Origin of the sequence: Methanomethylovorans sp. (genome assembly GCF_041447285.1) — an archaeon.
GTDB lineage: Archaea > Halobacteriota > Methanosarcinia > Methanosarcinales > Methanosarcinaceae > Methanomethylovorans.
This window is the reverse complement of the sequence record NZ_JBGMEB010000017.1, coordinates 57672-100768: the sequence shown is the minus strand read 5'-3', so window position 1 is coordinate 100768 and position 43097 is coordinate 57672. Positions and strand designations below refer to the sequence as shown.

General features: G+C 41.4%; 42 protein-coding genes and 1 tRNA gene (1 of these 43 only partly in view). 27 read left to right on the top strand and 16 right to left on the bottom strand.

Translation table 11 applies throughout. The features are described 5' to 3' along the window. The first annotated feature begins 275 nt into the window (after window positions 1–275). From ACC612_RS10795 to ACC612_RS10780, 4 genes are all read left to right on the top strand, one after another. Window positions 276–1787, top strand: coding sequence for a 2-isopropylmalate synthase (locus ACC612_RS10795; RefSeq protein WP_371854539.1), 1512 nt, complete (start codon window positions 276–278; stop codon window positions 1785–1787). 127 nt (window positions 1788–1914) lie between these two features. Beyond that, on the top strand, window positions 1915–2673 hold the full coding sequence (locus tag ACC612_RS10790; protein WP_371854538.1) for a TatD family hydrolase: 759 nt from the start codon (window positions 1915–1917) through the stop codon (window positions 2671–2673). A 33-nt stretch (window positions 2674–2706) separates the two neighbouring features. Beyond that, window positions 2707–3351, top strand: coding sequence for an MBL fold metallo-hydrolase (locus tag ACC612_RS10785; protein WP_371854537.1), 645 nt, complete (start codon window positions 2707–2709; stop codon window positions 3349–3351). 53 nt (window positions 3352–3404) lie between these two features. Next, window positions 3405–5207, top strand: a complete 1803-nt coding sequence (locus tag ACC612_RS10780) for a YgiQ family radical SAM protein (RefSeq protein WP_371854542.1) — start codon at window positions 3405–3407, stop codon at window positions 5205–5207. Window positions 5208–5210: 3 nt separating this feature from the next. On the opposite strand, the gene ACC612_RS10775 is transcribed toward ACC612_RS10780, so the two are convergent. Next, entirely contained in the window at window positions 5211–6269 is a 1059-nt protein-coding gene (locus tag ACC612_RS10775) for a (Fe-S)-binding protein (protein WP_371854536.1), read from the bottom strand. 1 nt (window position 6270) lies between these two features. Next, a complete protein-coding gene (locus tag ACC612_RS10770) occupies window positions 6271–7653 on the bottom strand; it encodes an FAD-binding oxidoreductase (RefSeq protein WP_371854535.1) in 1383 nt (460 codons plus the stop codon). A gap of 99 nt (window positions 7654–7752) precedes the next feature. Between ACC612_RS10770 and arcS the strand changes: the two genes are divergently transcribed. Together arcS and rimI are read left to right on the top strand one after the other, a co-directional pair. Next, a complete protein-coding gene (gene arcS, locus ACC612_RS10765; protein ID WP_371854534.1) occupies window positions 7753–9582 on the top strand; it encodes an archaeosine synthase subunit alpha in 1830 nt (609 codons plus the stop codon). Between the two features lie 15 nt (window positions 9583–9597). After that, window positions 9598–10125 carry a ribosomal protein S18-alanine N-acetyltransferase gene (gene rimI / locus ACC612_RS10760; RefSeq protein WP_371854533.1) on the top strand — a complete coding sequence of 176 codons (528 nt, stop codon included), beginning with the start codon at window positions 9598–9600 and terminating at the stop codon, window positions 10123–10125. Window positions 10126–10146: 21 nt separating this feature from the next. Here the strand turns inward: rimI and ACC612_RS10755 are convergent, their stop codons facing one another. Then, window positions 10147–10434 carry a UPF0058 family protein gene (locus ACC612_RS10755; protein ID WP_371854541.1) on the bottom strand — a complete coding sequence of 96 codons (288 nt, stop codon included), beginning with the start codon at window positions 10432–10434 and terminating at the stop codon, window positions 10147–10149. A gap of 223 nt (window positions 10435–10657) precedes the next feature. Continuing rightward, a complete protein-coding gene (gene dnaG / locus ACC612_RS10750) occupies window positions 10658–11983 on the bottom strand; it encodes a DNA primase DnaG (RefSeq protein WP_371854532.1) in 1326 nt (441 codons plus the stop codon). 613 nt (window positions 11984–12596) lie between these two features. Between dnaG and ACC612_RS10745 the strand changes: the two genes are divergently transcribed. Continuing rightward, window positions 12597–13973, top strand: coding sequence for an NAD(P)/FAD-dependent oxidoreductase (locus ACC612_RS10745; RefSeq protein WP_371854531.1), 1377 nt, complete (start codon window positions 12597–12599; stop codon window positions 13971–13973). Beyond that, the gene (gene rtcA, locus ACC612_RS10740; protein ID WP_371854530.1) at window positions 13970–14965 is read left to right on the top strand and encodes an RNA 3'-terminal phosphate cyclase; all 996 of its coding nucleotides are present in this window, start codon (window positions 13970–13972) and stop codon (window positions 14963–14965) included. Before ACC612_RS10745 ends, rtcA begins: the two co-directional genes overlap by 4 nt. Window positions 14966–14983: 18 nt before the next feature. Here the strand turns inward: rtcA and ACC612_RS10735 are convergent, their stop codons facing one another. After that, window positions 14984–15613 (bottom strand): RNA 2'-phosphotransferase, encoded by a 630-nt coding sequence (locus ACC612_RS10735; RefSeq protein WP_371854529.1) that lies wholly within the window; start codon window positions 15611–15613, stop codon window positions 14984–14986. A gap of 170 nt (window positions 15614–15783) precedes the next feature. On the opposite strand from ACC612_RS10735, the gene ACC612_RS10730 reads away from it, so the two are divergent. The 9 genes from ACC612_RS10730 to ACC612_RS10690 all read left to right on the top strand — a co-directional run bounded on the left by ACC612_RS10730 (window position 15784) and on the right by ACC612_RS10690 (window position 24752). After that, window positions 15784–16911, top strand: a complete 1128-nt coding sequence (locus ACC612_RS10730) for an OB-fold nucleic acid binding domain-containing protein (protein ID WP_371854528.1) — start codon at window positions 15784–15786, stop codon at window positions 16909–16911. Between the two features lie 130 nt (window positions 16912–17041). Then, window positions 17042–17935 carry a VOC family protein gene (locus tag ACC612_RS10725; protein ID WP_371854527.1) on the top strand — a complete coding sequence of 298 codons (894 nt, stop codon included), beginning with the start codon at window positions 17042–17044 and terminating at the stop codon, window positions 17933–17935. A 194-nt stretch (window positions 17936–18129) separates the two neighbouring features. Continuing rightward, the gene (locus tag ACC612_RS10720) at window positions 18130–18738 is read left to right on the top strand and encodes a cyclic nucleotide-binding/CBS domain-containing protein (RefSeq protein WP_371854526.1); all 609 of its coding nucleotides are present in this window, start codon (window positions 18130–18132) and stop codon (window positions 18736–18738) included. Window positions 18739–18778: 40 nt separating this feature from the next. Beyond that, on the top strand, window positions 18779–19567 hold the full coding sequence (locus ACC612_RS10715; protein ID WP_371854525.1) for an HPP family protein: 789 nt from the start codon (window positions 18779–18781) through the stop codon (window positions 19565–19567). 87 nt (window positions 19568–19654) lie between these two features. Then, window positions 19655–20665 carry a CBS domain-containing protein gene (locus ACC612_RS10710; protein WP_371854524.1) on the top strand — a complete coding sequence of 337 codons (1011 nt, stop codon included), beginning with the start codon at window positions 19655–19657 and terminating at the stop codon, window positions 20663–20665. A gap of 166 nt (window positions 20666–20831) precedes the next feature. Further along, the gene (locus ACC612_RS10705; protein WP_371854523.1) at window positions 20832–21680 is read left to right on the top strand and encodes a CBS domain-containing protein; all 849 of its coding nucleotides are present in this window, start codon (window positions 20832–20834) and stop codon (window positions 21678–21680) included. Between the two features lie 36 nt (window positions 21681–21716). After that, window positions 21717–22493, top strand: a complete 777-nt coding sequence (locus ACC612_RS10700; RefSeq protein ID WP_371854522.1) for a CBS domain-containing protein — start codon at window positions 21717–21719, stop codon at window positions 22491–22493. Continuing rightward, window positions 22490–23662: an RNA ligase gene (locus ACC612_RS10695; RefSeq protein ID WP_371854521.1), complete on the top strand. Its 1173-nt coding sequence runs from the start codon at window positions 22490–22492 to the stop codon at window positions 23660–23662. Before ACC612_RS10700 ends, ACC612_RS10695 begins: the two co-directional genes overlap by 4 nt. 55 nt (window positions 23663–23717) lie before the next feature. Further along, window positions 23718–24752 (top strand): EF-Tu/IF-2/RF-3 family GTPase, encoded by a 1035-nt coding sequence (locus ACC612_RS10690; RefSeq protein WP_371854520.1) that lies wholly within the window; start codon window positions 23718–23720, stop codon window positions 24750–24752. 6 nt (window positions 24753–24758) lie between these two features. Here ACC612_RS10690 and ACC612_RS10685 read toward each other — a convergent pair whose 3' ends face one another. Both ACC612_RS10685 and ACC612_RS10680 read right to left on the bottom strand, forming a co-directional pair. Further along, window positions 24759–25262: a hypothetical protein gene (locus tag ACC612_RS10685; RefSeq protein WP_371854519.1), complete on the bottom strand. Its 504-nt coding sequence runs from the start codon at window positions 25260–25262 to the stop codon at window positions 24759–24761. A 12-nt stretch (window positions 25263–25274) separates the two neighbouring features. Continuing rightward, entirely contained in the window at window positions 25275–26018 is a 744-nt protein-coding gene (locus ACC612_RS10680) for an RAD55 family ATPase (RefSeq protein WP_371854518.1), read from the bottom strand. Window positions 26019–26114: 96 nt separating this feature from the next. On the opposite strand from ACC612_RS10680, the gene ACC612_RS10675 reads away from it, so the two are divergent. Continuing rightward, entirely contained in the window at window positions 26115–27119 is a 1005-nt protein-coding gene (locus ACC612_RS10675; protein WP_371854517.1) for a stage II sporulation protein M, read from the top strand. Window positions 27120–27127: 8 nt separating this feature from the next. Here ACC612_RS10675 and ACC612_RS10670 read toward each other — a convergent pair whose 3' ends face one another. From ACC612_RS10670 to ACC612_RS10660, 3 genes are all read right to left on the bottom strand, one after another. Further along, window positions 27128–28156, bottom strand: coding sequence for a methionine synthase (locus ACC612_RS10670; RefSeq protein WP_371854516.1), 1029 nt, complete (start codon window positions 28154–28156; stop codon window positions 27128–27130). Window positions 28157–28242: 86 nt separating this feature from the next. Further along, entirely contained in the window at window positions 28243–28563 is a 321-nt protein-coding gene (locus tag ACC612_RS10665; RefSeq protein WP_371854515.1) for a hypothetical protein, read from the bottom strand. Between the two features lie 90 nt (window positions 28564–28653). Continuing rightward, the gene (locus ACC612_RS10660; protein WP_371854514.1) at window positions 28654–30570 is read right to left on the bottom strand and encodes a sodium:solute symporter; all 1917 of its coding nucleotides are present in this window, start codon (window positions 30568–30570) and stop codon (window positions 28654–28656) included. 275 nt (window positions 30571–30845) lie between these two features. On the opposite strand from ACC612_RS10660, the gene ACC612_RS10655 reads away from it, so the two are divergent. From ACC612_RS10655 to ACC612_RS10640, 4 genes are all read left to right on the top strand, one after another. Beyond that, window positions 30846–32126 (top strand): DNA double-strand break repair nuclease NurA, encoded by a 1281-nt coding sequence (locus ACC612_RS10655; RefSeq protein ID WP_371854513.1) that lies wholly within the window; start codon window positions 30846–30848, stop codon window positions 32124–32126. Beyond that, window positions 32116–33939 (top strand): ATP-binding protein, encoded by a 1824-nt coding sequence (locus ACC612_RS10650; protein WP_371854512.1) that lies wholly within the window; start codon window positions 32116–32118, stop codon window positions 33937–33939. Before ACC612_RS10655 ends, ACC612_RS10650 begins: the two co-directional genes overlap by 11 nt. A 247-nt stretch (window positions 33940–34186) precedes the next feature. Continuing rightward, window positions 34187–34263 (top strand) — tRNA-Lys (locus ACC612_RS10645). 123 nt (window positions 34264–34386) lie between these two features. Then, window positions 34387–34557, top strand: coding sequence for a hypothetical protein (locus ACC612_RS10640; protein WP_015325740.1), 171 nt, complete (start codon window positions 34387–34389; stop codon window positions 34555–34557). 522 nt (window positions 34558–35079) lie between these two features. Here ACC612_RS10640 and ACC612_RS10635 read toward each other — a convergent pair. From ACC612_RS10635 to ACC612_RS10610, 6 genes are all read right to left on the bottom strand, one after another. Next, entirely contained in the window at window positions 35080–36495 is a 1416-nt protein-coding gene (locus ACC612_RS10635; protein WP_371854511.1) for a hypothetical protein, read from the bottom strand. Continuing rightward, entirely contained in the window at window positions 36482–36697 is a 216-nt protein-coding gene (locus tag ACC612_RS10630) for a hypothetical protein (protein WP_371854510.1), read from the bottom strand. Before ACC612_RS10630 ends, ACC612_RS10635 begins: the two co-directional genes overlap by 14 nt. A 240-nt stretch (window positions 36698–36937) precedes the next feature. Then, window positions 36938–37900 (bottom strand): hypothetical protein, encoded by a 963-nt coding sequence (locus ACC612_RS10625; protein WP_371854509.1) that lies wholly within the window; start codon window positions 37898–37900, stop codon window positions 36938–36940. A gap of 160 nt (window positions 37901–38060) precedes the next feature. Continuing rightward, a complete protein-coding gene (locus tag ACC612_RS10620; RefSeq protein WP_371854508.1) occupies window positions 38061–38834 on the bottom strand; it encodes a sugar phosphate isomerase/epimerase family protein in 774 nt (257 codons plus the stop codon). Beyond that, on the bottom strand, window positions 38831–39289 hold the full coding sequence (locus ACC612_RS10615; protein WP_371854507.1) for an RNA-binding domain-containing protein: 459 nt from the start codon (window positions 39287–39289) through the stop codon (window positions 38831–38833). The genes ACC612_RS10620 and ACC612_RS10615 overlap by 4 nt, the downstream gene beginning before the upstream one ends. Next, window positions 39286–39828, bottom strand: coding sequence for an AAA family ATPase (locus ACC612_RS10610; protein WP_371854506.1), 543 nt, complete (start codon window positions 39826–39828; stop codon window positions 39286–39288). Before ACC612_RS10610 ends, ACC612_RS10615 begins: the two co-directional genes overlap by 4 nt. 240 nt (window positions 39829–40068) lie before the next feature. On the opposite strand from ACC612_RS10610, the gene ACC612_RS10605 reads away from it, so the two are divergent. The 5 genes from ACC612_RS10605 to porA form a co-directional block, all read left to right on the top strand. Further along, window positions 40069–40506 carry a universal stress protein gene (locus ACC612_RS10605; protein ID WP_371854505.1) on the top strand — a complete coding sequence of 146 codons (438 nt, stop codon included), beginning with the start codon at window positions 40069–40071 and terminating at the stop codon, window positions 40504–40506. 106 nt (window positions 40507–40612) lie between these two features. Then, window positions 40613–41602: a tRNA dihydrouridine synthase DusB gene (gene dusB, locus ACC612_RS10600; protein WP_371854504.1), complete on the top strand. Its 990-nt coding sequence runs from the start codon at window positions 40613–40615 to the stop codon at window positions 41600–41602. Between the two features lie 203 nt (window positions 41603–41805). Then, a complete protein-coding gene (locus ACC612_RS10595; protein WP_371854503.1) occupies window positions 41806–42354 on the top strand; it encodes a pyruvate ferredoxin oxidoreductase subunit gamma in 549 nt (182 codons plus the stop codon). Further along, window positions 42351–42611: a pyruvate synthase subunit PorD gene (porD, locus tag ACC612_RS10590; protein WP_371854502.1), complete on the top strand. Its 261-nt coding sequence runs from the start codon at window positions 42351–42353 to the stop codon at window positions 42609–42611. Before ACC612_RS10595 ends, porD begins: the two co-directional genes overlap by 4 nt. Then, window positions 42611–43097, top strand: partial view of a pyruvate synthase subunit PorA gene (gene porA, locus ACC612_RS10585; RefSeq protein ID WP_371854501.1) — the start only. Its footprint extends 728 nt past the window's final position; the window shows 487 of its 1215 coding nt (coding positions 1–487); the start codon lies at window positions 42611–42613; the stop codon falls past the right edge of the window. The genes porD and porA overlap by 1 nt, the downstream gene beginning before the upstream one ends.

Here is a 43097-nt window from a genome sequence, read left to right as displayed (position 1 = left end):
ACATGCAAAAACGAACATTTATCGATGATTGCTTAACTTTAGATCTCTCAAGCGAGCTGCATTGCGTTTCCGCGCCGCAAAGCCCCTTGCGAGCACCCCTAGAAGTACACACTACTATAAATACCTGTCGTGTGGAGTAGAACTCATAACCAACTTTGCACGAATTGCGAGAAGAGAATAGAAAGGTATATATATGATAGCTTAACACAACTTCATGATTACTATGAGCGCAGAAATGCAACTGAGGGATCGTTTTTTATAACACTGAACCGCTGTTGAACAAAAAAATCACTATTTTCGATACCACACTGCGCGATGGTGAACAGACCCCTGGAGTCTCTCTGACTAATGACCAGAAGCTCAAAATTGCAAGGCAACTGGACAAACTTGGAGTAGATGTTCTTGAAGCCGGGTTTCCTATTTCCTCTGAAGGAGATAAACTGTCTGTAAAAGCTATCGCCAACGAAGGTCTCAAGCTGGATGTGTGTGGTCTTGCAAGAGTGCTGACTAAGGATCTGGATGCATGCCTGGACACTGACGTGGACATGATACACACATTTGTATCCACATCTGATATCCAGAGGATCCACACCATAAAGAAGAGCAAAGAAGAAGTGCTCACAATGGCTGTGGATGCAGTACAGTATATCAAGGACCATGGAATAAAGTGTATGTTCTCAGCCATGGATGCTACCCGCACTGATCTTGAGTACCTTACACAGGTATACAAAGCAGTACAGGGAGCAGGTTGTGACATTATCAATGTACCTGATACTGTAGGAATAATGTCCCCTTCCCGCATGTACCAGTTGGTAGATGCGATTCATAAGGAAGTAAAAATCCCCATAGATGTTCATTGTCACAATGATTTCGGCATAGCTGTGGCTAACAGCCTTATGGCAGCAGAAGCCGGAGCAAGCCAGATCCAAGTGACTGTAAATGGAATAGGAGAAAGAGCTGGAAACGCGAATCTTGCAGAGGTAGTTATGTGCCTGGAATCAATTTATGGCGCAAAAACCAACATCAAGACGGAATACCTGCTCGAGACATCTAAAATGGTGGAAAATTATACAGGCGTACACATGCCTCCAAACACACCTATCGTTGGCGAGAATGCCTTTGCCCACGAGTCAGGCATCCATACACATGGAGTACTCACCAAGGCCGACACATTCGAACCTGGTATCATGACGCCTGAGATGGTAGGACATAAAAGGCGTATAGTACTTGGTAAGCACGCGGGTAAGCACGCTGTTCAGAAATCTCTGGAAGATGCTGGTATCCAGACCACCGAAGAACAACTTGATGAGATAGTCAAGAGGATAAAAGCCATAGCTGACAAAGGAAAGCGTATCTGTGATGCCGATCTGCATGCTGTTGCATCAGACGTACTGGGAAGGAACCTTGGCAGCGAGACTATAAAACTCAAGGAACTCTCAGTGATGACAAGCAACCTCACAACGCCCACTGCAGTCGTCAGGGCTATTATTGGCAACGATGAAGCAGTAGCCTCTAACATTGGTACTGGACCAGTTGATGCAGCTGTTAAAGCAGTACAGCAAATGATAGCTGGATACACAAAGGTCAAGATACGAGACTTCCGTATTGAGGCCATTACCGGAGGAGCCGATGCTCTTGCTGAGGTCACGATTGGAGTAGAGGATGAAGATGGACGTATGGTTACAGCCCATGCTGCAAGCACTGATATTGTGACAGCATCAGTTGATGCACTTGTAACAGCTATAAACATCCTGCTTGACAAGAAAAAATTGTGGAATATGCAGTAACTGCAATTTTTATCACCAGGCATCAATGCCTGGAATATCTTTTCTTATTTAAACCTGTGATCAACTGTAGTATATAGATCTCCTGAATCGTTCCCTTTATGACTCCAGCAGCCAATAAGAAGCAATCATGGACTTCCAAGTTATAGATTCACACTGCCATCTTGATTTTCCAAAATTCAATAAGGATAGAGAAACAGCTATACAACGCGCTTTTGATGCTGGCGTAGACCAGATGATCAATTCAGGGGTTGATCCAAAGACCAATATCTCAACTCTTGAGCTTGCACAGAAATATGACTACATACACGCAACTCTGGGATTCAGCCCCCACCTTTCACCAGAAGCCACTGATGAACAAGTAAACAGCATGTTGAATTTTATAGAAGATCACGTCAATGAAATAGTCGGAATCGGAGAAGCCGGTCTTGACTACCATTACTTCACATCAAATACTGAAAGAGACAGGCAGATAGAAGTGTTTAAGCAAGTCATAGAGCTTGCAGACAAATACAATAAACCTCTTGTGATACACGGCAGAGAGGCAGAAAATGTTGCACTGGGATTGTCAGGGCACCTTGAAAAAGTAGTATTTCACTGCTATGGAGGGAATCTTGAAACCATGAGCAATGTAGTAGATGCCGGACATTTCATCTCAGTTCCTACTTTGGTCTGTTTTTCGGAACACCACCGGGAAATCGCGAGAGAAGTACCATTAGAGCACATGCTTCTGGAGACGGACAGCCCATATCTTTCACCCCGCAAAGGCAGGAATGAACCTGCATTCGTTCTGGATTCGATTCCATGGATTGCAAAATTAAAAGGAATAGAAGAAAAAGAAATAGCAGATATCACCAGGAAAAATACTATAAGGGTATTTGGCCTCTAAAGACAATATATAGGGAACAAGGGAATAAGGAACATGAATGTAAAGAAATTCCATACTGGTTACTATGATGCAAATTCTTATCTTGTAAATGGTAAAGTGCTCATAGACACAGGTATTAACACGGATGCTTTGATAGCAGAAATCGAAAAAAACATCGATATCCACGATCTTGAACTCATTATTCTTACTCATTGCCACTACGACCACACTGCAGCTGCAGAAGCCATTGCCAAAAAAAGTGGTGCAAAAATAGCTATCCACAAAAACGATGTGGAAGGATTACATCACAACGAAGCCAGTGCTGCTGAAGCCTTTGACAGCAGAGCACCTTCCTTTGAGCCAGACATGCTGCTTGAGGAGGGAGAAAACATACCCCTCGGAGACGAAGAGCATCTGGAAATAATACACACACCTGGACATACACCTGGTTGTATATGCCTTTACGAACCAGTATCAAAGTCATTGTTCTCAGGAGATACTGTATTTCCACAGGGCAGTATCGGGCGTACAGATTTTATAGGTGGTAACTCCACAAAGATAAGTGAATCCATTCAAAAACTCACAAAACTGGATGTAAGAACAATGTATCCGGGACACGGAGAACCTACTTCTGAAAACGTCAAACGTCAGATAGAACTATCATACCGCATGGCTAAAAGCATATTTAAGATCATTTAATCATGACTGGAAAAAATAAAGAAAAAGCTTCATTTGCCTCACAATTTCTCCCAATGGACCTCAAAGAAGCAAAAAGAAGAGGTTGGGAAGAGCTTGATGTGATCATTGTGACCGGCGATGCCTACGTGGATCATCCCGGATTTGGAACGGCTATTATAGGTAGGGTTCTTGAAGATGCTGGATATAGAGTAGGCATTATTGCACAGCCTAAATGGGATAGTGTTGATGATTTTAAGAAATTAGGTAAGCCACGCCTATTCTTCGCTGTCAGTGGTGGAAATACGGACTCAATGGTGAGCAACTATACACCTTCCCAGAGATTGCGCCATGAAGATGCATATTCTCCTGGCAATAAACCCGGGATGAGACCAAACAGGGCAACTATTGTTTATTCTAACAGGTTACGTGAAGCATACCCTGATGTGCCAATGGTCATTGGAGGCATAGAAGCCTCTTTGCGCCGTTTTGCCCAATACGATTATTGGTCCGATAAGGTCCGTCAGTCAATTCTGGCAGACACACCTGCGGACCTGCTGATCTATGGCATGGGCGAACTGCAAATACTTCAGATTGCAGAAAAGCTGGATAAAGGCATACCTGTAAAAGACATAACTGACATTGAAGGCACTGTCTGGAAAATGGAAGTTAAAACATGGAAGGAAAAAAGACAGGAATTGCTCAAGAACAATATTGAGATACCTTCCTACACAGAAGTTTCAAAGGATAAAGTGCTGTACTCCAAAGCTTTCAAGCTTACATTTGATGAACAGGACCCAGTACGAGGAAGAGGGATAATACAGGTCCATCCGAAAACAGTAATCATACAGAACAGGCCCATGCGGCTTCTTAATGAAAAAGAGTTGGACCATGTGTATGAGCTGCCTTATACAAGGAGCGCACATCCATCATACAAAGAACCCATACCTGCCCTTGACATGGCCAGGTTCTCCATCACCACTCACAGGGGATGTTTTGGTTCATGCTCTTTCTGCGCCATAGTCCTGCACCAAGGAAGAATGATCTCCAGCCGTAGCATTGAATCAATACTTAGGGAGGCCGAAGGGCTGAAGAAAATCAAAGGCTTCAAAGGTATCATCAACGGACTTGGCGGTCCTTCTGCTAACATGTATGGGATGGAATGCGGGAAGTGGGAAAAGAAGGGAACATGTGCAGACAAATTATGTATTTATCCACAGGCTTGCCCTTCACTTAACACAAGCCATAAGAAACTGATAGAACTGATGCAACGGCTGCGGCAAATACCAGGAATCTCGAAAGTTTTCGTCGGATATGGCGTACGTTATGATCTGGCTCTACTTGATGAAAAGTACATGGAAGAACTATGTGCCCATCACGTAAGTGGACAGCTTAAGGTGGCACCCGAGCATTACTGCAACGCAGTCACTGATGCTATGAAAAAACCCCGCAGGGAAGTATTCGAAAAATTCGAACAGAAATACAAGGAGATCAACAGGAAAGTGGGCAAAGACCAGTACCTTGTAGCATTTTTGATGTCTGGCCATCCAGGATGCACCCTTAACAACATGATCGAAACTGCAGAGTACATAAGGGACACTGGGAGATACACCGAACAAGTGCAGGATTTCACTCCTACACCCATGACTGCTGCCACATGCATGTTCCACACTGGAATTGATCCTTTCACAGGCAAGAACATTTATGTTGCAACTTCCAGGAAAGATAAAATGATACAAAGAGCCTTTTTACGCTATAAGGACCCACAGAATCAGATGCTTGTATACGAAGGGCTCAAACGGGCTAACAGATTGGACCTTGTGGGCAATAGCTGGAACTGCCTTATCAGAAGGCCGCCAAGAGGAAAAGAAAGGCAATGAGAATTATTTATTCATTGCCATTTCCATTAGATCCAGAATATCAATAACTTCTACTTTTGGCCCTCCGCGCTGGAGATTTGTTCTGCACAGGGGACAGGATGTGACAAGATAGTCCATCCCTTCGGGGATCTCTTCCAGACGCTTCTTTGAAAGAGCCAAAGACAGGTCAGGATAACCTTTCATCACTCCACCACCTGCACCACAGCAACGGGATTGCTCGTGATGAGATTTCATTTCCTTAAGTTCGCAGATAGATGTGATTATCTTTCGGGGTGCATCGAAAACACCATTGCATCTTCCCAGATGGCAGGGATCATGGTAGGTCACCTTGAGATCCAGATGTTTCAGATCCATTTCTGAGAGGTGTTCTGCAAGAAACTCTGAAACATGTATTACTTTTAGATCACCAGGATAATCGTTCTTAAGAGTGGTGTAACAGCCCGCACAGCCTGTGATGATGGTATGTGCACCTATCTTTTTAATCTGCTCCAGATTTTTAGAAACCAGAGCATCCGGATCTGAACCTGTACGCAGCAGAGGTGAGCCACAGCAAACCTCCTCAGGAATAAGTGTGACATCAAACTTCTTAAGCAGATCAAAGGTCCTGCGAGTAAGTTCAGGATACCTGTAAGAGCCCAGGCAGCCCACGAAAAAAACGTACGGAGCATGCTCTTTGATGTCGGAGGTATCTTGCAGCCATGAGTGACGATACTTTGTTTCTCCAAGAGGGTTACCTTTTGATATTGCCTCGTGTCGTAATGCGGCTTGAGTATCTGTCATTTTACCCTTAAGAACAAGCTGATGGCGAGTATCCTCCACTATTTGCGTAGGGGAAGCACCAGAAGGGCACATCTGCTCACACAAGCCACATGTAGTACATGTATTTAGACTGTTTAGTACATCCTGGTCTGCTTCTAAACCATGGTAAACACCATGAACAACAAGCATACGACCTCTGGAACTTGAGGATTCCCAACCTGTCTGTTCAAAAACAGGACAGACAGACCTGCATGTGCCACAACGTACACATTTAAGAATTGATCTCAGATCAAGATTGGACATATTACACCCCCATTTTCCCGGGGTTTAGGATTCCTTTGGGATCAAGAGCTTTTTTGATAGCTATCATGATATCCAACGCGTTACCCAATTCCAGGCGCATGTATTCAGACCGGGCACTGCCTACACCATGTTCTGCGGTGGTAGTTCCTCCCATTTCAATAGCTGTACGGTGGATCCTATCAGCAGCAGCATTCAGCTTCGTCCAATCATCATCGCTGAGCATGTCGATACACATACCAGTGTGTAAGTTTCCATCTCCGATATGACCATAGGTCATGATTGGTAGATTAAACTCCTTGGATATTTCATCGACCTTGCGCAACATTTTAGGGATTTCTTTTATGGGAACTCCAACATCTTCGCCAACATACACCCTGGTACGCATAGGATCCAGGCGCGAAATAGCTGCACCTGCCAGCCTGCGGGCAGCCCATATCTCGTCCCTTTCTTTTTTATCTGAAGCGGTTCTGATACCAGATGCTAACCCTTCACATGTTTTTGCTATAAGTTTAACACCTTCTTTCACTTCAGCTTCACTGCCATCTACTTCAAATAGCAGTATAGCACCAGCCAGCGGAAGACCAATTTTTGGATCATAGGTATTGATAGCCCGGATTATGTTAGAATCTAATATCTCACATGCAGAAGGAACTATGCCAGACGCAAGAACCTTAACCACAGCCTTGCCTGCAAGTTCAGGACCATCGAATGAAGCAAATATGACAGAACGTTCTTTTGGAATGGCCCTCACCTTGATTATTGCCTGAGTGATGATGCCAAGAGTTCCCTCCGAGCCGACCATAAGATCAGTAAGAGAGTAACCGGCAACGGATTTCATGGTTTTGGAACCAGTCCTTATGATCTTGCCATCTGCCATCACTACCTCAAGTCCAAGCACATAACTACGAGTGGTACCGTACTTCACGGACCGCATACCACTACCGTTGTTGGCTATTAGACCTCCCAGAGTGCACATTGCAGAACTTCCGGGATCAGGAGGGAAAAAGAAACCGTATGGTTCCAGGGCTTTATTCAGCTTTTCCTGAACAATTCCCGGTTCTACTACTACCTGAAGGTTGTCAAAATCCATCTCGATTATCCTGTTCATGGCAGACATATCAAGAACAATACCGCCCTCTAAAGGAACACAGCCACCAGAAAGACCAGTACCTGCACCTCTGGCAGTTATCGGGATATTATGAGCATAAGCTATCTTGATGATATCCGAAACTTGCTCAGTGCTTAGTGGTTTTATGACAACCTCCGGCGTGCCCCGGATCTGGGAAGCATCAGATGAATAACAGTATAGTTCACAGGAACTAATAGATAGGTTTTCCTTACCCACTATAGCCCTCATTTTTTCAATTAGGTCAACATTAAGCATAGCTTTGAGTTTAGAGATGTGGTCAGAATTTAAAGATAGCGGTTAGAGAGAAAATTTGTACCAAACATTTACATTCAACTATGCAGTATCCTACAAATAATGACACAATACTTCGAAGTATACCAGAGAGATGGTGCGGCAAGAAAAGGACGGTTACTACTTGCCGAAATCATTGAGACTCCCTGCATCCTCAAAACTGAAAAGATAAATGATAACACAGGGCCTATAGTGAATGCCGGTTCCTTGTGGGAAAAGGGCAATGTGGAGAAAGCCAAACAGAAATTACATCAACTTCGAAGCGAAATTGGAGACAATAGACTTATCATATTACCCCATATGTGTCTTGCACCTGATGCTCCTGATTCCACGATTAAGGAAATGGAAACTATCACAACAACTGGTGCCATTGGAAGCATATATCGTAAAGACAGAGAGCTTAAAGCTGCTGATCTATATGTATTGGAAGGGTCAGGAGTATTTGAAAACAATGCAAGAGCCCTGCTTGAAAGAGTTCTGGACCTGAAACATAATATACCAGATGATACAGCAGTATACCTCCCTAACATCTGTCTTCCCGAAAACCTTGCAATGCTTATTTACATGGGTGCTGACGTGCTGGATACCACTAAAGCCACAGTTGCAGCATATAAGGATATTTATCTCACTCATGCAGGAAGTTTCCACCTTAAATCACTTTCTGAGCTACCATGCAGATGTTCTGCCTGTGCATCTACCACCGCATTGGAACTTAAAAAGATGGATAAAATTTCCAGGGCACAACTGCTGGAACAACATAATATCAATGCAATGGAAGCTGAACTTGCGCTGGTAAGGGAAAAAATATCTGCTGGTAATCTGCGGGAATATGTGGACGGACAATGCCGTACCAGACCCTGGCTCACTGCATTGCTGAGGCTGCTTGATAAAGAATATGAACATATAGAAAGAGGTACTCCTATCACCCGCAATGTGGAAATGCTTGCGAATTCGGGAGATTCCCTCACAAGACCGGAAGTTGTGAGGTTTGCACGCAGGATACAAGAAAGATATACTCCTCCTGAATTGAACGTACTTTTGCTTTTACCATGTTCTGCAAAGAAACCCTATTCTATTTCACAATCTCATCAGAAGTTCGGTATTGCTCTGGGAAAGTACCGCAAATTCGTGCATGAAGTGATAATTACCTCACCCCTTGGAATAGTTCCCAGAGAATTGGAGCTGACCTATCCTGCAGCCCATTATGACGTTGCTGTAACAGGACATTGGGATGCAGAAGAGATGAAGTGGGTTTCGAGATGCCTTGAAGATTACCTATCAAAACACAAATACACTGCAATAGTTGCACATGTAGACGGAGCTTACAGACAGATCTGTGAGATGGTAGCCAACAGGCTTGGACTGGAAATACACTTCACAAACACCGGCAGTGTCACTTCTCATGAATCTCTCCGAAATCTTAGCAAGACTATGGAGGGACTGTGTACAGGCAGGAAAATAAGCGAAACAAAAAGGAAAGCAGCAATGCTGAAGGCTATCGCTGACTACCAGTTTGGAAAGGGAGCCGGAGAGATATTAGTCCCGGATAATTCGGAAATAAGAGGACCTTTCCCCAGATACCAATCATTTTATGAGAAAACTCAACTTGCAACCCTCATACCCCAATATGGTACATTGGCAGTCACTATTGCTGGTGCGGAAATGATGATACCACGCAATTCCTACATAGTACAGATAGATGACTTCATACCAAGAGGTTCTATATTGGCTCCAGGAATAATAGATGCAGATCCTGCTATTCGTGAAGGAGACGAGGTATTTGTGGTAGGTGAAAAGGCAATAGGAGTAGGTAGGGCACGCATGAACGGTAGGGAAATGAGAGTGTCCACAAGAGGCCAGGCAATGGATCTGCGCCATGTGAAACCTAAATAAAACAATATTGGTATTATGAATATAAGAATCAGAAACTTCAAAACTGACGACTTTGAAGATGTGCTCTGCATAGAATCGGAGTCTTTTGCAGAACATAACCCCTTTGCTTACATGCACTTCTATGAGATGCATGGGGATATGTTCCTGGTAGCTGAATACCTGGACTTCGTAGTTGGTTTCATAGTAGGATACAGGCTAAACGAGAGTGAGGGGAGAGTTTTTTCTCTGGCTGTGAGCGAAGAGTTCCAAGGGAGAGGCATAGGCAGTATGCTTCTAGATGCATTGTTCAAAGTATTCTATTCGAATCTTCTTAAATATGCGACTTTAGAAGTGAGGACAAGCAACATCAAGGCCAAGAGCCTTTATCACAAGATGGGGTTCATTCCTTGCTGGATAGAAAAAGAGTACTATTCAGACGGGGAAGATGGAATAATTATGAAGATGAAACTATCCTCGTATAAATTTCAGAATCTTGACCTATTTGCAAAAAAAATAGAAAGTATATCCATAAGGGATACTGAGAGTTTTAATGAATATGATTGAACGTTGCAAATGAATTAAATCTCAGAAATTGTCCTGCATGATGCTATGCTGCATACGAGTAGCAAGCTCTTTCATCCTTTCGGAAGTCCTGCCAAAACCTGAGAACTCATCTTTAGACATGGCTACCGCAAGACTATTGCCCAGTACAAAGATAGCGAGCTTGTGCTCAGCTTTGCTCCTATGAACATGTATTGGACTTATAGCCAAGGAATCATATTCTGAGAATTCACGTGTAAAACCCTTTTCTTCCAAGCGACTTTTCATTTGTGCCATCAATGTGTGCAACTGAATCAATTCGTCTTTGTGCATACCAACCAACATATCCTTTTTTTGTTTGTACATTGTGCTACTGTGCACAGATGAAATTAATGTACAAGCGTAAATCAATTGATTTCAATAAAAGGCTATTGTCGGAAATATATTTCCTTTTACGATATATATAAAGATACCTGATACTGTAACTTAGTTAATTTGAGCGAAAAAAGAAATAAAAAAGAAAAAGATCTAAAAATTAAGGGATGACCCTCGAGAATTAAAGATCTCTAACGGTCAGTATTTTCACTGAAGAGGGCCTCTTAGTGATGCTTCCGATCTTAGCACCAACAAGGTTTTCAATACCCTTGTTCTCCGCAATGTCAAGTATTCTTTGAGTGATGACACCGTCAAAGATAACGCTTTTGATGTCACCGTTATAGTTCTTCAGGTTATTGACGAGGTCTCTCACAGCAGTCTCACCTATCACATTGTTACCTGCATCCAGGAAGCGTGCACCAAAAGTCCCCATGAGTTCATCAGCATGGGATTTGAACTTCTTAGCAGCTGGAGAGAGTTTTACAACTTCCACTACTTCTTGTTCTTCCTCTGGAAGTGCCTGAGCCGCCACAGCTTCCTGGGGGAACTCACGCTGCTTAATTGGGCGCTTCTTCAACTTGGTCGGAGCGGCAACCCTTGGGATCTCAACAGTTCTTCTTTCTTTCTGCTTTGGCAGTCTCTGGACAGCTGGAGCCTTCATAGAATCCGAATCCTTTAAAGAATACTTGTCCATTACCTGTTCTACTGGTATCTTCTGCCTTAGAGCCCTCACTATTTCTTTCTGCACAAGATCCTCAACGCTCTTACCATCCGGAGCGCGGGCAATGTAATCAATGTTAGCTACCTGGAGAAGTTCCTTGATAATTAGTTCTCCTCCACGATCACCATCAGTAAATGCAGTTACAGTTTCCTTTTTCTTTGTTAGTTCTGCAACTTCAGGAGGCACATTGGTACCACCTACGCAAATAGTATTCTTGATACCATACCTGAGAAGGTTTAACACATCAGCACGGCCTTCAACTACAACAATTGCATCTGAATCAAATACAGCTGGACCGCATGGAATCTTATTCTTTCCAAAATACTGCATTTCCTCCACGCGTACAGACTGTCGGACCTCATCAGCTATTTCCTGAGACTCCGGTACATTGGTATCGAACATGCCAGTAAGGATGAACTTCGCACGTTCTATGATCTGCTTCCTCTTGGTGGCCCTTACATCTTCAATGTTAGTTATTTCGATCTTTGCACTGCATGGTCCTACCCTGTCAATTGTCTCCAGGGATGCAGCAAGGATAGATGTTTCCACCTTGTCGAGACTGGAAGGCACAAGAATAGTACCCTTTGATTTACCACCCTTTGCACTGACAAGAACCTCGATCCTTCCGATCCTTCCAGTCTTTTGCAGGTCTCGCAGGTCCAGATCTGATCCAAGCAGACCTTCAGTCTGCCCGAAGATCGCACCCACGATATCCGGGCGTTCGATAATACCATCTGCGCTGATCTTTGAATGAATGATATATTTAGTAGTATCTGCATTTTGCATATATAAGTCTCCGAATTATTTTTACTGTTAGCTATGCCACACAGCTTGATATTCTTGCAAAAACAGCCTAACAAGTAACTTACAACGCTCAGGTGCAAGGGACCTGATACCGTTTTTAGGTCATTCCAACAGTAGCATTCTGCTGAACCTTATCTCAAATAGATTCGTTTTTTCCGACGTGTCACATGTAATCCAGCATTACATATGCCTATTATAGATTGAACACACGTCCACAGCACTACGAGGGTAACTAACGTTCAATTGGTAAACCCAATATCACAAGTACATTACATACCCTTATCGCCATTCCCTTTGGCATTTTATCAAATGGGATGTTTGATGCTAATAATCAAACGTGAATTCCGATTAATGTCCCGATTATTGTAAATTAGATGATGAATAACTATTTTTGCGTGATTAGAATACTCATGTCCCATGAGTATCCTCAATGATCAATTTCAAGTTAATGTAGCCATATAAGTAATGATTACAATAGGTAATATCCGTATGAAGTATAATAAACTTGTGGATTTTCAAAGACACTCAGCATCCATTGAAAGAAGAAATCAGACAAACGAATGAACTAAATACAGAGAGTTCCGAGTTTTGTGATATGGCAAAAAGAGAAAAAAGACAAGGTAAAAAGCTCTTGATCATTGGAGGTGGTGCAGTTGGCATGGCAGTCTCTACAGGAGCCACAAGGCATGGAAATTATGAAGTAACAGTGATATCCAGCGATAAACATGCCTCATATAGTCAATGTGGTATACCTTACGTATTTTCAGGTGAAATACCTAATTTTGAACAATTAATAGTAAGAGACCTTGAGTTCTTCCAAGAAATGGGGATAAAACTGAGACTGGGAACACAGGTAGATTCTATAGATCTTACTAGCAATACAATAAGAATTGGCGATGAGAAGCTTGCTTTTGACAAGCTCGTGATCGCTACCGGAAGCAAAGCCTCTATCCCAAGAAATATAGAAACAGGAACATTGTTAAAGAATGTATTTACTCTTCGTACACTATCTGACGGCATGCATATTGCTGAAGCTCTGAAAGATGCAAAAAATGTCGTTATAATAGGCGCAGGTTCTATAGGTTGTGAGGTTGCCATAGCTACTGCACGCCGAGGAATAAGAACCTCATTATTGAGCCGTAGCAATACTATCCTTTCATCCAGCCTTGACTCAGATATGGCAGAGACAGTAATATCATACCTGGAGAGAGAAGGTGTAGAGGTGCTAACAGAACATACTCCTGAATCGCTTAATGGCGAGGAAAAGATTACTTCAGTTACAGCCAATGGAAGAGAGATACCTGCAGATGTAGTATTGATCTCAGTTGGTGTGACACCTAATACATCCCTTGCAGCAGAAACCGGAATAGATATAGGAACTGTAGGAGGAATACTCACAAACGATAAACTCCAAGTCTTAGCAGATGGGAATGTTATTGAGAATGTGTTTGCCGGAGGAGAATGCACACAGATAAATAATTTTGTTACCGGTAAACCTATGCTCAGTCAGCTGGCAAGTACAGCACGCAGGATGGCAGGCGCAATAATTGACAACTTGGCTGATAAAGACATAAAATTCAATCCTGTGGTCAATCCCTGGGTTGCAGTGGTTGGAGATCTGCAAATCGGATCTGTGGGTGTTACTACCAAAGAAGTAGAAAAACAGGGAATCCGAGTGATAAGCGGTATATCTACAGGATCAACACATGCCGATTATTTCCCGGGAGCAGGAAAAATATTCATAAAGGTTCTGTTCCACAACAGATGCCTTGTCGGTGCTCAAATAGTTTCAACAACTGGTACTAAAGAACGCATTGACGGGCTTTCACTGGCAATAAAAAGAAAACAGACCATAGACGAACTTCTTGAAATGGAAACGTGTTACTCTCCAGTTGTATCTACATTACAGGACCCCCTGCTTTTCGCTGTGAAAGGTGCACATAAGAAAATGCCAAGAAAGGATGCACGATGATAGAAATCGACGGCTCTTACGGTGAGGGCGGTGGGCAGATCTTGAGAACTGCCGTTGCTTTGGCAAGTATTACATCAACGGATGTAAGGATCTTTAATATAAGATCCAATAGATCACAGCCCGGGGTTAAGGCCCAGCATATGAAAGCTATAGAAACTGCTTCAAAACTCACTGGTGCAGAAGTTAAAGGACTGCATATTGGTTCCCAGGAAATCATCTTCTCTCCAGTGGAAATAAAGGGGGCAACATATACTGTAGATATAGGTACTGCAGGAAGCATATCCCTGCTGCTTCAATGCATCATGCCTATGACAGCCTTTTCCAGAGGAGAGATCACACTTGAGGTTACCGGTGGAACTGATGTGGCATGGTCTCCGACAATGGACTATCTTAATAACGTGACCTGTAAAGCACTTGAACAAATGGGATACCGCTGTAACATAGAAACTCTAAAAAGAGGATACTACCCTGAAGGAGGTGGAAAAGTACGTGCAGCTTTTGAACCTTCGAAGTTACATGGATTTGAGTTTGAAAGATCGGAACCGAATATTAAAGGAATATCTCATGTTTCGAATCTGCCTGAACATGTAGCACAGCGCCAATCCCAGGCAGCTAAAAAACTGCTGGAAAGCAAGGGAATTGAATGCGAGATAGCAGTATGCAGTAAAGATGAGATTTCAACTGGAAGTGGCATAACATTATGGAGTAATTATAATGGTGCCAGCCATCTTGGAAAGAGGGGGCTTCCTGCAGAAAAAGTGGGGGAAATGGCTGCAGAACGCATGATAAAGAACATCAGCTCCGGTGCTTCAGTGGATCCTTATCTGGCAGACCAGCTTGTAACCTATATGGGCCTTGCCAGGGGTGGGACTTTCACAACGTACGAACTCTCAAAACATACACTGACAAATATCTATATAACAGAGTTACTTTTAGGCGTAGAGTTCGAGATAAAGGAAAAGGAAAAACTCACCGAGATATCGGTGAAGTGAAAAAGTGAGAAAATCAGCTTAATTCTCAACTATGCTTAGATACTCAGCCGGGATAGATCTTGCCAGAGCAATATCTTCGTTGGCTGTTATGAGTATTATCCCATCTGTTTGTGCAGAATCAGCATCAATCTGAAGTATCACAGGGTTATCAGTATGCACAAGCGCAGCTTCTACAGCTCGTTCATAAGATGTGCTAAGATGTACGTATGTTTGCCGGATAGGCATAATACCACTCTCAAGCAGCATATCGACTTCTTCCTGGCTGACACCATAATATAGTGATGGAAGCTCATTTTCAGGGTAATCGGATTCCAGTTCTACGTCTACAGAATGACCGTACTTTGCCCTTATGTGTTTGCCATCTATCTCATACCGGTGTTTCCTGTCAGACTTAACAAGAGCAATGAGCCTTTCTTTAGTACCCCATCTATATCTTTCACTTAGAACATCCAGAAGATGTCCCAGACTAACCCAGCCATGATGGTCCATTTTTAGACCGACTTCTGCAGGGAAATGCCTTAGTGCCCCAGAAACAAACTTTCCTAAACGTTCCTCGCGGTCATCATCAAGGACGTACCGGCCTTCCACACCGCATGCCGGGCATGTCTCACCTCTGAAATATCCATGCTCATTGCACTTACGGATCATGATGTATCGATCCTGAGATGTAATTAATTGTTAATATATGTTATCGAGAAGAAGGAATCTATGACTATAGTTTCGTCAGATTTAATACACTCTCATGCTATCAGTTACACAAATCCGAGCGATTAAACTTAATGAAAGTGCTCCAAATAATACATGTCTAGGGAATTATCATGACCGGGATAGACGAGATCTACTCTAAACTTAGCAAATCCATAACCAAGGAAGAATTTACTGAAAAGGTAAATGAGAAAGTGGAACAAATGGGCGGCCTTTGTGATGAAAAGACAGCAGCTATGCTTGTGGCACATGACCTGGGGCTGAACGAAACTGGAAAATCTTCACAAAAGGTAGCAGATATAAAAAGTGACAGTGGAAATGTTAATTTCATTGCAAAGGTAGTATCTGTTTTCCCAATAAGAGAATTCACACGTAGCGATGGTACTGTGGGAAGAGTTGGAAATCTTCTGGTTGCTGATGAAACTGGAAGTATAAGGATAACTCTATGGGATGATAAAGCAGACCTGATCAACCAAGGGTTTATCGAAATTGGTCATAACCTGCAATTAGGAGGTTATGTAAAAGAAGGATATTCAGGAGTGGAAGTAAATATTGGTGGTAACGGTGTGCTTTCACAGACCGATGAAGAAGTTAGTGTAAAAAATGCTTCTATGAAGATCTCAGATATCAAAAGCGGTACGGGTAGCATTAATGTCATAGGAAGGTTGCTTGATATTTCAGACATCCGCACTTTTAACAAGAAAGACGGCTCTAAGGGCCGTGTGGGAAATATAACCATCGGCGATGATACAGGTAAGATCAGGATAACACTGTGGGACGATAAGACCGATAAGATAGCAGAGCTTCGGCTGGGAGATGCTGTAGAGGTAATAAATGGTTATGCACGGGAAAACAACTTCAATCAGCAGGTAGAAATACAGATCGGAAACCACAGCCTGCTAAAGAAAACCGAAACTTCTGTGAAATATCAGGAAAACTTTACTGCCATAGCAGATATCGTACCTGGAGAATCCTACTCTATACAGGGCTCTGTATCCGGATTAGGGGAAATAAGGGAATTCAACAGGGATGATGGCACTGTGAACATGGTCTCAAATATATATGTTTCCGATGATACGGGAAGGATTAGAGTAGCCCTATGGGCAGACCATGCATTGCTGGTGGATGAACTAGATATTGATACACCTATACAGATCATAGATGCTTATGCAAAATCAGGTTTCAATGAAGATGTGGAACTCAGTGCAGGAAACAGGACACGAATAATTATCAACCCGTAATAAATGAGTCATAGGTGATGTGTGGAGAGATTGAAGGAAATACCACACAAAAACGACTCAAATAATTCTTTTTTAAGGTAAATCTTTATAGACCTATTACAGACTCTAATGTATCATAATGGGGGTTAATATGCAAAAGATTGTTCCACATTTGTGGTTTGACAAAGAGGCTTCTGAGGCTGCGAAGTTTTATACGTCTCTTTTCAATAATTCTAAAATCATTGGTACCACACAGATTCATGGTACTCCTTCGGGAACAGCGGAGATGGTCACCATTAAGTTATCAGGCCAAGAGTTCATGCTGATATCAGCTGGACCATTTTTCACATTTACTCCAGCTATATCATTCCTTATCGCCTGTAGCACTACACAAGAGGTGGATACGTTGTGGGAGCAGTTATCCAAAGATGGTACTGAGCTTATGCCTTTGGATGCATATCCTTTTAGTGAGAGATACGCATGGGTGGAGGATAGATACGGTCTTTCATGGCAGATAATGCACATGGGTGACAGAAAGATTACGCAGAAATTCACCCCGACTCTTATGTTCACCGGTGATGTGTGTGGGAAAGCAGAAGAGGCAATCAATACTTACGCATTAGTTTTCAGCAATGCAAAAGTCGGTGATATTCTCCGTTATGTAGCAGGCGAGGGACCTGATAAAGAAGGAACAATACAGCACGCTGCTTTCATACTTGGAGGTCAGGAATTTGCAGCAATGGACAGTGCCTATGAGCATAATTTTACTTTTAACGAAGCCATTTCATTCATAGTGTACTGCGATACTCAAGAAGAAATCGATTACTACTGGGAGAAACTATCAGCTGTTCCTGAGGCTGAGCAGTGCGGCTGGCTCAAAGACAAGTTTGGGGTCTCATGGCAGATTGTGCCTACTGTTATGAAAGAAATGATGCAGGAAAAAGATGCAGAGAAACTGGCAAGGGTAACTGAAGCATTTCTGAAAATGAAGAAGTTTAATATTGCCGAATTAAAAAAGGCATATGAAGGACTTAACAATTTTTAGCAACTTATTTAAGGAATGAATTTTACATTCCTTTATCATTTTGTGTTGTCTAGGGTTTGGTATCATAGACAAACCTTCAAGAGACTGCTTTTTATTTATTGTATATAATCTACGAACATCTATATATACAATTAATAATAACACTTCTTTGTGGGCAATCACTTTCCTTAAACGAAACAGGAGTGTGTTATGCAATGGTTTTGGGTGCACAATGGGACCTTGAAACTGATACATCCGTAAGGGAAATCCGTAAGGAAATGTCAGTTCGTGAAGTCATGACCACCAATGTGGTGGTTGCAAACATTAATTCTAGTGTTCTTGAAATTGCCCAGGAGATGATCCGCCAGAACGTAGACAGTGTAATAATCACTGAGGATGATGATCCGGTAGGGATAATCACAGAGACGGATATCATCAGCAAGGTGGTGATCAATAACATGATCCCAAATACAGTTGCGGCGGGCATGATTATGTCTTCTCCCATCATAGCAACAAAACCATCAACAAACGTCATAGAAGCTGCAGAACAAATGACCAGATGCAACATCCGCAGGCTTGCAGTGATGGATGGTGACAAAATGGTAGGGATAATCACAGACCGGGACCTTCTTGCAATATCACCTGGCTTGAACACCATTCTGGAAAGTCTGATAGAACTGCATCGGGACGAGAGCAATTTCGAAGAAGAAACAGGAATAGAAAGAGGGATATGCCAAAGATGTGGTGCATACACAGACCTCACCCTCCTGAACGGACTTATGCTCTGCGAAGATTGCAAAGAGGAAGAAGGCTACTACGATTAAGCCGCATATCATTACATTCCATTCTAAATGGAGGATATCTATGACAGTAGAGAGGATAATGTCAAAGAATCCCTTGTATGTTAAAGAGACCGACCTCATGACCCATGCGCGTCAAATAATGCGTGACCATTTTTTGAGAGGAGTACCTGTAGTGAACGATTCCCTAAAAGTGAGTGGAATACTTACAGATAGGGATATGCTTAAAATGAAATCCACAAAGTCCAATGTGACAGTGGAAGGGTATGCTCAGGAGGTCCCAATGGTCACACCTGAAATGGAAATATTGAAGGCTGCTCGCTTAATGCTTGATGCATCTCAGCATAGAGTTCCTGTTGTGTCAGGCTTTGATAAGCAGTTAGTAGGTATCCTAAGCGACGTAGATATACTGGCAGCCATCAAACCAACAAAAAAATCTCCTTTGTACATTGAGGAGATCATGATGACAAATGTGATAACTTGCTATCCGGATGACAGTGTAACCATGGCATGGCATCAGATGCTTGAACATGATTACACTGGAATACCAGTATTGTCACACAGCAATGAAACTGTTGGGATGGTGACCAGAAGAGATATCATTAAAGCAGGTTATGCAAGAATAGGGGAAGTTGAGGGGCATGGGGCAAAATCCGGAGACTCACCGAAGGTTGAAAAGGTCATGTCTACTCCTCTGTACACTTTACCCCCAGAGGCCTCATTAAAAGAAGCCATTGATAAGATCCTGCAGTATGACATTGGCAGGATAGCTGTAGCCAGCAATAAGAAACTATTGGGCATCGTAAGCAGATCAGCATTGTTATCTGCCTGCCTTGTAGGTACTGGTTTCTGAAACTGGTGAAGCTGTAATATCAAAGATGAGGACTTTTTCTTTATAGTCCTGGAAAGCCGTTAAACACAAGAATGTTTTATTGTGCCGGTGGTTGAATTGATAAAGAAAAGAACTGATGTGGTCACAGAAGAAATATCGAAATTTCAGAACAATACGCAATATCGGAGTAACCACAAAAAGGACCCAGGTATGTTTGCTAGTACAAGTACTATGGATGTATCATCTGTTGAGTTCAAATCCAGGGCTGCAGAAAGGAAAAACGACATAAATGCTGTAGCTAAGAAAGATGTGATAACTCTTCCACCCACGACAACTATTATGGGTGTCATAAAAACGATGACAGGCAAAGGCTTTAGAAGGGTACCAATTGCAGATGCAGGCACAAAACGCCTTGAAGGAATAATTACCTCAATGGATATTGTTAATTTCCTAGGAGGGGGGCCAAAGAGCCTGCTTGTAGAAAATTACTATAAAGAAAATCTACTTGCAGCTATTAATGCAGATGTAAGCGAGATAATGCAACGCGATGTAGCTTTTGTTACGTCAAAAGCAAGTATCGCAGATGCTGTGGAAATGATGATCCAGAGAAATACAGGAGGTTTGCCTGTAGTTGATGAGGATAACAGAGTATGCGCCATATTCACAGAAAGAGATTTTCTGGATCTGATGGCAGATACCATTGATTATGATTCCATTAAGGACTACATGAGCACAAAAGTAAAAACCGTACCATTTGATACTACCATAGAGGAGGCAGCAAGGATAATGGTCAGTAAGGGATTCAGGAGATTGCCTATTGTAAAGGATGGGATACTAATAGGCATAGTTACTGCTTCGAACATTATGAATTTCCTAGGAAGTGGTAAAGCCTTTGAAAAAATGGTGACAGGTAATTTCCATGAGGCTTTCAGTGAACCAATAACCTCACTTATAACTAAAGATGTAATATGGGCCTCACCAGAAATGGATATGGGAGATGCTGCAAGGCTAATGATAGAGAAAGAAGTAGGTTCTTTGCCGGTAATAGATAATGATGTGCTCTGCGGGATAATTACTGAAAGAGACTTCCTGAGGGCCGTATCTTCAACATACTGGTGATGAATAAAAGCAAACCAATGTTCGAAAGACTAGACTTAATTTACATGTATTATGATATATTGATGAAAGATGGAAATTAGGTCCAGTTGATATTGATTTAGAAAGGGTTTCTACAGACTCGAAAAGTATCTGGCGATTAATAAGGTAATTTAATTGGAGGAATTGAATGAACGTTTCAGACATAATGAGTTCTCCGGTGTTCATGATGGGGCCCGATGAACCGATATCGCATGCAAGGAACCTGATGCTTAAACATAAGATCAGTACTGTAGTTGTAGGTGAAGGAGAAAAAATGATGGGGATAGTCTCAAAAGCCGATCTAAGCAGAAAACTCGCTCAGGCAGAGCCTATATGGAGACGGCGCCCCATAGACAAGGTTCCCGTTAGCATGGCGATGACAGAAGATCCAATAACCATCTATCCGGAAGCTTCTATATCCCAAGCTGGGAATCTCATGCTGGAAAACAACATCAATTACCTTGCAGTGATGAAAAAGGGACTTGTGGGCATAGTAACTGGTACAGACATAGTAAAGTATGTCTCCAAGCTGGATGAACAGAAGTTTGGAAAAAAAGTACACGAGGTCATATCTGACGATATGGTTCGCATACACATGCATCACACAATTAACCATGCAATAGAGGAAATGGAGAAAAATAATCTCGAGGAGATACTGGTAGTCGACGATGCTGAAAAAGTGATAGGTTTGATCTCTGTTAGCAATGTTGCTCTTAATATAATGGCAGAAGCAGATGGAAATCTTCCTACAAAGAACATCAAGATGACCCGCCGCCCTACACCAGGTGGCCAGAAAGCATACCGGTACATCAAAGAGGTGCCTCTTGTTGCTGAAGATATCATGTCTGGCATCGACACTGTTGTGAAGTGGGATGATTCAGCAGTCAAAGCAGCAAAACTTATTGTAGAGGATAACTCAAGAGTCCTGCCAGTTGAAAAGGATGGCGAGATCGTTGGCGTTATCAGAAGAAAGGACTTGATAAGGATTGCACAATGAAGGAACAAAAACTAATACAACCTGAAGGTGAAAAATATGGAAGTTAAGGACATAATGACAGAACCACCAACTATCAGTAAGTCAGATACACTTTCCCATGCACTTGACATGATGGAAAAGAAGGATATGCGCCGTGTGCTTGTAAAAAATGATGAAAAAGTAGTTGGTGTCCTCACAATGAGAAATCTCACCAGAGAACTCGGCACGAGAAAGAAGGGGAGTATGCCCGCATCCTCACTGCACGTGGCTACAGCGGTCTCTGACAACTTTGTGAAGGTATTCCCTGATGTAAAGGTAAAGGATGCTGTCACCCTTATTGACAAGAACCAAGGTGTGATCATAGTCTGCAAAGATGAAAATATCATGGGCTGGATAACACCCGCGGAACTTCTCAAGACTAATAACTTCAATGGCTTTGCAGGAGAGTTCATGCAGAAGGAACCCGTAGTTGCAAGCCCCGGTGACCGTGTGAGCCATATCAGACACCTGATGCTCGATAATAACGTAGGTAGGATTCCCATCATAGAGAATGGAAAGCTTGTAGGAATAGTCACCGAAAAAGATGTGGTCAAGGCCATGAGAGCTTTCAGGGACATCGTTTCAGGAAATCAGCAGGAAGCCAGGATCAAGAACCTGATCGTTGCGGACATCATGAAGAGAAGTGTAAAGACAGTTAATACCAATACACCTCTTTCGGATGTGGCTAAGATGATGCTTGCTGACAACATAGGTGGCTTGCCTGTTATGAACCTTGAAGGTGAGTTTGTAGGATTTATCACCAGAAGGAACCTAGTACACGCAATGGCACAATGAATATGGAGAGCTATCCTCAAACAAAACTGAACATTGAGAATGCAGCATCCTTTCTGGGCATTTCTGCTCAAAGGATGCAAGAGCTTATGGAAAGAAGAGTGTTGGTGCCAAACTGGAATGAGTACCAGCACTTATTCCGTTTTGATCATAAGGCATTGCACATTGACATTGGAAGCGTCCTTGTGCAAAAGGATGACAGTTTTAGCCTTGTTCTTGGATTCCCGAAGATAAAAAGGGCAATGTTGCTTGGGCCTGCTATCAAATACAACTTCGGGAATATAGTTAAGGTTGCTGTAGAAGAAAAAATGAATGGCTACAACGTCCGAGTGATCTCACTGGATGGAAAGCTTGTTGCTCTTACACGCAGCGGCCACGTATGTCCTTATTCTTCAGAGAAGGCCAATACTCTTTTGGACCACAGTTTCTTCACGGAGAACCCTCAACTTGTGCTCTATGGGGAAATGGTAGGACCTGATAATCCTTACGTGCCCAAGGAAATATACGGGATAGAATCGTTGGAGTTCTTTGTTTTTGATATCAGGCATAAAGACACCGGTGCACCTTTGCCATTGCATGAGCGCAGGAGCCTTGCTGAAAAATATGGATTTAGACAAGTGAGGTTTTTTGGGGAATTCGCTGTGCAGGAAGCTCCTGATATGATTACAAATATCATCCGGGAAATTGGAAAAATAGGGCATGAAGGTGTTGTGATCAAAGATCCAAAAATGGTATTGCAACCAATAAAATACACAGCTTCTCAGAGTAATTGCTCCGATCTGCGACATGCAATGAAAGTGTATAATGAGAGTGGAAGAGATTTCATATTTTCCAGAATAGTAAGAGAGGGATTCCAGTCGGTGGAATGGAACGAAAGTGAGGAAGAGTTCAAAAAACGTTGCATGCAATTGGGGGAAAGTATCCTGAAGCCTATGAAAGAATCCATCATAAAAGTAAGGGATGGAGAAAGGGTTGCAGAAGAGTTCACCATAAGAGTGAAAGAGAAAGCAACGATATCAAGGTTCGAAGAGTACATGAGAAGGCTTGGAATGGACATAATATTCAGTGAACCTAAAATCGTGGGTAATGAATACCTTGTGCATATCACAAAAGTTAATAAGAGCACCAGTGATAAGACACTGGCTATGTGGGAAGGTCAATTGTGGTCATGAAAAAAGATATATTTGTATGATAGCATTCGTAACCTCATAAAGACCAGGTGCAAACATGACAAAGATCACTATTATTGGAAGCCAGCAAAGCGGAAAAACAACACTCACCGCGAAACTGGGAAAGAAAGGGAATGTCTCAGACTTTACAATGTATGATTTTGCCAAGGGGGATAAAATAATGACTATCATTGACCCCACTGGATATCCTGATTCTGTTAAACCATTGATTGCCTCCCTTACCCTTTCCGACATTGCTATTCTGTGTGTACCCCCCACTGGTCTGGATGCTTATGCCGGGGAATGCATTGTCTGCCTGGAGTCCATGGGCTACAAACATGGCCTCATCCTGCTCACAAAATCTGATACTACTTACCCCCAGGCAACGGATGAATTGAAGGCAAAGTTGCAAAAGATCACAAAAGGTACAGTGCTTGAGCATTGGGAGTATATGAATGCCTCCACCAAAACTTTTGAAGGCATGGAGGAGCTTAAAGAAAAGATCTTCAGCATGGGAGAAAAGATAGATGAGGAAAATAGGGAAAAAGCTACTCTGCCAACAAGGGTTATAGTAGATCAATCCTTCAATGTCACTGGAATCGGGTGCGTTGTACTTGGTGTTGTGATGCAAGGTACCATTAACGCAAAAGACAAAATGACAGCTTATCCTACCAAGAAACCTCTGGAGATCAGGTCTATACAGATGCATGATGTAGATGTGAAGACTGCACCCATGGGAGCAAGAGTAGGCCTTGCCCTTAAGGGAATACAGTCAAAGGACATAGACAGAGGGCATGTTATTTCTGTTGAAGAAACGGTCAGTGAGAATCTGAAGATCAAATGTAAACTTTCACCTTTTTCAAAAGGCTTCAATACTGGAGGCGTGCTGCATGTCTTCGTGGGACTGCAATCCTCTCCTATGCGCATAACTAGCATAGAAAAACAAGGAAAAGTGATAGAGAAAGCCTCTGCTGGAGACGAATGTATTCTTGAGTTAACCGGTACAAAAGAAATATCCTATTCACAACAGGACAGGTTTATACTCACAGATCTTGATGAAAAGCAAAGGTTCGTAGGGCATGGGCTCCTTTGATCAAATTTACTTCTTTGGGGAGAGACGTTTGAAACCATCCAACATGGATGGTCTTTCCACTGCTTTTGTAAGCGAGGTGTTCTCGGGGAGATCCGTAAGCTGAGGCCTTTCTAAAGGAGCTGGAGATCCTCCCTGGAAAGTTTCCCTTTTTCTGAAGGCATTATCTATACCTGAGGCAGTGTGAGATTGAGGAAGCAGCACCTGTGAGGATAAGGATGATGGCTTTTCTTTCTCCAGACTTTTTCTGGAGAGACCTGCATTCATGTCACGATCTCTGGCTCTGGAGCCCTCAGACTTCCCAGTGTCATAATTGTCCTTGACAGACTTCCCCATGTCACCCTGAGATGCAAACTCGTAAAGTGAGTTAAACCTCTCCTTTACCCATCCGATCTCCGAATGTTTATGGTACCCTACCTCAAAACCCAGCTCATAGGAACTTTTTATGAGTGACTGTTGCTGGGTTTCGGTGAGTTCTCTTTTAGTTTCCTTTTTCTTAAAGATCTTGACCATTAGATCAATCCATTATTCCAGATATCCTTCTATCTTCAGACCCTTATCAGTGAACTGCACTGTACGCATGTTACAATCATGCTTTGTTCCTCTCATTTTAATAATTTGGATAGCACGGGTCATGCTCTTATCATAGAGGAAATTATGCATGAAGATCACACCATGAGCTGCGAACTGCTCTGTTGAATAAGCAGTTGGATCCGTTAGTTCTCCTATCAATATGGTAGTACACCCAAGTTTCTTGATGTTTCTTATGAAACGTGTCATTTCCTTTTCCTGCAAAGACAGATCCTTTGTAGTAAAACGAATTGCAGATACAGAATCCAACACTAACCTTTTTACACCATATTCTGCCACATAGGCAGCTATTTCCTTGAATACCATTGCAGGAGATGGAGCCTCACTTTCAATTGAAGTTCTGCTAACCTCATATTGGGGAGACACAAACTCATTGAGTTCATCCATGTACCCATATTCCATTCTTGGGCCTAGGTCCGCGAACAAAAGCTTTCTCATCTTTATAAGCGGGATTACATTCATTGAATAATTGGACATGTCATCAATGATGTTCTGAGGACTTTCCAGTAAAGTTACGTACAGACCTACTTCACCGAGTGCTGCCCCATGTGCAAGGAATTGCACACAGAATGTAGTTTTACCGCTTCCAGGGGGACCACTTACAAGATAAACCCTCTCAGAGAGCAGCCCTCCCTGGACAAGTTCATCAAAACCTTCAATTCCAGTTTGTATTCTCATCCTTAATCCTCATCTTTGATGGAATATACTAATATAATAATAAACTTATATATAAGGTACACGTCCATGAGACTTGCTTAAAAAACTGAGAGTATAATGGAGAATAGAAAAGAGAATAATTTTCATATCACCAAGCGGGAAGTCTGCTGGTCTGTAAAACTATTCACAATAGCTGTGCTCATTTCATGCTTTTTAAGCATGCTTTTCTATATCCTGAGTTTGGTATCATCTTCCTCAGAATCCGTGGATATGGCCATAACATCTACCACTTCCATGGCCATGCAGAAAGTAGACTCTGCAGCAAAGCACCTGGATCTCATATGGTCCATCTTCCTCTTCAATTCGCTTGCTGTCGTAACGACTTCTATAGGACCTGGGATATTGTCCTACATCCAGAATATTTCTGTCGCTGAACTTAAGCTACGTGCGCGGAACAAAAAATACACTACCCTATCAGTGAAATTGGAAAAACTGTTCCAGCTTCTTACTTTAGTTATAAAGGACATACTCCAAAAACTAGACCCGGACGTATCCAGGCTAAAGGCGCAGGATAATTCCGAAAAAGCGGGCTCTATCTGGAAACGCGCTAACTATAGTAAGGAAAACTTCAGACTACTGGCTTATGTTATTCCATATCTGATTCCCGTCATAACACTAACAATGAATGGGATGTTACTTGGAATAACACTCTCTTTCTTTGTTTTCAACGGTGCCCTATCTTTATATGACTTCACAGGATCACAGGGGATTGTACCTGGAATGCTCTTTTCTATAGCATATTTCCTGGCTCATATCTTACCTCATGGAATAATAGAGCTACCCATAATAATCATAGCTGACGCTATTGGATACAGGTTTGCCAGAATGTATTCAGGCAAAATATTGGAAGATAAACTGCTATTAGGTGATGAAATCGAAAAACTTGAAAGGGATATGAGGAGTATAAACGACATTGCTTCAGCATATATCAGATCCCGGTATCTGTGGGCTATGGTTAGCATCATGCTGACGTTTCTCTGGGTAGCTGCCTGGATAGAAACAAACATCACGCCCACCATAGCCCAAGAAGTAGCAAATTTTCTAGGAGATTTACTGATCTGAGCGCCAGATCACATACTAGCGCTCTTCACACCTTCTGTCACGTTTTGAAGCAACTGGAAAGCTATTTCCTGAGAGGGCCATGATCCAAGACCACAATCAGGACCTACGTATTTTACCCTTTCACCAAACATAGAATAGGCTTTCTCAAATCTTTTCCTGATAACTTCTGGAGTTTCAAGCTCAGTGGCGATCTCTTTAAGGCGAACAGCATCTCTCCAGACATTTGTGTTATATTTGTCATTAAGCACAGAAACGAGATTTGAAATGTCTGTCCTCGCAACACCCACTCTTAGGAAAGAATCTGAATCTTCCAGTACTTTCTTGTCAATAAGATCCAGGTATGAGGGATGACCTGCTGATTCCACCCCTATCACATTGACCTGGGAAGTGGCACAAGCAATCTTATAGTGCAGTGGAGAATGCAGGTGAATCTGCACATCAATGCCTTTTTTGTGAGCTGATTTTGAAGCAATTTTAAGAGCTTCTATTAAAGTATCGTCATCAAACATTACCTGTGGATTGATGCCAATACTTGGCTCATCTATGGAAACTACACTCACATTCAGGTATCCTGAGTTTTCAATAGAGTTTTTCACAAAAAGGTCAACATTTTCTGCGAATAGATATAAGATATCAGTGTACTCAGTTCCACCAAATTCTCTCAGATATAATTCCAGAGGGCCTGTGATACATATTCTTGTATTCGGTTTCCCACCATGGGATTGCATGTATTCATAAGCCGCTGGCTGAATAGCCTCCAACTCTACTATCTTTGCATCTCTTTCTTTGACCCTGAAAGGCTCGTCTGTACTATCCGGGTCCTTGATTATTGAAAGAAATTGCTCGGTCATATCCTGGTATTGAGGATAAGTAGGAGCTTCAACTCCTGCATCAATCTTCTGCTGGAATGCAGCATTGATCAGCGGGAATAGTTTTTCGCGATCATAATAGTTTGAGAACGCTTTTTGTATCCATTCCTTTGATACACCCGCAGGAAGCGGATAACTACCAATGTCATCAAGAATAACATTATTCATAATTAAGAATTGAAACATCAACAAGATATAAGTTTTGGAACAAAAAGAGTATAGAGGATTTAAATCGCTAAAAAGAGCAGGACAAGTTATTCCTGCCTTAATCTTCCCTTCTTAGCAACGTGTTCAACATAATAATCTACACAGTTCTGTGAATAATCTATAGAGACCTTGGACATGTGAGCAACAATTTCACTTAATGGTCGTTCAACATGTACAGTGCGCTTGGGGATACCGTATTTTTCATTATGTCTTGCTACGGTCTCAAGCATAATGTTCTGCAATTGCAATACATCCAACTTTTCCGAGGGAGAAAGTTTTTCGAAATCCTCCATTATCTTCTGTATGCGGTCTTTCTCCTTTTCATCGACTTCTAATTCAGAAATGGGATGTCTGATGCGTTCCTCCACGCTATCACCAATCTAATGTATACATCATTGGTTAAAATACTTACGTATAAATTTAGTAAAAATTATAAAAACAAAAAGAGTTAAACAAAATTAAGGAAGGGTGAGTAAGACACCCATTCCTTTCAAAGTTTTTGAGGCTTCACCGAATGCTACAAACATTTCCTTACGGCTTTGACCAATATTATCCACTCTTGGTTCACATGAGAACCATATCTCGTTCTCGTTAGTTCCACGGGTAATAGTAATACAGGCAAGCATGTCAGACTTGGTCAACCTGTACACTGAATCTACACCTGTTGGGGTAACCCATTCATGGAATTTACTAGTGATATCCTTAACAAATTTATTCCAATTGACCGTGGCAGAAGCTTCTAGACTTAGATGTAAATGAGCTCGGTCACCTGTGATTTCTTCTGTCATGGCCTTAAGCATCTTCTTGTATTCTGGGTCTGCCTCATCTACAACGATCTTTTCTTCAAGCTCTTTTGCAGCTTCCTTGAAGAATGGAGCAAGGTTAACTGTTTCTGATGGCTTTGTGGCTAAAGAAACGCCAAAGAAAGCAATACCACTAAGAGCCATTCCCAATATGACCCCATGGTTAGATAGCACAGGATGTAAAGAATCCAGATAAGCTGGAGCAAAAGCAGGAGTGTTGGCAAGATCAACTGCAGTAAGAGCTACCTGAGCAATGAAACCTACTATCAGGCCTGCAAGAGCACCCTCCTTCGTAGCCCTCTTCCAGTAAAGTCCTCCCATCAACGGGAAGAAATATGCCGAACTGGCGATAAAAGTAGCTATGTGAATGGCATCAAGGATACCATCAATGTAGAAGGACCCGATGGTCGCACCTGCGACAATTATTAGTACGCTCAACCTGTTGATTGCAAGCATTTCCTTCATGGTTGCATCGGGTTTTATGTATCTCTGATAAATATCACGAGAGAGGCATGAACCACCTGAAGTTGCGAAAGTGTCCGTAGACGACATTGCAGCTGCTGCCAGACCTATACCTGCCAGACCTATCAACATAGGTGAGAAATGCTCAAAGATGTAAACCAGAAGTGCAGGTTCTGCCTGAGCCATTGCACCCATACCTATTTCTGCGAACGATGCAGGAATATCAGGATACACATGGTTTAGTCCGATAGCCATAATCGTACAAGCCACACCGAACACGATGAAGATAAGGAATGAACCTAGTATCATACCATTCCTTGCTGATTTTTCATCCTTGGCAGCCCATACCCTTTGCCAAGGATCCTGTTCTGTGATCCAACCAGGAATGATGGCAAAGATAGCTACTATAACTGCAACTATACCAACACTGAATGGATTCCACCATCCTTCCGGTACATCAGAGAAAAGCTCAGAAGAGGTTATAGGTGAAGCTACATCAACAGAAGTTGCTGAACCTGTTATAGCAATAGCCATTCCCAGAGCGAAAGTTGCAAGGAATACGAATTGGATCACATCGGTCCATATAACGGCAGAAAGACCTCCAAGGGTCACATACACAGAAACGGCCAATGCCACTATGGCTGCAGCATATACAGGAGGCAATCCAAAAAATATCTCAAGGACCATAGCAAAACCCTTGATATCCGCAACTGCGAAAAGGATCATTACAACAGCGATGATAAGAGCCACAGGGCCGCGTATGGAACCGCTGTACCTTTGTTCAAGCAGCTCTGGTTGAGTGATTGCAGGCAGATGCTTTATTTTACCTACTAGTAATGCTATCAATATCAAGGCAAGGATGTTAGGGGCCACGAAACTCCAGATAGAACCCATACCTAACAACATATAAAGACCAACAACTGCAAGAATTCCTCCGGCAGTCATCCACGACGCAGCTGCTGAGCAGCCTATTGCAACAAAACTTATTCTACGCCCTGCAAGCCAGAAATCTGTCACAGATTTCTGCTTCTTCGTGAAATACCAGCCAATAGCGACCAGTATGAGAATATAGGCCGCAAGCAACAGCATAAACAGACCATATGAATCCATAATTACTACCTTACCTCGTTTTAATTTTATCTAGTATAATTTACTTATCCTTCTGATCTTTCCTTGTATTTAACGTTTTATTGATTGATCAGAGGTTTATTGTAGGCATTTTTCTCTCGAGTTATATTTAAGTCTTTCAAAAAAATCCGGTTTACAATAAAACAAGTTTAATTGATTTATGATTAGACTGCGAATTTATTTTTGCATAGACATATTGAAGTTCCCCAACTTCATAATCCTAAATATATATGTCTCATCAGCACTAATTGTAGTGCATGACTCTTGAACCGGTCCATATAAAAGCTATATCTGAGCTTGCTGACCGTATTGACAAATGTCTCAAACCTGGTGATACGGAAAAAGATGAAGCTGAGGGGGTCATGGATATTCTGGAAAGGCTCAAGGAGTTGAAACACGATGGTAAGATCGTACTTAAGGCCATTGGAAGACTCAAAAGAGGAAAAGTGGACATAGAAAAGATGTCACAGAGCCCGGACCCATTTCCTGTAACCTATTCATGTGACAGTGGAAGTACAACTACTCGATCCTTTGATAACGGCCTCTACGTGGATTTCTGCCACTGCGCTATGGCATCTACACCTACTGACTTAGAGCTTCATAATAGAAGAACAATAGTTGCTGCTACCTATTCGCGTGGTTACAGCGTGCATATAGATACCACAGAAGATTGGGAAATAATTGATCAGGGAGCAAGCCGTTGCAAGATAATCCGCATCCCTCCAGATCTGCTGGACAAAAGGATAGACAGGATAGTTCATGATATAGCCCTGTACCTTTCAGAATCCGAACACATTCTGTGGTTGAAGGATGAACTGGACCCTCGGGGCTTTTTTATCATGGACGGACCAATCTATCCAAAGCATCTCATGTACTGGATGGTAGTGGAATCTGATGATGTAAAGCTGCTTTATGATCCTCATACCGAGCAAATACTTCAAAACTATATTGACATCGTAGACCATCATATTGACAGAAAGCTTCCTTTTATTGGTTTTGTGAAAAATCCAGAAGACATGCAGATAATGCAGACCCTGAGAAAAGAGGGTATGAAAGACTTACCCTGGGTAATGGATGCACAGTTCTTCAAGAATCTGCTTTCTTCGCCACGGCATTGGGAAGAAAATAACAGATACAACCGCTATATAACTTACACTAACTGGTTCATGCAACCTAACCAGTTCTATGAAAGAATGCTTGGAACCACATCACCCCTGGTTAAGGAAAAACTCAGGGTGAAATATCCACACGAATACTATTCACTTACATTTTTCGTGGTGTACATTCCTTCAAAGAACTTGCTCTTTAAGATAGAAGCTCCATACGGGCTTACTCAGGACGAAGAGATGAGGGATATCATTACGAGAAAGGTGCTTTATGACATTGCAGTAAGCGAGATACCCGGTACATTGAAGAAAGCAGACTCCATTGCAAAGATACAGGTATCAGAAAGAAAGCAAATAATAGACAGGTTCAGGTACTCCCGTGTGGATACCACCTATAATGAGACCAGATGGGGTGAGCATGATGAGGATTGATAAAGATATACTTGCTTATGTGACTTCAGGCGACAAAGAAACCGAAATTACTGTAAGGACTGTGGAAACAACTTTTGAGGAAAAATTTAGTTTCGAAAATTATGAGGTCCCGGCAGAGAGAAGTTCAGATGTACAAGTCAACACCGATGAAGCATTTGGTATCATTACTACAGGTATAGAACCTCTTGAGATAACAGAATCCGGAGCAACTATCACTGGCTACATTAACACGGAAAAAAGAAAGGATGTGCGCTTGGGGACGTATGTGATCGTGCCCTACGGAGAGGAAGATCTTTTCGCACGAATATGGAAAATGCAGTACAAGCAGGAGTTTGCAGTTGATGATGCCACTGAGATACATTCCCGCAGAATGCTCAGATCCAACACTACAGATGAAGTGGATTACAAGTTCCTGGCTTATCTTGATCCTATATGTATCCTTTATCCCAGAGGCAATTGTCTGGCCCGGCGCATGAGCGACAGGATACCGCGACCTAACACTCCTATAATGCCTGTTAAAGACAAGATGAAGATACAGACTGGGCTTAACATTCCCAAAGAAGGAATCTTCATAGGGCATCTGAGCGTTGGAGGAGAAGTAGTGAAGACTCATGCAGTGCCTCCTACTGTGCCATATTACCTGCGCAATGACTATTCTATGGGCGATCCTCTGGTTTTCAGACACATGCTGGTATGTGGTAGTACCGGAACTGGTAAAACATTCCTCACAAAGAATATCCTCAGGCAGTTCATAGCATCTGAGAACCGCTACAATGTAAGAGGCACTGGTTCCAAGAAGAATCCCTGCCTTGTGATACTTGACCCTCAGGATGAGTATTCCCAGATGTTTGAGGACAACCCTGAACTTACACAGGATGATGAATTCAGGTTCAGGTCCGAGAAAGTAGATTTCGGAGGATGTGTTAATACCCGGACTTTCATGGCAAAGGTTGATGGACAGTCATACAACGGACGTTCACGGGCACAGCAAATGGAATTTACTATACCTTTTGAGATGGTTAGGAACAATTCCTGGCTCATGGCACCTGTGGGTATGACCGAGCTCCAGTACCAGGGAGTAGAATTACTGCTTGATGACTTCTTCAAAAAGGCAGGAGAGCACACTTATATTCGCTTTTTGGAACATGTCAGCGACGATCTGACCAGGGGTAACTATGTGGAGAGCGGCAAGATCCACGAAGCTTCCTACGATGGTATTGTACGAAGAGTAAGGGACAAGGCTCTTAGCAGAGTGTTTGACCAGCCTGCAAGGCCTATAGACCAGATGTTGGAAGAGATAATAAAACCCGGACAGGTGAGTGTGTTTCCCACTGAATATATCAGTAACATGCGCATACGCGATCTGATAACTCTCACTTTGATGACAATAATAGTGGATAACAAGTTAAGTACTAAACTTAACACACCTGGAGAAGCTGCCGTTAAGGAGACTCCCATTATCCTGGCTCTTGACGAAGCCCACAGGTATCTTGCCAGAACCACGGGAGAACATAGCAGGAGGATCGTATCCAAGTTTGCAGATGCTGCACGTCAGGGAAGGAAAGAAGGACTGGGATTGTGCCTCATTACTCAGGACCCCCAGGATATTGATGACACTGTGTTCAAGCAGATAAACACGCGTATCATCCTCAATTTGACAAATGATGCTGCTATCGGAGCACTCAAGGTTAAAAAAGAGTATGAAAAGCGTATACCATACCTGAAGAAGGGACAGATGATTGTGCATAGCCCTGACAACAGTGACATGGTTGAAATCATGGGGCTGCAGAGCTGTGTAGTAAAGCATTTATGATTATGCTTTCAAAAAATGGGTCAGGAAAAGCACCACGTGTTAGTTCTGACCCTGATATGCAAAACAAGATTGTATTACAAAACATGGTTTGAAACTAATTCAAACATATTCAACTTTTTTGCAACTGAATCTCCGCACTTCAGAAAACATACTCAGCTGAAAAATAAGGAATCTGTTTCAAAGAGAGAATACCGAAACCTATATATCAGGATAATACGTATGGAGGGATCACGTCAGTAAACAAGATGGGCCGGTAGCTTAGCCAGGCAGAGCGACGGACTCTTAATCCGTAGGCCAGGGGTTCAACTCCCTTCCGGCTCGCCAATCTATATTACTGTTTTGATCTATTTTTGACTTTTTTTCTAATATTGTTCATATTTTGCCTTCCATTGAAATCTTTGAAACACATAAATCCTATGAACTCTGTGTATTCAGAAGGTGAACCTAATGCCAAAAGTAAGCGTGGAGATCCCCCAGGAACTGCTGGATGACCTGAACAAGCATGTAGGGGATGACAAGAAATTCGTTAACCAGTCAGACGCTATCAGGACAGCTATCCGTAAGATGCTGGACATGATGGATGAAATAGACAAAAGGCACGGAAGGGTTAAAGAATAAAGAATAAATGTGATGCCATCACATGGTTTTATTGAATAACCATTTGTAATATAGATCCAAACTAAATACTTACTCTGAGCTAGCCATTGAATTTATAAAGAGGACTTCCTAAAATAATAATCAAATAGGGATTACAGAAGTTAGTTTCAATTGTAAGTAGTTAATGAAAGGGGCCATATAAAAGTGCATCTTGAGGCTTGTAGAAATCCTATAAAAATCAGCATCATTGGCCTGAAATGCCTGTTTTGGAACGATAGATGCCGACACATTGTTCAAAAATGTTAATTTGATTAGTCCCTCAAAAAGAGAGGATTTCTACAGAGCCAAAATTTGTAAGATGATCATTTCTCTTTTATCACCAACAGTCTAAATTAAAAATTGAGGAAAATCTTCCAAAAAAGTATATCCACAATTAGTATTTGCACATGTATAAAACAATTTATCTTTTAAGCGAAAACATAAACAGGAATTTATCCTAGAGGATAACATTATCTAGAGAAACTAACTCTTATAGATACATAATTAAGGGCTTCTAAATATTTTTAATGATGAGAACGAAGGTTCATCAAAAGATCGGGAATAAATTCTACCATTTCGATACCAAAGCCTAAATGTGGGTAAATTTACCAGAACAAGGCTTTTGAAAGAACTGTCCATAGTAGCATCAAAAACAAAATGCCCCGAACATTTGTAATTATCAGATAACTCTGGATTTCTCAGTTCAAAAAACCAAACATATTTAGGAAAATCAGCTTTAGAATACAAATCACATACATCATTTTCATATATATATTTATTTGTAAACCAAAATTTAATCCTTTGAGAGCTCATAAGAAATGGTCTGATTTGAATTTTTCCACTTGAAAAAAGTATATCAATTTCTTCTGAACTAAATAGAGGAAGAATCTGTTTTACGATCTTACCAAATAGCTCACTAGAAAAATTGTGGGACATTAAGTGTTCAAATCTTATCATAATGTCTTCTGGTAAAACTACCATTGCATCCACTAACTTCTCATCAATGAAATTTCTGCTTATTTTTACAAATGGAGAATAACTAACATCGTGTATTATAAACTCAGGAACATTACCATTATCATCTAAAGTATGACCTATTGCGACAACCGAATGATATTCATCTACAGGTTCACCATTATAATTCAATTCTTCTCCGAGGTCTTCCGCTTTAAAAGTTAAAAATACAGGAATTTCCGATTCAATGTATGAGTAAAGTAAATCTGAATTCATTATGAATGATTCTGAATCTCCAGAATAGTTTCTCAAAGAATCATAAAGCGATTGTAACAAATAATCATTATTTCTTGACTCTATTTCCTTTTCAATTGTTTCATAGAATTTTTTCATTCTTGTACCAATATAAAAGTATGGGGATAGCTTATGCTTTATACATAAATCACGATAAGAATCACTACTAATAGGAGACAAAGTAGATCCTTGTGGCAAACTATCTAAAATCTCACGCATAGAAATGTATTCTTTACTTAATTCACTAGAAAGAATTCTCAATAAAATCCAAATCGTAGGCGGAGAGCAAAGTGATAACTTCGGATTAGGTGTTTTATAAGGAACTGTTAAAATAGTAGGATTGAACGGATCGTCACTTTTAAAGCTCTTTTTACATGTTACGTAAAAATTGTTTTGGGGAGGTACAGGAAGGTATGCATCACATATGCTTTCCATTTTCGGACGAAAATCAATATGCCCAATGTGATAATGATGCAAATTATAAGAAGGATTCTTATCTTCCACATAGAAACGAACAGCTTTTTGAGATTTTAGAAGCTTAGAATTTCCCTCAAACAACTGTTTCTCGGCTTCCCATTCTTTACAATTCACAGAATTTATTCGTGAAACGACCTTAAGAGTGGAACCATACGCCACATTACTAATATGTTTAACAAACTCATTGCCCTTCATAAAAAGACTCCATGAACTTATCAGATATATTCAGTGAATATTTCTGCTGCCATTTATAAGTCTTTTTATAATTCTCCAAAACTGTAGCATGGATTTCATCGAGAATAGAATCTAAATTTTGATGAGAACTATCATGCAGTAAATTAGATGAGATCTCAATATCTATCCATGTATAGAGAGGTTTTTTATTTGCATCTGACAATCTAATCCCTCCATAGTCTTACGGAAAGGCTATGATGACTATTTATTTCTTTTACAAAAGCTAAGTATTGAACTGGTTTGAGAAGAGTTAGAACTCTTCTGTTCATCATTAACCTTAGCTTCGTTGTCATTGGCAAACATTTTAACCCTTGAAGCCGCTTTAATAGGCAATACTAGAATTTGATTCTCCTTCTTCATATCAAACCCTTCATACAATGTTCTAGTTATTAAATACTTCGGACTAATAGACAAGATAGTAATATAATAACAAATTATATAAATACATAGGTAAATGCAAACTTGTAATATTATATACAATATAATCTAACTTCATCAATATTATTTCGGATAATAAAACGATAATAACCATCAAATACATTTTATCATAAATTCTCAAATGAGCATCCATTTTATTTTGAAACAACCACCCCTTAATAATTAACAAGAATGAAATTGAAACTGATGCTAAAACTGTGTTAGAGTCAATAGAAATGCGATTATAGTGATATGAAAATGGGATAGATAACGCTACTACTGTTGAAAAAAAACCTCCTACGTTATACCATCTTGAAAGCCACTTTGGACTTTTGTGTTTTATTTCAATATAGTAGTCTCCATTACCATGAGAATAAGTCGAAAACAGTTCACAGAATTTAGACTCCTCGACACATTCCAATTCCATTTCTTCGTCATGAGCAATATGAAGAATATAATTATCACAATGTTTTATAAAAATATACGTATTTGCCCCTTCTGATTTTCTATATAGGAACTGTGTTATTTTGATATTAGATTGAGAATTAGCATAAATATACTCTACAAAAATTGTCCTATAAGTCCCCATTTTAAAAGGATTTTTGAAATTAATCTGAACTACATCTGCTGGAGAAAAATCAGATTTTTCGATCAGTTTTTCTCTGAGATCTTTGAGATCATCTGATTCAAACGAAACGAATTCTAAGATATTACCTTCATCGTCATAAAAATGCAAACCTGCCCTTCTACCGTGTACTTCATAAGCAATATATGGAATAAACTCGGGAGATGATGCTTTTTCTGGATAATACAACGTAATTTCTTCACGAACTTTTAGAAAAGCAGGATTTTCAAATTCCAAAAAATACCTAATTCTACGAATCTCAACTTGAACTGTTGGGAAAGAATTTTCAGTATTTTTTGACAAACTATGATTCTCACTAGACATAGCCCAATTACTCCCATAGGAGAGTTTAATTTGCTGATATAAATAGGTATCTATTTGATCGTCACTAAAAATGAAATAATTAAGCGTAGAAATGGAAAATCATTCTTTAAAATAGGCTTTTCTCAATTTAAAGTTCGAATAAGAGCTATTTTTTGAATTTTTAAAGTTGCTGCAAGAACTCAATGCACTCCGCACCTTCTTCCAGGCTGGCCATTTCAGTTACAAGCCTGCCGTTATAGCCTTCAAGGCTTTCCATGACCTTTTTCCACTGAACGGTTCCTCTCCCCAGTGGCAGATGTTCATCTGATTTTCCGTGGTTGTCATGAATATGCATGTGCAGAATCTGATCCTTACACTTTTCCAGAAACTCATCCACAACTCCCACTGTGTTCGCATGGCCTACATCCAAAGTCATACCCACATTATCCCTGTTCACTTCCTCAAGGGTCCTGAGCATTTCATCTGGATATTTACCAAATATTTTGGGCATTTCAGGCATATTCTCCACAGCTATGGTTATACCGTACTCCGCAGCTGTGTCACATACATTCTGGATGGACTCTATATGGGTCTGCCAGGCTTTTTCAGGCATCTGTGCACCATACGGAGACAAGTAACCGGGATGAACTACCGCCAGTTCCACGATCTCGCTTCCAAGTTCAAGGCAGCGGTGCATTTGCCTTAAAGCCTCGTTACGTATCCCATCATTAAGACCTGCCAGATTCATATCTGAAAAAGGCAAATGAATTGTGATCTTTAAATCAGTTGTATCACGGATTTCCCTTACCTTGCCAAGATTTCCGTTATGCAGTGTCTGGTAGCCTTCCTGGACGATTTCCCAGCCTGTATATCCCAAGTCTTCAAGCTGGTAGACCCACATAAAAGAGTGACCTGGCTCTACTCTCGAGGAAAAACTCAGATTTCTTACTTTCATGTACTTTCCACGTCCTCCATATCCGGTTCAAAAAGTATCTTACCTTTTTCAGTAGGAGGAGCAAGCCATTCTATAAGACGGTGAAGCTCAAAAGATGAGCCTGCACTCATTGTCACATGTATCGAACCCAGTGGTTCTTCATCTGCAGGGAAATTCAGGCGGCCAACAAAAGCCACGAATTTGCTTATCCTGAAAGATGTGGAAGGCTCATCTTCCCTTATACCTACCTCTAACTGAGTACGTGCAGTATCTATAATTTCCTCTTCCCGCAGCAGGGAATGAAGATGACGGAGTCCTTCAAGACCAGTAGTACCTTCAACAGTTCCATACAACCCAGTATCATCAGCTGCATTATAAGCGATATCCATCATAGGGAAAATGCTTTGAACCGCTGTCCTTACTTTCTCCTCAGTTTCAGTAGGGTTGACTCTGGCTGAAACTCTTACCTCTATCATACCTGACCCACCACATTAAGCACTTTTTTTCTGAATTCATCAAGTGTTCCCATATTCTCGATAACAATATCAGCAGCAGCTATTGCTTCACCCATACCCCAGCCAAGTTCACGCTCGTCCCTGACACGCAAGGCATTGATATCAGTCATATCATCACTTCTTTTTCTAGCCTGGACCCTTGCGAACCTTATCTCAAGAGGTGCATCTATTGTTACCAAAGTGAAATCAGAACCAAATGCCTGCTTGAAACAATTGATCTCTGCAAGGCTACGCACTCCATCCACAACAAGAAATTCAGAATCTGCGGCTTGTATCTTTGGAATACACCTTTTGGCTACGATATTCTTGCCCTCTTTTTTGCGCAGATCAGTGCCAACTCCGCCCACATTAATGTCAGTAGGCTCAAGCCCTCTGCGTACAACTTCTTCACGGATCACATCGCCCATATTGATAACTTTGATACCTGATTCTCCCAGAATCGATGCAGCCGCTGATTTGCCTGAAGCCGGCATCCCTACAAAAGCTAAAATTTTCTTCATACGCAACCTGCTGTTGTTTATTGACCTTTATGAAATGTGAATCACAAATTCATTGATGTTATAAATACTATACATTCCAAATAAAATGTCTTTGGGAACTAACCTATATATAAGTGTAACAACACACTTTCATTGTAGGGTTTTTGGCAACTGTTTGCTGATAAGATTGCAGATCAAGTTTGTGTTTTTAGACACTTTTTGAAAATGATTCAAATTGCTGACTGAAATGGGGGTATGACAATGAAGAGTACAATCATAAAGAAAGTTATGATTGCTACAGATGGTTCTGAGAACACCGAAAAGGCTGTAATAACGGCTGTTGAAATAGCCAAATCCATGGAAGCAAAACTCTACGCAGTACATGTTGTTCCTCAGATACAAGCACCTGTGGCCAAAGGAGGAGGGCTGGCCAAGGTTAGAGAGGAACATATCAAGTCAGATGGTGAAAAAGCCATCGACCACGTGGAAGAGCTTGCAAAGAAAAATGGTATTGACGTAGAGAAAAAGGTACTATCGGGCAATCCGGCAGACGAGATAATTCAATTCTCACAGAACAATGCCGTTGATCTGATAGTGATGGGTAGGTTTGGAAAGAGCGGTGTGAAGAGATTCCTGATCGGTGGCGTGTCAGATAAAGTTGTAAGGGGTTCAAATGTCGAAGTGCTGATCGCCCGCTAACATATTATATTACACCCAATAATTTTCTTTTTTTCAAAGCATTCTTTTTTATATCATATTACAAATAGCGGGTTAAAAAACTCTTTTTTGCGGGGTAACCTGAAAAATGAAGATAGGAAATGTAAAGATACACGGAAATTTGTTCCTGGCACCCATGGCAGATGTAACGAATCCGGCATTCAGGATGCTCTGCAAAAAGTACGGTGCTGCACTTACATGCTCTGAGATGATCAGTGCCGATGCAGTGCTATATGAGAATACAAGAACAACAAGCAGGGGTATTAGTTGTGAGGAAGAGAAACCTTTTGCTATCCAGCTCTTTGGAAATTCTGCAAGTACTATAGCACCTGCAGCAAACATTATAGAAGAGAAATACGCACCTGATATTATCGACATCAATTTTGGATGCCCTGCTAACGTGCTTGTTAAAGATGGTTCTGGTTCAGCACTACTGGGGTTTCCAGAAAAGATAAGAGACATAATCTCCAGTGTCTGTGGAAAAGTAAGTGTGCCCGTCACAGCTAAAATGAGAGTTCTTCATGACATGAGAAAAACACTTGATATAGCTAGGATAATAGAAGAAGCCGGAGCTAGTGCGGTTACTGTCCATGGAAGAACACAAGCACAGCAATATGCAGGAAAAGCTGAGCATGAATATGCGAGAAACATCAAAAATGAACTTTCAATACCTGTAATCGCAAATGGTGACATTGATGATGGTTTTTCTGCTAAACGCATTCTAGAGTATACAGGATGTGACGGTTTGATGATAGGTAGAGCTGCTATGGGGAATCCATATGTTTTTATGGAGATATCACACTTTCTTCATAGCGGGGAGCAAATAAATACAGATGAATGTGCTCAACGACTTGCAGATTTTAAAGAATATGTGAAGCTGCTTGAACTGTATGGGCTACAAGAATATGTTGATGTAAGAATGCATGCACAATGGTTCACACGGGGAATTAAAGGCGGACGGCATATACGCCAAGGGATCTCAAAAGCGCGTGATAAAAACTCTATACTCCAGCTTATGGAAAGTCTTTGTATGCAGTTCCCTGATAAGAGTTCAAACAGTGTTATTCATGGAAACTGATACAGTTTTATAAGTGATTCAAACCGAAAGGCTTTATAACTATCAGACGTTTCATAAGCAACACGGTCTAAAGTTGCATCTATACACAGTTGTGAATAATGCAGATCAAATTTATCCATCATTCGGCAGGGACATAAGGAACCAAACAACAAGCAACAAAGTTGTGCCGATGATAATTGTTCTAATGTTGTGGAGAATCCCAGATGAAAGAGATACGAATACACGGTCGGGGAGGCCAAGGTTCGGTCACTGCTGCCGAGCTCTTAGCCGTTGCAGCCTTTGCTGATGGTAAATTCAGCCAGGCGTTCCCAGCTTTCGGAGTTGAAAGAAGAGGAGCACCTGTACAGGCATTCACAAGGATAAATGACGAGCAAATAAGACTCAGAAGCCAGATATACGAGCCTGACTACGTAATAGTACAGGATCCAACCCTCATAGAAGTAGTTGATGTTGCAGGTGGTCTGAAAGATGATGGCATGATTATTATAAACAGTGACTTTGACCCATCACACTTCAAACTCAACACTAAGGCTAAAGTTGTGACTGTCAATGCTACAAAGATAGCATTGGACGTAATTGGCAGACCAATAGTCAATACAGTGCTTCTGGGAGCCTTTGCAGGAGCTACCGGGGAGATTAGGCCTGAATCCATTAAGAAAGCTGTAAAAGAAAGATTCCCTGGTAAAGTAGGAGACAGGAACGCTGAAGCCATCCAGCAGGCATACGATATGATGAAGGAGGCTAAAGCATGACAATACCAGTAGGAGGAGTCTGTCAACCTGGCACCAGCCTAGCTAACAAAACAGGTGGTTGGAGAACCTACAGACCTGTTTATGATTATGATAAGTGTATCAAATGCAAATTATGTGAACTCTTATGTCCGGATATGGCCGTTTTGCCAAAAGAGGATGGATATTTCCAGTTCAACTATGATTACTGTAAAGGATGCGGTATATGCGCCAACGAATGTCCAAAGACTGCTATAAGCATGGTGCTGGAGGAGAAATAATGACACCAAAAGGAGATATAAAAATGGATGAAATGGTTGTCGTTGAGGGCTCATATGCTGTGGCACATGCTGTAAAGGTGTGCAGGCCAAATGTGATATCCGCTTATCCAATTACCCCTCAGACCCATATAGTAGAAGATCTTTCAAAATTCATCGCTGATGGAGAGATACCAAACTGTGAATACATAAATGTAGAATCTGAATTCTCAGCACTTTCTGCACTTGTGGGCTCTTCAGCTGTCGGTGCAAGGAGTTATTCCGCCACGACCTCACAGGGTCTTGAGCTAATGCATGAAGTTCTGTTTAATGTAGCAGGTATGAGGCTCCCCATCGTTATGACGGTCGCCAACAGGGCTGTCAGTGCACCCATTAACATATGGAATGATCATCAGGATGCCATATCCCAAAGAGATACCGGCTGGATACAACTATATGCTGAGAACCTTCAGGAAGCATCTGATATGACTGCGCAGGCATTCAAAATAG

Bases quoted from the DNA above. Each gene is read 5' to 3' on its own strand.
- ACC612_RS10635 (WP_371854511.1), bottom strand. From the start codon at position 36,495: ATGAAGGGCAATGAGTTTGTTAAACATATTAGTAATGTGGCGTATGGT.
- ACC612_RS10615 (WP_371854507.1), bottom strand. From the start codon at position 39,289: ATGATAGAGGTAAGAGTTTCAGCCAGAGTCAACCCTACTGAAACTGAG.
- ACC612_RS10725 (WP_371854527.1), top strand. From the start codon at position 17,042: ATGCAAAAGATTGTTCCACATTTGTGGTTTGACAAAGAGGCTTCTGAG.
- ACC612_RS10780 (WP_371854542.1), top strand. From the start codon at position 3,405: ATGGACCTCAAAGAAGCAAAAAGAAGAGGTTGGGAAGAGCTTGATGTG.
- ACC612_RS10685 (WP_371854519.1), bottom strand. From the start codon at position 25,262: ATGGTCAAGATCTTTAAGAAAAAGGAAACTAAAAGAGAACTCACCGAA.
- porD (WP_371854502.1), top strand. From the start codon at position 42,351: ATGACAATACCAGTAGGAGGAGTCTGTCAACCTGGCACCAGCCTAGCT.
- ACC612_RS10700 (WP_371854522.1), top strand. From the start codon at position 21,717: ATGGAAGTTAAGGACATAATGACAGAACCACCAACTATCAGTAAGTCA.
- ACC612_RS10680 (WP_371854518.1), bottom strand. From the start codon at position 26,018: ATGAGAATACAAACTGGAATTGAAGGTTTTGATGAACTTGTCCAGGGA.
- ACC612_RS10640 (WP_015325740.1), top strand. From the start codon at position 34,387: ATGCCAAAAGTAAGCGTGGAGATCCCCCAGGAACTGCTGGATGACCTG.
- ACC612_RS10720 (WP_371854526.1), top strand. From the start codon at position 18,130: ATGGTTTTGGGTGCACAATGGGACCTTGAAACTGATACATCCGTAAGG.
- ACC612_RS10775 (WP_371854536.1), bottom strand. From the start codon at position 6,269: ATGTCCAATCTTGATCTGAGATCAATTCTTAAATGTGTACGTTGTGGC.
- ACC612_RS10730 (WP_371854528.1), top strand. From the start codon at position 15,784: ATGACCGGGATAGACGAGATCTACTCTAAACTTAGCAAATCCATAACC.
- arcS (WP_371854534.1), top strand. From the start codon at position 7,753: ATGACACAATACTTCGAAGTATACCAGAGAGATGGTGCGGCAAGAAAA.
- dnaG (WP_371854532.1), bottom strand. From the start codon at position 11,983: ATGCAAAATGCAGATACTACTAAATATATCATTCATTCAAAGATCAGC.
- ACC612_RS10625 (WP_371854509.1), bottom strand. From the start codon at position 37,900: ATGTCTAGTGAGAATCATAGTTTGTCAAAAAATACTGAAAATTCTTTC.
- rtcA (WP_371854530.1), top strand. From the start codon at position 13,970: ATGATAGAAATCGACGGCTCTTACGGTGAGGGCGGTGGGCAGATCTTG.
- ACC612_RS10650 (WP_371854512.1), top strand. From the start codon at position 32,116: ATGAGGATTGATAAAGATATACTTGCTTATGTGACTTCAGGCGACAAA.
- ACC612_RS10755 (WP_371854541.1), bottom strand. From the start codon at position 10,434: ATGCACAAAGACGAATTGATTCAGTTGCACACATTGATGGCACAAATG.
- ACC612_RS10595 (WP_371854503.1), top strand. From the start codon at position 41,806: ATGAAAGAGATACGAATACACGGTCGGGGAGGCCAAGGTTCGGTCACT.
- ACC612_RS10655 (WP_371854513.1), top strand. From the start codon at position 30,846: ATGACTCTTGAACCGGTCCATATAAAAGCTATATCTGAGCTTGCTGAC.
- dusB (WP_371854504.1), top strand. From the start codon at position 40,613: ATGAAGATAGGAAATGTAAAGATACACGGAAATTTGTTCCTGGCACCC.
- ACC612_RS10705 (WP_371854523.1), top strand. From the start codon at position 20,832: ATGAACGTTTCAGACATAATGAGTTCTCCGGTGTTCATGATGGGGCCC.
- ACC612_RS10610 (WP_371854506.1), bottom strand. From the start codon at position 39,828: ATGAAGAAAATTTTAGCTTTTGTAGGGATGCCGGCTTCAGGCAAATCA.
- rimI (WP_371854533.1), top strand. From the start codon at position 9,598: ATGAATATAAGAATCAGAAACTTCAAAACTGACGACTTTGAAGATGTG.
- ACC612_RS10660 (WP_371854514.1), bottom strand. From the start codon at position 30,570: ATGGATTCATATGGTCTGTTTATGCTGTTGCTTGCGGCCTATATTCTC.
- ACC612_RS10695 (WP_371854521.1), top strand. From the start codon at position 22,490: ATGAATATGGAGAGCTATCCTCAAACAAAACTGAACATTGAGAATGCA.
- ACC612_RS10770 (WP_371854535.1), bottom strand. From the start codon at position 7,653: ATGCTTAATGTTGACCTAATTGAAAAAATGAGGGCTATAGTGGGTAAG.
- ACC612_RS10745 (WP_371854531.1), top strand. From the start codon at position 12,597: ATGGCAAAAAGAGAAAAAAGACAAGGTAAAAAGCTCTTGATCATTGGA.
- ACC612_RS10715 (WP_371854525.1), top strand. From the start codon at position 18,779: ATGACAGTAGAGAGGATAATGTCAAAGAATCCCTTGTATGTTAAAGAG.
- ACC612_RS10620 (WP_371854508.1), bottom strand. From the start codon at position 38,834: ATGAAAGTAAGAAATCTGAGTTTTTCCTCGAGAGTAGAGCCAGGTCAC.
- ACC612_RS10670 (WP_371854516.1), bottom strand. From the start codon at position 28,156: ATGAATAATGTTATTCTTGATGACATTGGTAGTTATCCGCTTCCTGCG.
- ACC612_RS10785 (WP_371854537.1), top strand. From the start codon at position 2,707: ATGAATGTAAAGAAATTCCATACTGGTTACTATGATGCAAATTCTTAT.
- ACC612_RS10790 (WP_371854538.1), top strand. From the start codon at position 1,915: ATGGACTTCCAAGTTATAGATTCACACTGCCATCTTGATTTTCCAAAA.
- ACC612_RS10605 (WP_371854505.1), top strand. From the start codon at position 40,069: ATGAAGAGTACAATCATAAAGAAAGTTATGATTGCTACAGATGGTTCT.
- ACC612_RS10735 (WP_371854529.1), bottom strand. From the start codon at position 15,613: ATGATCCGTAAGTGCAATGAGCATGGATATTTCAGAGGTGAGACATGC.
- ACC612_RS10690 (WP_371854520.1), top strand. From the start codon at position 23,718: ATGACAAAGATCACTATTATTGGAAGCCAGCAAAGCGGAAAAACAACA.
- ACC612_RS10675 (WP_371854517.1), top strand. From the start codon at position 26,115: ATGGAGAATAGAAAAGAGAATAATTTTCATATCACCAAGCGGGAAGTC.